Consider the following 57,201-nt stretch of genomic DNA (forward strand, 5'->3'; position numbering starts at 1 on the left):
TTGCGTCAAAACCAAAAAGAGTTGGGTCTCGACTTCGATGGGTGGTGGGCCCCGAACAGAAGCGCACACCCCCCCGCCCCCGCCGGCGAACCGACGGTGGGGCCGCGGGCGTATGTTCTATTCTGCCGAGGAGACGACACGGGGGTGGACGGGATGCCGGAGCGGCACGAACACGACGATCAGGAACGCGAGTTCGACCTGAGGTGGGCGGACAACGCCGAGCACAAGGAGCCCTCGGCGCGGGCCCGTATGCTCGCCGCGCGCTGGAAGGAGAACCCTCCCGGCCCGGTGCCGTTCCGGGCCGATCCGGAGCACGTGGCGCGGCAGCATCGCCGGTCGGGATGGGTGTCGACGGTCGTCGTGCTGGGCTGCGTCGCCGCGGTGATCGTGCTGCTGGGATACCTCGACTTCCGCGCCCCCTAGCCAGGGGCTCTTTGCTGCTCCTAGGGCCGATCGCGACCCGTTCATGGGCGTGGCCGGGTGCACACTGGGCAGTGGGACGAGTGCCTGAGTGCGGGGTGGTGCAAGATGCAGAGCCGCTTCCGGAGTGATCGGCGACTGACCGCGCGTATGGGGGTCACGCTGTTTCTGCTCGGGTTGTTGTACGTGGGTTTCGTCGTCGCGCTGATCGTGCTGCTGAAGTCCTGGGTGCTCGTGGTGGTCGTGGCGGCGGGGCTGCTGGGAGCCCAGTACTGGTTCTCCGACCGGGTCGCGCTGTTCGCGATGCGGGGGCGGGTCGTGGAGCGGGAGGAGTATCCCGAGCTGCACGGGGTGATCGACCGGCTGTGTGCCATCGCCGACATGCCGAAGCCCGTCGTCGCCGTGTCGGACATGGATATGCCGAACGCGTTCGCCACCGGCCGCAATCCCGATCATGCCGTGGTCTGTGTGACCACGGGGCTGCTGCGGCGGCTGGAGCCGCATGAGCTGGAGGGTGTGCTCGCGCACGAGCTGTCGCATGTGGCACACAAGGACGTCGCCGTGATCACCGTCGCCTCGTTCCTCGGGGTGATCGCCGGGCTGATCGTGCGGTTCGCCTTCTACAGCCAGCTCTTCGGGGGCGGGCGGCGGGACCAGAACACCGCCGCGATCTTCGCCGCGATCCTCGGGGTGTCGGCGGCCGTGTACGCGATCAGTTTCCTGCTGATCCGGGCCCTGTCCCGGTACCGGGAACTGGCCGCCGACCGGGCCGCGGCACTGCTCACCGGGCGGCCCTCGGCGCTGGCGTCCGCGCTGACCAAGGTCTCCGGCGACATCGCGCGGATCCCGTCCAAGGACCTGCGGACGGCGCAGGCCTTCAACGCGTTCTACTTCACTCCGGCGCTCGGCCGGGAGCCCGGCCTCGCGCAGATCTTCTCCACCCACCCGAGCCTGGAGCAGCGGCTCGACCAGCTGGGGCGGATCTCCACCGAGCTGGGCGAGGCGGCGACTCCCGGAGGGGCGTGAGATGGGACTGCTGGACATCCTGCTCGGCCGTACGAAGCCGGCCGCGCCCGATCTGGACCAGCTCTTCGCGCTGCCGTCGGCGGCGGTGACGCTGGAGGCGGCGGCCGGGTTCCGGCCGACGGGGAGCGGGGCGGTGTGCTTCGCCACGGTCGAGGGTGCCGCCTTCGAGCAGACGCACCGTGAGGTCCAGGCGCTGCTCGACGCGGACGCCGAGCGCGAGGGCCGGCCGGTGGAGCTGACGCGGGACGACTACGGCTACTCGTGGCTGGTGTCCCGGCGCGGCCCCGACCAGCTCCCCGATCTGGTCAACGATCTGCACGCGGTGAACAGCGCGATGGAGGTCAACGGCTTCGGGCCGCAGCTGCTGTGCTCGCTGGCGGGATTCGAGCACGCGCACGAGGGGGGCGAGCAGGAGCAGCGGCTCGCGCTCGTCTATCTCTACAAGCGCGGCACCTTCTATCCCTTCGCGCCGCTCCCCGGCACGGCGGAGCGGCGCGACAACCCGCTGGAGCTGCGGGTGAAGGCGGCACTCGGGAACGATCTGCGGATCGAACAGGACCTGAGCCGCTGGTTCCCGGTGTGGGGTGCCCCCGGTCTGTGACCGGAGGCACCCCGGCCTCGGCTCACCACCACAGGTGGTCTCACTTGCTCTTCTCCTGCTCCTGACGACGGGACTCAAGGGGGCGCTCGCGGCGGTAGCGGCGCTCCCACTTGGCCTGCATGTCGCGACGGTCGCGGTAGGAGCGGTAGTCCGCGGGCATGGAGCCTCCCGACGAGGCCCCTCCCCCGGAGCCCCCGGCCCCCCTGGCTCCGCCGCTCGGCGCGGAGGAGCTCCGGCCGTACTGCAGGTAGAGGAAGAGCACAGCGACCGCGGCCAGCCAGTAGACGTGGTTTCCGAATCCTAGGATCACCAGGACGACAGTCCCGGACATGACGATGGTGCCCATCACGGGCCTCCGTGAGCGTGGGTCGGTTCTGAGCGGTGCGAATGTCCCCGACGGGGCGCTGGGGGAGGGGCGACCGTCCGTCGGTGCGTAGAGAGTAGCCCCGAGCCCGCAGAGTGGCGCCTTCCCTGCGTGAAGCGGCGTGAACAGCTCCGTTACGCATGTCCAGGGTAGGGAGGCGGTCACTCGGCGTGCATCTCCTTTTCCCGGGGCGGGAGTTCGGTGGAGTTCGGCCGGGGTCCGGTGTGAATGAATGGGACCCATGATCGAGCTCTCCTCTTTCACACACGCATACGACGGTGAACTGCTCAGCGGCGTGTACGGCGGTGACGCCGGCGGCGCGGACACGGCCACCGTCGTCCTGCTGCACGGCGCGGGCGCCGGCACCAAGGACCGGTTGCTGCCGATGCTCGCCGAGTTCGTCTCCCGCGGCTGCCGCGGGCTCGCCTTCGACTTCTCGGGGCACGGGGAAAGCACCGGAGAGCTGAGGGAGTTGAGCCTCGGGCGGCGCTTCGAGCAGGCCGTCGCCGTCATCGACGCACAGGTACCGGCGGGCGGTCCGCTGGTCCTCGTCGGGTTCAGCATGAGCGGACAGACGGTGACGGATCTCGTCGCGCACTACGGGGACCGGGTGGCGGCGGTGGGGCTGTGCGCGCCCGCCGTGTACGCACAGGAGGCGTGGGATGTGCCGTTCGGTGCGGGGGACGGCCGGTTCAGCGAGATCATCCGCAGGCCGGACGGCTGGCGCGGGGCGCCGGCACTGGAGGTGCTGCGGCGGTACGAAGGGCGGGCGGTGCTCGCGGTGCCGGGGACGGACGCGATCATCCCGCCGGAGGTGACGGAGGCCGTCCAGGACGCGCTGGCCGCTCACGCGCAGTTCACAAGGTTCGATGTGCCGGACGCCGAGCACATGCTGGGGCTGTGGTTCGAGGAACACGCCGAGGACCGGCGGGAGTTCGTGACCGCCGTGCTGGCCGGCCAGGGTGACCGCGGGTGGACGGCGACCCGGTCGTGGCTGGCCAAGCAGCTGCCTCAGGGACGGAAGGTCACCGACTCCGCCTTCGCGAAGGGAGGCTGGAGCTCGCAGATGCGGCGGCTCACCCTCGACGACGGCACCGGGCTCGCGCTGCGCACCTTCGTGAAACCCTTCTTCCGCAGGCACGCACCGGGCCTGCTGGCCCGCGAGGCGTCGGTCCTCACCCTGCTCGCCGGCCGGGAGGACGTCCCCGCACCCCAGTTGGTCGCCGTCGACGCCACCGCCGAGCACTGCGACCACCCCTCGCTGCTGATGTCGCTGCTGCCGGGCCGGGTGCGGGTGGACGAGGAGGACCAGGAGGAGCTGGACCGGCGGCTGGATCTGCTGGCGGCCCAACTCGCCGCGATCCACCGCGTCGTACCGGACGAGCGGCCGCGCCCCTATCAGGCGTGGACGTCGCCGGAGCGGGTGCGGACGCCGGGCGGCGCGCTGTGGGAGCGGGCCGTGCAGGTGATCCGGCGGGAGCCTCCGGCGTACGAGGGATGCTTTCTGCATCGGGACTTCCACCCGGGGAACGTGTTGTTCGCCGGTGCGGGTGCGCAGGTGCGGATCAGCGGGGTCGTCGACTGGGTGGAGACCTCGTGGGGCCCGGCCGACCTCGATGTCGCCCACTGTTCGACGGCGCTCGCCCTGCTGCACGGCCCGGAACACGGGCTGGGCTTCCGCGAGCGCTACGAGGCGCAGGGCGGACGGCGGCTCGCCGACGGCGGGGACCACCTGTACTGGCGGCTGATCGACGCCCTCGCCTACTCCCCCGACGCCGCGAAGCTCGCGGGGCCGTGGCGGGAGCTGGGCCGCACGGAGCTGACGCCCCCGGTGCTGGGCGAACGGCTGACGGCGTACGTGGAAGGCCTGCTGGACTCCTACGGCTGACGCGACCGTCCGGCGTCGGTCAGATCTCGGGCGCGGCCCTGACCACCCCGGCCTCGACTGCGTTGCACAGGGTCTTGTGGTCGGTGACGGTCTGGTCGGCGTAGGCCAGGGCGAAGTCCGCCACCGCGTGGTCGAAGCTGTCGGCGCCGCCCAGATAGCCGGCGATGGCGATACGGTCGCCGGAGCGGGCGTGGGCCCGTGCGAGGGCGGTGCCGCACAGCCGGGCGTAGGCGCTCAGGTCGTCCGGGCCCATCCCGGCCACGTCGGCCGAGCCCTTCATGTCGCGCAGCTGACGCCAGTAGAACGCGCGCCCCTGCGGGCCCGACATCCAGCCCAGGAAGATGTCACCTGCGGCCTGCAGCAGCCGCTGGCCCGCGACGACGCGGTGGCCGGGATGCACGTACGGCCCGCTCGGCAGATACTCCTCCAGTACGGACTGCCGGGCCTCCTTGATCTGGAGGAACAGCGGGTCGCCCGCGTCCCGTCCGGCGAGCAGCACGATGAAGCAGCGCAGGCCGACGCTGCCGACGCCGACGACCTTGCGGGCGGCGTCGACGAAGCGGTAGCGGTCCAGGAGCAGCCGGCGTTCCTCGGAGAGCGTGGAGCGGTAGTCGCTGAAGGTCTTGCGCAGGGAGGCCATGTCGGAGGTGCCCGCGCGTTCGAGCAGCGGCGGGTCGTTGATGATGCGCCGGCGCCCGTCGACCGTCTCGGTCAGCCTGGCGAAGGCCCGCAGGCTGGTCCGGCGGCGCGCGCGGCCGAGGCTGGCCTCGACGCGGTGGTGGTGCCGGCGGGCGGAGTGGACCAGCGGCAGGAGCTGCTCGGCGTCGATGCGGGTGTACCAGACGTCGAGCTCGCCGAGCCGGGCCAGCCGGCGCATCGCGACGCGGTACGCCGCGACGGCCTCCCGCGCCGCACGGGCGACCTTCGCCTCCGGGTGCCCGTTCTCGCGCGCCGCCACGGCGACCGAGGTGGCGAGCCGTTTGACGTCCCACTCGAACGGCCCCGGGAACGTCTCGTCGAAGTCGGTGAGGTCGAACAGCAGGGCGTGTTCCGGGGAGGCGTAGAGGCCGAAGTTGAGCAGGTGGGCGTCGCCGCACAGCTGCACCGTGAGACCGGTGTGCGGCGCCGCGGCGAGATCGGCGGCCATCACGGCGGCGGCACCGCGCAGGAAGGCGAACGGGGATGACGCCATCCGGCCGTACCTGATCGGCAACAGCTCCGGCAGCCGGTCACGGCCCTGGCGTTCCAGTACGGCGACGGTGTCCGGGCGGTCGACGGAGGGGATCCAGGCGGCGTGCGCGGAGCGGGGGGCGCGCTTGCGGGCCGCCTTGCCGCGTACGAATCGGTCGGCGGGGACGGCCGGGCTCGTCATGAGACGACGGCCCTGTCTCCGACCGTCCCGTACTCCGTCAGCCGTACACCGAGCCCGTCCATCGCACCTCCCGCTGTGGCGTCGCCCGTTGGGGCGGCTCCGTCGCCTCCTGCTTCGCAGTCAAAGGCGGGGTGGGGCCGGGCGCACTTCGAGGCGGCGGTTCGGGTGACGGGAAGGGGACGTGGGCGGAGGGTCGTTGTCAGTGGGGTCCGGGAAGATGCGGGCAGTGGTGGTTCGGCGGGTGACGGGTGGAGGCCGGGATGGGTGACGGGGTGCGGTACATCGGCGTGGCGGAGCGGCGGGCTCGGCTGGGGCTGCGGCATCGGCTGGCCGGGGTGGCGCGGGCGAAGGCGCCGGCCGAGGTCGCCGAGTCGCTGGTCGCGCTGCACGGTACCGATCCGGCGACCGTGTACCTGGCCGTGGGCGCGCGGCTGGCGGACGCCACGACGACCGTCACGGCGACCGAGCGGGCGCTGTACGAGGAGCGGACGCTGGTCCGGATGCACGGCATGCGGCACACCGTGTTCGTGTTCCCCACCGGGCTGACGGCCGTCGTGCACGCCTCCACCGGCCTGGCGGTCGCGGCCCGGGAGCGTGCCTCGCTGGTCAAGGACATGGCCAAGGCGGGGGCCCCGGACGCGGCCTGGCTGAAGGAGGTCGAGGAGTCGGCCCTGGCCGCGCTGGCCCGCCGCGGGCAGGCGACGGCCGCCGAACTCGCGCAGGACGAGCCGCGGTTGCGCGAACAGTTCGCGTACGCGGCCGGGAAGAGCTACGAGGGCGTGCACACCGTCGCGACGCGGCTGCTGCGGGTGCTGGGCGTCGAGGGCAAGGTCGTGCGGGGACGGCCGCTGGGCTCCTGGACGTCCTCGCAGTTCCGGTGGGCGCCTGCGCCGGAGCATCCCGAGCTGGACGTGGCTCAGGCGCAGGCGGAGCTGCTGCGGCACTGGCTCGCGGTGTGCGGGCCCGCCACGGAGGCGGACCTGAAGTGGTGGACGGGGTGGCGGGTGACGGAGGTGCGCCGGGCACTCACGGCGATCGGGGCGCAGGCGGTGTCCGTCGACGAGGGGACGGGATACGTCGTCGACGGCGACGCGGGCCCGGTCGCCGGGCCCGAGGAGCCGTGGGCGGCACTGCTGCCGGGACTCGACCCCACGGCGATGGGCTGGCAGCAGCGGGACTGGTATCTGGCGCCGGAGCTGCGGCCGTCGCTGTTCGACAGAAGCGGCAATGTGGGGCCGACGGTGTGGTGGAACGGGCGGGTCGTGGGCGCGTGGGCCCAGCGTGCGGACGGGGAGATCGTCTGGCGTTTGCTGACGGACCTCGAGCCCGCGGAGCGGAGTGCGGCCGAGGCGGCGGTCGCGGTGGAGGCGGAGCGGGTGCGGGAGTGGATGGGGCCGGCTCGGGTGACGCCTCGGTTTCGGACGCCGATGGAGCGGGAGTTGTCGAAGTGAGGGGCACTCTGCAACGCCGGTCGGCACGATCCAGCCCGTCCGGCGTCTGAGGACGAGGCCCGTTCAGGGCCGAAGCGGGGGTCTGGGGGCGGCGGCCCCCAGACGACGGCAACGACAGCGCCGGCTGCCCCTGACAGCGGACGGCACCCGGCGCCACGGCTACCGCGAGTACCGCATCAGCGCCCTGACCATGTGGCACGTCGTGTCCGACGGCGGATGGACGCCGATCGTCTCCGCGGTGTCCCGGATCGTCTCGTTGCGTGCCTGGTTCGGCATGTAGACGCCCGAGTCGAGGAGCGCTATCGCGAGGCGCAGGGCCTTCAGACGGCGGTTGTGGGTGATGTACCACTCGCGCGGGCGGCCCGGCGGCAGCGGCCGCTTCTCCAGCGGTACGTACGGCAGATCGAGCAGCACCGGGTGCTTCGCGGTGGACTGGGTGGGCAACGGCTTGCGGGTGGGCTTCGGCTTCAGTGCGGCAGCGGGCACAGGCATCCTCCTGTCGCGGTCAGAGCGCCGGCCGGGGTCCCCGGTGACGCTCTCGAACACTACTTACAGTCTAATGCCCGGCACTGACATCCGGGGGCTCCAGAACGTCCAGGAAATGCCCTGGTCAGCAACGAAATTGTCACCGCGTCACACCAGCTCCGGAAGGTGCGTCCGAGGCGGTGGAATATTCGAACATCGCGCTTCGGGATACCGTTGCCCCCATGGAGATCTGGATCAATCCGGCCTGTTCCAAGTGCCGCAGCGCCCTGACGTTGCTCGACGCCGAGGGCGCCGACTACACCGTCCGCCGCTATCTGGAGGACGTACCGAGCGAGGACGAGATCCGGCAGGTGCTGGAGCGGCTCGGCCTGGAGCCGTGGGACATCACCCGGACCCAGGAGCCCGTCGCCAAGGAGCTCGGGGTCAAGGAGTGGGCGAGGGACGACAGTTCGCGGGACCGGTGGGTCAAGGCACTGGCCGAGCACCCGAAGTTGATCCAGCGGCCGATCATCACGGCGGAGGACGGCACGGCCGTGGTCGGCCGCACGGACGAGGCCGTACAGGACGCCCTGTCCCGCAAGAGTTGAGACTCCGTCAGGGAGAGTGTGACGTACGTTACTTCAGCGACTCCTGTAACCGCTGAGTAACTCCGTTCGGTATCTCGTACATAGCGGCGTACGTTCCCCTACCCCCCTAGGAGGCGCGCATGTCGCGTAGGCGAACTCTCGGCACGAAGAAGAAGATCGCTCTGCTGGTCAGTGCGGCGACGGTGGCGGGTGGCGGTGCCTTCGTCATGGCGAGCACCTCGAACGCCTCGCAGGCGCCGACGGTCAAGTCCGCCGCGGACTCGACCGTCTGCACGGGGCTCGCCACCGCCCTCGGCAACAACCAGAAGTTCATCGACGGGCAGAAGGCCAGTCCCGACGCCCAGTCCGCGGCCCGGATCGCCAACCGCGAGGCGGTCATCGCGCAGATCAAGGTCCAGCAGGAAGCATCCGGGTGTGTCGCCGGGGAGTCGGCTCAGGACTCCCAAGCAGCACAGCCGAGCGCTCCGGCCGCGGGTGCCGGGAACACCGGCAATGCCGGCGACGCCGGGAACACGGGCAACGCCGGCGGCAACGAGAACGCGGGCGACGCCGGGGACACGGGGAACGCCGGCGGCGGTGCCGCGGCGGGGCAGCAGGTCTGCAACGGGTCCACCGTCACGCTCTCCGGCGAGGGCGGGGCTCCGGCCGCGTCCAGCAACCAGTTCCCGGCCGGCACCAAGCTGAAGGTCACCAACCTGGACAACAACAAGTCCACGACGGTGGAGGTCACCTCGGTCTCCGGCAGCTGTGCGCTGCTCAACAACGCGGCCTTCGAGCAGGTGCGCGAGCCCGGCAAGTTCCTGATCCGCCGTGCGGTGATCGAGAAGGTGGGGTGAGGCTCGGAGCACCGACGTCGTACGTGTCATGGGTCCTGCCACTCGCGGCCACGGGTGGCAGGACCCGCGTACGTGTACGGGCTCTGCCCGGCCGCTCACCGCGTGAATCGCACCACACGAACACCAGGTAACACGGGGTTCACATTCGAGCAATGACCGGGAAATCGCCTGTTGACAGGGTCGCGGGCATCAAGTGCGGCGCCTGAAGTGCCGCAGCGCCGCAGCACCCGCAAGTGCGCCTAGACCCACCCCCGAAGGATGTGGCCCGTGACCTTCAAGGCTGAGTACATCTGGATCGACGGCACCGAGCCGACGGCCAAGCTGCGTTCGAAGACGAAGATCATCGTGGGTGAGCCCGCCGGTCTGGACGCGCTGCCGATCTGGGGCTTCGACGGGTCCTCCACGAACCAGGCCGAGGGTCACGCGTCGGACTGCGTGCTCAAGCCGGTCTTCACCTGCCCGGACCCGATCCGCGGCGGCGACGATGTGCTCGTGCTGTGCGAGGTCCTGAACATCGACCTCACCCCGCACCCGTCCAACACGCGTGCCGCGCTCGCCGAGGTGGCGGAGAAGTTCGCCGCCCAGGAGCCGATCTTCGGCATCGAGCAGGAGTACACCTTCTTCCAGGACGGTTACCCGCTCGGCTTCCCCAAGGGCGGCTTCCCGGCCCCGCAGGGCGGCTACTACTGCGGTGTCGGCGCGGACGAGATCTTCGGCCGTGACGTCGTCGAGGCGCACCTGGACAACTGCCTGGCGGCGGGCCTCGCCATCTCCGGCATCAACGCCGAGGTCATGCCCGGCCAGTGGGAGTTCCAGGTCGGCCCGGTCGCCCCGCTGGAGGTCTCCGACCACCTGTGGGTGGCCCGCTGGCTGCTGTACCGCACCGCCGAGGACTTCGGCGTCGCCGCGACGCTGGACCCGAAGCCGGTGAAGGGCGACTGGAACGGCGCGGGCGCGCACACCAACTTCTCCACCAAGGCGATGCGCGAGACCTACGAGGCGATCATCACCGCCGCCGAGTCGCTCGGCGAGGGCTCCAAGCCGCTCGACCACGTCAAGAACTACGGCGCCGGCATCGACGACCGCCTGACCGGTCTGCACGAGACCGCCCCGTGGAACGAGTACTCCTACGGCGTCTCCAACCGCGGCGCCTCGGTCCGTATCCCGTGGCAGGTCGAGAAGGACGGCAAGGGCTACATCGAGGACCGCCGTCCGAACGCCAACGTCGACCCGTACGTCGTGACGCGGCTGCTCGTCGACACCTGCTGCTCCGCGCTGGAGAAGGCCGGCCAGGTCTGATCCGGGCGGGGTCGCCGAAGACTCCTTGAAGGGGGCGTCCACCATCGCGGTGGGCGCCCCCTTCGCCGTGCGTTGGCCGCGCTGTCAGTGGCGGGTGTCATCGTGGGGCCATGGAGAGCGACGAGGGGCCGGCCGTCAAGGTCCGCACGGAACACGGCGAGACGTATACGCGGCCGTCCGAGGAGCGTCTGCGGGACCTGGTGGGCCGGATCGGCACGCGAGGGGACCGCTGGCTGGTGATCCAGCGGATACCGGACGTGCCGGACGTGTTCGCCCAGCTGTGGCACCAGCGGGGCGGGGACTACCAGCTGGAGCACCGCGAGAGCCCCGAGCGCTTCCTCGGCACGACGGTCCCGGAGGCCGCGGCCGTGGCCGACGCGCTGGTGGGGTGGGCCCGGCGGCGTGGCGGCTGGGACGACGGGTTCTCCTGGACGCCCATCGCCGTGGATCCGCCACCGGAGGTGCCGGAGCTCCCCCACGCGGTGCGCGAGGAGGTGGAGGACCGGGTGCGCGCGCTGCTGCGGTGCGGGTACGACGACCGGGCGACGCTCGCGGAGGCCGCCGAGGAGTATCTGGTCGACGGCGACGAGCGGCCCGTCTCGGACGCGCAGGCCCGGCAGCTGGTCGACCGGCTGTGGCGGGAGCGGCTCGACGAGCAGGCGGCGTGGGAGGGCGTCACCGATCCGGAGCGGCTCACCGGCGCCTTCCGGGCACTGGAGTCGAGCGGCATCACCGCCCGGGAGAACTTCACCTGCTGCCGAAGCTGCGGCATGGCGGAGATCGGCGCCGAGCGGGAGGACGCGCGCGGGTTCGTCTTCTTCCACCAGCAGGTCGTCGAGCATGCCGCGAACGGGCACGGACTCTCGCTCCACTACGGCGGGTTCGACGGCTCCGAGGAGACCACCACCGGCGTCGGACGCGAGGTCACCGCCGCGCTCGCCGACGTCGGCCTGTCCACGGACTGGGACGGCTCTCCGGACAGGGCGATCAACGTCACGCCGTTGACCTGGGACAAACGGCTGGAAGGATGAGACGAAGGGTCCCGCCCCGAGCGGGTGTCTGCTTCAATGGGGACATGGCCAGCATCCAGAAGCACTCCGCGACAGGTCGCCATGACCTCGAGCCCTTCTGGCCTTCCCGTCAGCACCATGACTTCGACCGGGTGTGTTGCCGCGCGGTGAACGCGCGGGCCCTCTAAAGCCGTCACCCCCGGCCTTCGGCCAGCGCGAACGACGTTCTCCCCCAATGGACCTCTCGCGCGAAAGAGCTGACCTCTCATGGCGACCACCCGTTCTCTCTCCCCCGCCGCCACGCTCAACTCTCCTTCGTCCAACGGCGCACGGCATCATCTGCGCGCCGTGGACCGGGACGAGGTGATCGACGTCGCGGACCTTCTGCCGCCGGGCGCCACCTGGCTGCCCGCTCCCCAGCACTCCCTGCCCACGCTGCCGGGACAGCCGCCGATGATCGGCTACCTGGTGCTCGTCCCGGCCGACCGTCAGCCGCCGGTTCCGCAGGCCGTCGACACCGAGGGCGACCCGCTCGTCCGGGTCGACTCCGTGCGGCGCACCGCCGCGGTCGACGGGCGTGAACTCGACCTCACCTACCTGGAGTTCGAGCTGCTCGCCCACCTGGTGGCCAACCCCCATCGCGTGCACACCCGCGACCAGCTGGTCACCACGGTGTGGGGGTACGGACATGTGGGGGACGGCCGTACGGTCGACGTCCATGTCGCCCGGCTGCGCCGCAAGCTGGGCGCCGAGCACCGGAACACCATCCGGACCGTGCGCAGGGTGGGATACAAGTACACCCCGCCGGCCGGCCGCTGATCCGGAGCCGTCCCCCGGGCTTCTGCTGACGGCAGAGTCCTGTTCCGTCCCGCCCCCGGACCGTGCAGAGTCGGTGGCATGAGGCTTCTGATGCTGGGTGGTACGGAGTTCGTGGGGCGGGCCGTCGTGGAGGCGGCCCTCGGGCGCGGCTGGGACGTGACCGTCTTCCATCGGGGGCGGCACGAGCCCCCGGCCGGGGTGCGGTCGCTGCACGGGGACCGCACCACGCCCGACGGGCTCGCCGCCCTCGCCGAGGCGGAGGGCGAGTGGGACGCCGTCGTGGACACCTGGTCCGCGGCGCCCCGCGCGGTGCTGGACTCGGCGCGGCTGCTGCGGGGCCGCGCCGGGCGGTATGTGTATGTGTCGAGTTGCTCGGTGTACGAGTGGGCGCCGCCGGCCGGGTACACCGAGGACGCGCCGCTGGTCGAGGGCGCCGAGGCCGGTGCGGAACAGACCGACTACGCGCGCGACAAGCGGGGCGGCGAGCTGGCCGTCGTCGAGTCCTTCGGGGCGGACCACTCGGTACTCGTGCGGTCGGGGCTGATCCTCGGCCCGTACGAGAACATCGGCCGGCTGCCCTGGTGGCTGAGCCGGATGGCGCGTGGCGGGCCGGTGCTGGCGCCGGGTCCACGGCACCTGCCGCTTCAGTACATCGATGTCCGTGACCTCGCGGAGTGGATCCTCGGTTCCGTGGAGCAGGAGCTCAGCGGCCCGTACTCGCTGATCGGACCGCAGGGGCACGCCACCATGGGCACCCTGCTCGAGGCCTGCGCGCGGACCGCCGGCTCCGCGGCCGAACTCCGGTGGACCGAGCCCGAGGTGATCCTGGACGCGGGTATCGAACCGTGGACGCAGCTGCCCGTGTGGGTGCCGCCGGGCAGCGACATGCACGACGCCCTGCACAGCGCGGACGTGTCCCGGGCGCTCGCGACGGGGCTGCGCTGCAGGCCCGTCGAGGAGACCGTCGCCGACACCTGGCGGTGGCTCCAGGACATCGGCGGCACGGCGCCCATGCGGCAGGACCGGACCTCGAAGGGCCTCGATCCGGAGGTGGAGGCGAAGGTGCTGGCAGCCCGAGGGGGTGTACCTGGCACCACCTCCTGATCGGGTGCCTCGGCCCCGTGCCCGTGTTCCCCGCCTCCGCGAGACTGGGACCATGACCAACGACACGAAGAGCGGCGGCAGGCGTACGACGGCACGGGGCATGGGTCTGGCGGCCGTACGGGGACTGGCGTTGGCCCTGATCGCCCTGCCGGGGGCCGTCCTCTGCCTCGTCCTCTCCCTCGTGTCCATCGCGCTCATACCGATCGGCGTCGGCATCGTCACGACGCCGTGGGTGCTGACGGGGGTGCGCACGTTCGCCGACTGGCGGCGGGTACTCGCGGCCGAATGGGGCGGGGTGCGGATCCCGCCCGCCTACCGGCCGTTGCCGCAGGGCGCCAATCCGTGGACGCGCACCTTCGGGATGCTCGGCGATCCGGCGACCTGGCGGGACCTGCTGTGGCTGCCCGTCGACATGACGGCGGGATTCATCACGGCCCTGCTGCCGGCCGTGCTGCTCTTCTATCCGCTGGAGGGGTTCGCGATCGCGGCGGGGCTGTGGCGAGTCCTGGACGGGTACTGGTACGGCTTCGTACCGGTCACCGACCAGGCCTCCGCACTCGGCGCCGGCGCCCTGGGCGTCGTCATCCTCTTCTTCGCGCACTTCGTCTCCGCGCCCCTGCTCCAGGCCCACTTCCGGCTGACCGGCGCCGTCCTCGGCTCCGACCAGGGTGAACTGACCGAACGGGTACGGGTGTTGACCCAGACGCGACGGGACGCGGTCGACACCTCCGCCGCCGAACTGCGCCGGATCGAGCGGGATCTGCACGACGGCGCGCAGGCCCGGCTGGTGGCGATGGGCATGGACCTCGGCACCATCGAGATGCTGCTCGACAAGGACCCGGAGAAGGCCAGGCAGCTCGTCGCCCAGGCCCGCCGGTCCTCCGCCGACGCCCTCGCCGAGCTGCGCGACCTGGTGCGCGGCATCCATCCGCCGGTGCTCGCCGAGCGCGGACTGGGAGACGCCGTACGGGCGTTGGCGCTGCGGCTGCCGGTGGCGACCGAGGTGAACGTGGAGCTGCCCGGGCGGGCGGAGGCACCCGTGGAGTCGGCGGCGTACTTCGCGGTCAGCGAGGTGCTCACCAACGCCGTCAAGCACGCGGGCGCCGACCGGATCTGGATCGACCTGCACCACGCGAACGACATGCTGCGCGTCACCGTCACCGACAACGGAAAGGGCGGCGCGGTGATCGGGGCCGGCTCGGGCCTGGTCGGGATCGAGCGGCGACTGGGTACATTCGACGGCGTCCTGGCCGTCAGCTCGCCCGCGGGCGGTCCCACCATGGTCACCATGGAGATTCCTTGCGCGTTGTCCTAGCCGAAGACCTGTTCCTGCTGCGCGACGGGCTCGTCCGGCTGCTCCAGGCCTACGACTTCGAGATCGCGGCGGCCGTCGAGACCGGCCCCGAGCTGACCCGTGCGCTGGCCGAGCTGGACCCGGACGTCGCGGTCGTCGACGTACGCCTGCCGCCGACGCACACCGACGAGGGGCTGCAGTGCGCCCTGGAGGCCCGTCGGAGGAAGCCCGGGCTGCCGGTGCTGGTGCTGTCGCAGCACGTGGAGCAGCTGTACGCGCGGGAGTTGCTCGCCGACGGCAGCGGCGGGGTGGGATACCTGCTGAAGGACCGGGTGTTCGACGCGGACCAGTTCGTGGATGCCGTACGGCGGGTCGCGGCGGGCGGTACGGCGATGGACCCGCAGGTGATCCAGCAGTTGCTGAGCCGGCGCGCGGCCGGTGACCAGCCGCTGGCCCGGCTCACACCCCGGGAGACGGAGGTGCTGGAGCTGATGGCGCAGGGGCGGACGAACGCGGCGATCGCCGAGCGGCTCGTCGTCACGGAACGGGCCATCGCCAAGCACACCGCCAATATCTTCGCCAAACTGGGCCTGGAGGTGTCGGACGACGACAACCGTCGCGTGCTGGCGGTTCTCGCCTATCTCGACCACGGCCGGTAAAACCGGACCCGCTCATTCACCCGCCGTGCGGGATCAACAACTCCTGGTATTTCAGGGGCTGTTGTGCACACAGCGTTCTCACGAATCTCTCAACAATTTCCGAGGCGGCTGAACACCCCTGGGACGCCCTCCGTATGAATGGGAGCCGCTTCACTCCTGTCGGGCGCCCTCGATGCCCCCGAAAAAGGAAGTCAGAGGAGTTCCATGGGACGCAACACAAGAAAACGCCGTACGCCGCTGGCCACCAAGGCCATAGCCGCATCGGCAGCCCTAGCGCTCGGTGGGGGCGGGCTTGTATGGGCCAACTTCTATGCCTCGGCTCACGAGGACAACAACTCTGGGTGGAACCAGACGAAGTCCACGAATGCCCAGGTCGCGACGATCAACTGCCCTGATGTCGGCCAGAAGCTGACGAAAGTGCCGAGGAGCGCGCGCAGGGGTGTCGCCAAGGAGCTGGCGCTGCTGGACAGGCAGGTCACGGATGCCTATAAGCGTCTCGCCGAGACGCGGCAGGCCCAGGCGGGGGACGCCAACTACGTCAACAACGCCATTCTGAGCCCGCTGAAGTCCAAGCGCGTGGCCACGCTCGACCGGATCGGCATCAACATCAACCGGGCCGGCGGCCAGCGCCCTCAGAACCTCGACCAGCTCGCCCAGTGCCAGGGCGTCCCGGCCGAGCAGCCTGAGACCAACGACGGCCAGCAGGACGGGGACCAGAACCAGGACGGTCAGGACCAGAACAACGACGGTCAGGACCAGAATCAGGACGGTCAGGACCAGAATCAGGACGGTCAGGACCAGGGCGGCCAGGACGGCGACGGACAGGACCAGGGCGGCAACGGCGGGCAGGCCGGCAACGGCCCCTCCGCGGACGACTTCGTCGACATCACGCAGGTCCAGGGCAACGCACAGCTGGGCGTCGGCGCGAACGGCCTCCCCGCGAACGGGGACAGCGGTTCGACCGGCAGCTTCACCACGAGCTGCGGCACCAACGAGAACGAGAACCGCAACTCGGACAACGTGATCGTCGCTCCCGGCGTCAGCAACGGTGCGCAGCACCAGCACGACTACGTCGGCAACCAGGCCAACAACGCTTTCGCGAGCGACCAGGACCTGGCGAACGGCGACACCACCTGCGAGAACCAGGGTGACCGTTCGTCGTACTTCTGGCCGGTGCTGCGTGTGCAGGACGGTCAGAACGACATCGACGCGAACGCACCGGGTGGCGGTCAGGACGGCAACGTCGGCACGATCGTCCAGGCCAGCGAGGCACAGCTGAAGTTCGTCGGCAACAAGACGAGCGAGGTCGTCGCGATGCCGGAGGCCCTGCGCATCATCACCGGTGACGCCAAGTCCTTCGTCAACGGCAACAACAACGCCAACGCCAACTGGAGCTGCACCGGCTTCGAGGACAAGGTCCAGCTGCACGACAAGCTCCCGATCTGCCCCGAGGGCAGCTCCGTGGTGCGGACGTCCAACTTCCAGAGCTGCTGGGACGGTCAGAACATCGACAGCGCCAACCACCGCACGCACGTGTCGTTCGTCCAGGGCGACGGCACCTGCGCCAACGGTTTCCAGGCGATCCCCCAGCTCCAGGTCCGCCTGGTCTACGACGTCCAGGCCCCGCAGATCCAGGACGGACAGGTCCAGAACGCCTTCGCGGTGGACTCCTTCCCGGACCAGCTGCACAAGGCGATCACCGACCACAACGACTTCATCAACTTCTTCGACGAGAACACGATGAACGAGATGGTCGACTGCATCAACAGCGGCCAGAACTGCCAGTAGCAGTCCTGAACCGGTAAAGAAGCCGGCGGTGGGAATTCCCACCGCCGGCTTTCTTCTGTCCGCAGAGCGTCGTGGTCAGCTGTGGTGGCCGCCCTTGTTGTGACTGCCACCGGGGTTCATGTGCGCCGAACCCTCCTCCATGGTCCCGCCCAGCTTGCTCTGCAGCGTAGTGACCGTGTTCTCCTGACCCACGGCGACCCACTTGCGGCCGACCAGGTAGTAGCCGCCGTAGTCCTTCGCGCCGCTCAGCCACTCGGCCTGGCCGCGGTCGGTGGCGAAGGTGGCGAGGATGTACTTCTCCTTGCCGGTCTTGCAGATGGCCTGGCGGATCTCGTCGGCGTCGGTCTGCATGTTCGGGTCGCACTTCGCCATGGCCGCCAGATGCTCCAGGCTGCCGGTCGCCGTCTTCGGCACCTCGGCCTCCTTGTCGCCGCCGGAGCCACAGCCGGCCAGCGCGAGCACCGCCACCGCGCCGGTCAGCGCGAGCATCGGTCGGGTCAATGTCATCGGTTCCTCCGGTCCATGCCGCACAGAGCCCCGACGGGGGCCCTCGTCTCCCATACGGCTGTGGTGTGCGATGCGCTCAAATCAGAGGCTCTCACGGGCACGGGTGTGCGAGTGTGACTCGGTGGACAAGGACTGGGAAGACCGCGTGACCGCGGCATGGGCGACCTTCGACAGCTACCCCGAGGAGGAGGCGGCCGCCTTCCGCGCCGTCATCGACGCCCTCGTCGCCGAACTGCCCGACGACAGCGCCCTCGGCCCCTTCGAGCAGGCCTGCGCCTGGGACTCGACGGGCCACTCGGACAGGGCGGCGCCGCTGTACCGGGAGGCACTCGCACGCGGGCTGAGCGGCTACAAGGGACGCCGGGCCAAGATCCAGCTGTCCAGCTCGCTGCGGAACATCGGACAGGCGAAGGAGGGTGTCGAACTCCTGACACCCGAGCTGGACGCACCCTCCGACGAGCTGGACGACGCCGTACGCGCGACGCTGGCGCTGTGCCTGTCCAGTCTCGGACAGGACCGGGAAGGGCTGGCGCTCGTACTGGGTGCGCTTGCGCCGCATCTGCCCCGGTATCAGCGGTCGATGGCGAACTATGCCCGAGCACTGCTGGAGCCCTGAGACCGAGCCGGTCCGAAACCCGCCCGGACACCCCGTTCGGCTGTGACCAACCGCCCATTCGCTCGTTCTGCTGAACGTGCAGTCACAGGATGTCGCCTCACGCCCCGGACCCGCCTCGGCCGACCCGGTCGTCGACGTCGAGCGGGCCGAGGCCGCGCTCGTCGAGCACTATCCGCGTCTCGTCCGGCTCGCCTATCTGGTGCTGCCGCCGAGCCTCGGCCGCAACCGGCGCGTGGTGACCGCGCACTCCCTCACCCAGCGCGCCCTGCCCCGTGGCCGGGCGACGTCGACGTCCGTGATCCCGGCCCAGGCGACGGGCCGCGACGGCGACCCCGGGTACACCTTCCTGCGTCTGCGGGTCCTGCGTACGGCACTGGAGGCGGGCCTGCCCCTGGTGCGCCCGGCCTGGCCCAAGCGCTCCCAACTGCCGCCCCTGCTGCCCCAGGTCTGGGGCCTGCGCCTCTTCCCCAGGTCGGGCGGCGCCGACGAACTCGCCCTGGACCAGCGGCTGTCGGCGCTGTCCGGCCCGGCGCGGGCGGCCTACGTCCTGCGCGGCCTGGAGAAGCTCGCGGACGGCGAGGTACGCGAGGTGCTTACGGCGGCCGGCGTCGAGGACGTGGACGACGCGCTGGAGGAGGCCGACGGCGTGCCGGCGCAGTACGCGCTGCTCGACTCCCCCGAGTTCGACCCCTGCTCGCTGCATGCCAGGCCCACCGATCTGATGCGGCGCAGGCAGCATCTGCGGGCCGCGCTCGCGGCCGGTGCGGCCCTGCTGGTGTGCGGCGCGCTGCTCGGTCTGCCCGGCGAGGGCTGGGCCCCCGACGGTCCCGCCGCGCCCGCCTACGCGCAGAACCCGGCGGCCGAGGCCGCGCTCGACCCGGCCCAGTTGACGAAGGTCCCCGCGCTGGCCTGGCAGTCCGCCGCGCGTACCGACTTCTCCGTGTGGCCGGCGCGCGGCGACCTCGCCGGTGACTCGGCCCTGCTGCGCCGCGCCCTCGCCGTGTGGGCCCGCCCCGGTGAGACGGTCACGGTCTCGGCGACCCCCGGCACCCCGGCGGGCGGCCCGCCCGGCGCGCCGCAGCTGCTGTACGCGGGCACCATCGACACCGCCCGCGTGGTGATCCTCTACGACGGTCTGCGCATCGCCCGCTACGCCGAGCCGACGGACGGCACGGCCGGTGCCGCCCTGGACTTCTCCCGGGTCGACGGCGCGACCAGGACGGAGGCGAGCGCGGTGGTGCTGAGCCGCGCCGACGGCAATGTCCGCTATCTGCTGGCGCCCTGGGTGAAGGGGGCGGCCGAGCGGGACCTGCTGAAGCCGGACTCCGGGGCGATGGACCTCACGGTGACGGACGGGGTGACCTCGCCGCTGTCGAGTCCCGTCTCCCAGCAGACCGGCGCGTGCTCGTCGTGGAACGTCCTCCAGGTGACCGACAAGGCCGGCACCCGGCTGCTCACCGACCTCGCCGAACTGGTCCCGGCCCGCCTCACCTCGGGCCGCCCCGGGGCCGCGAAGGACGTGACCGGTGCGCAGGCGCTGCATGCCTGGGCGCCCTCCTCCTGCTGGCTGGGCGCGATGCGCTCCGCGGGCGTGCGCACGGTCAACGCCTGGTCGTTCGCCCGGCAGACGCTGCCCGACGGCACCGGCGCGGCGGACTGGTCGTGCACGCGCGGGGAAACGTGGCGGGGCGGCGGCGAGCGGGTGCTGGCCCAGTTCCGCACGCCGGGGACCGCACAGGCGGCGACGGTGGCGAAGGCCGAGAACGTGTCGGCGTGCGGGGCGCGGGATCCCCATGTGCTGGCCGGGGTGCTGTGGAAGGCCAAGGCTGGCGACTGGTACCTGATGGCGGCGGGCACACACGACACGGAGTCGATCCGCGCGACGGGCGGGGTGCGGGGGACCGCCGAGGGCCATCTGCTGACCGTACGCTCCCAGCAGGGCGCGCAGGCCGAGCTGAAGGGCACCTTGGAGAGCGGGCGGTCGATCAGTGGGCTGAAGTGAACGGCCTTGCTGACACTCACGTAAACAAGGTCGCGCACGGGGCTTCACCCAGGACTTACCCGTCAGTACATTGACGCCATGTCTAATACGCAGGACCGGGTGCCCCTCAAGGCCCGCAAGGTGTCCTTCTCCTGGGACGACACCCCGTTGCACTGGGTGCCGGGGGATCCGTTCACCACGCACACCATCAATGTGCTGCATCTGCTCCTGCCGGCCGGCGAGCGATGGTTCGTGCACGTCTACAAGCAGGTGCTGCCGTACATACGCGACGAGCGACTGCGCGAGGACGTCCTCGGGTTCATCGGTCAGGAGGCGATGCACTCGCAGGCCCACGACGAGGTGCTGCCGCATCTGCGGGAGCAGGGGCTCGATCCGACGCCGTACACCGCACAGGTGGACTGGCTCTTCGAGAAGCTCCTCGGTGACCGCACGCTGCCGCCGGGCCGGGCGCGGCGCTGGTGGCTGATGGAGCGGGTCGCGCTGATCGCGGCGATCGAGCACTACACGGCCTTCCTCGGCGACTGGGTGCTCAACGCCGAGGAGCTGGACCGCCGGGGCGCCGACCCGACCATGCTGGACCTGCTGCGCTGGCACGGCGCCGAGGAGGTCGAGCACCGGTCGGTCGCCTTCGACCTGTTCATGCATGTCGACGGGGAGTACCGACGGCGGGTGCGGACCTGGGCCACGGCGTTCACCGCGCTGGTCTTCCTCTGGCAGCGCGGGGCGCGGTTCTTCATGGAGAACGACCCGACGCTCATCGACGGCAGGGCGACCTTCAAGGACTTCTACGTCCGCGGCAGGCGCGGCACGCTCCCCACGACCGGGGACATGCTCAAGTCCATCCCGCGCTATCTGAGCCGGGCGTACCACCCCTCGCAGGAGGGCTCCACACAGCAGGCAGTCGCCTATCTCGCCGCATCGCCTGCCGCGCTCGCCGCCGAGAAGGGTGCCGCCTGATGCCGAAGCTCCGTACCGTCGCGGTCGTCGCCGGTGCCGCCCTGCTCGCCCGGCGGGCGATGCGGCGCCGGGTCCGGGTCTCGCCGCTGTGGCCGATGCCCGCCCTTCAGGAGCCGGTCTCGGGACGGCCCCGGTCGCGTGCGCTGCGGGTGCTGGTGGCCGCGCGCGAGGAGGTCGCCGAAGGGGTCGTACGACTACGGCTGGAGGGGCACGGCCTGCCGCGCTGGGAACCCGGCGCGCATCTCGACCTCGTGCTGCCGTCGGGGCTGGTGCGGCAGTACTCGCTGTGCGGCGACCCGGAGGACACCTCGTCGTACACGGTGGCGACCCGGCTGGTGCCGGACGGGCGGGGCGGCTCGCGCGAGGTGCACGAGCAGGTCCGCGAGGGCATGGAGCTGGAGGTGCGCGGGCCGCGGAACCGGTTCCGGTTCGTCGAGGCCGACTCCTACGTCTTCGTCGCGGGCGGCATCGGGATCACCCCTGTGCTGCCGATGCTGCGGGCGCTGCCCGAGGGCGCCGAGTGGCGGCTGCTGTACTGCGGGCGCGACCGGGCCTCGATGCCGTTCCTGGAGGATGTCGAGAAGCTGGGCGAGGGCCGGGTGACGGTCGTGGAGGGGCCGCCGGACGTCGACGGGTTCCTGGCCGATCTGCCCGAGGGTGCCGCCGTCTACTGCTGTGGGCCGGAGGGATTGATGGCCGCGGTGGAGGAGCGGTTCCCGTCGGTCCGGTTGGAGCGGTTCACGCCGCGCGCCTCGACGGGCGGCGCCTTCGAGGTCGAACTCCGGCGCAGCGGGCGGACGTTGACCGTGACCGCCGACTCGACCGTACTGGCCGCCGTACGCGCCGAGTTGCCGAACACCGCCTACTCCTGCGAGCAGGGTTTCTGCGGGACCTGCCAACAGCGGGTGCTGGAGGGCGAGGTGGACCACCGGGACGAGCTGCTGACCGACGCCGAGCGGGACGACTCCATGCTGATCTGTGTGTCGCGGGCGCGGGGTGATCGGCTCGTACTGGACATTTGAATCCTCCCCTCCCTGAAGGGGAGGGGATTCCTGGCTCAGGCTGGGGAGGTGTTTCCGCATGCGGTGCAGGTGTAGGTGCGCTCACCCAGCGGCAGTGCGTGCTTGGCTCTCGCATCGCAGTGCGCGCAGTCCATCGTGGTGTGCGCGGGGTGGACCAGGCGGATGTCCCGCCCGTGTTTGCGGCCCATCTCGATCAGTGCGGCCTTGGTGGTGCCGACGGCGGCGTCCGCTGCCTTGCGGGCCATGGTGGTCTTGGCCAGGAACTTCGGACGGAAGTCCTCGACCGCGATGGCGTCGTGGTCGCGGACCACCTTCTTGGCCCACTTGCGGCCGGTGTCCTCACGCTGCCTGGCGACTTTCTTGTGCGCCTTGGCCCGCAGTTTCTTCGCCTCGCGGTAGCCCTTCGACGCCGGCTGGCCCTTCTTCGGCTTGCGGCGGGCCATCATCCGGTCGTAACCGGTCAGCTTCTTCTGTGCCTTCTTGCCGTGCCCGGCGTAGGGGAGGTCGTGCGCGTCGGAGGTGGTGGTCGCGGTCTCCTTCACACCCCAGTCGACGCCGAGTGCGCGGCCGGTCCTGGGCAGGGGATGTACCTGGGTGGGGACGACGAACGAGCAGTACCAGTGCCCGAGGCTGTCCTGGTACACGCGCACCGAGGACGGCTCAGCCGGTAGTTCCCGAGACCACACCACCGCAACCACGATGCCGCCCGCCAGGTGCAGCCGGCCGACCTTCAACCGGAAGCCGCCTGGGTGTAGTTGAGGGTAGGCAGTGCCTCGCGTTTGGTCTTCCACTTCGGCATCCCGGCCCGCTGCCGGACCGGCAGGCGCTCGGTGATGTCCTTGTGCGCCTTGGCGCGGGCGCGGCCGAAGTCGCGGATGACCTGCTGCTGTACCACTGACGAGCCCTCACGCAGCCACGGCGTACGGGCGCGGGCCTCGGTCAGCATCCGATCGAGCTGAGCCGGGCCGCACGTGGCCTTCTGGCCGGTGGACTTGTTGTGCAGGTGTACGGCCCTGGACTTGGCGACGCATTCGTTCCACAGCCAGCGGCATCGGTGCCACTCCGCCTCCAGGGCGGTGCGGGCGGTCGACGACACGCGCAGCCGGTAGGTGTATCGGGCATGCCCGACCCTCGCCACCGTCTCCACCTGCGCCATCTCGCCCCTCTCACAGCCCCGGCCGGGACACCAGTGCCATCCCGAATCCTGCGAAGGACCATACGTACGACAGCCGCACAAACGCCCCCCGATCCCACACTCGCCACCCCGACCAGCGACGACGGGCACGCGCGTCCGCATCACCTCGGCGAACCCGACAACGGTACGAACGCTCCGCGTCCCGACACCCGGATGCGATTCCTCCCCGGCGTGAACGCCGGGCCCTCCTCGCAGGAAGCAGGTGAACGCCTGTGGTCACTCCGGTCCGTTCGGGGCCGGAATCGATCGGTAAGGTGTTCGCATGACTACCGGGGTACGGCGAAGAATGGGAGTCGAGGAGCGGCGGCAGCAGTTGATAGGCGTCGCCCTCGAACTGTTCAGCCAGCGCTCGCCCGACGATGTCTCGATCGACGAGATAGCCGCGGCCGCGGGCATCTCGCGGCCGCTGGTGTATCACTACTTCCCCGGCAAACTCAGCCTGTACGAAGCCGCGTTGAAGCGTGCGTCGGAGGAACTGGCGGGCCGTTTCGTCGAGCCGCAGGAAGGCCCGCTGGGGGCGCGGCTGCTGCGGGTGATGCGGCGGTTCTTCGACTTCGTCGACGATCACGGCCCCGGTTTCTCGGCGCTGATGCGCGGCGGCCCGGCCGTCGGCTCGACGGCGACGAACGCCCTGATCGACTCCGTGCGGCAGGCCGCGTATGTCCAAATCCTTTCGCATCTGCGCGTGGAGGATCCGCCGGCGCGACTGGAACTGGTCGTCCGCTCCTGGATCTCGCTCGCCGAGTCGACCGCGCTGATCTGGCTGGACGGCCGGCGCATCCCGCGCGGCGAGCTGGAGGTCCAGCTCGTCCACGACTTCGCCGCGCTGGCCGCCGTCAGCGCCGCCCAGAACGAGGAGATGGGCGCGCTGCTGCGCCGCATGCTCAGGGACGAACCGGCCGACGGCCCCTTCGCCGACCTGATCGCCCGGCTGATCTCGCTGGCGTCCTAGGCCAAGGCCTAGCGCTCGAACTTGCGGTACGAGGGGTCGAGGTCGCGCACCTCCGCGGAGGCGTGCAGCACGATCCCGTCGTCCTCGATGTGCTTGCGCAGCAGCTCCAGAACCGCCTCGGTCAGCTTCGCCTTGGTCTCGTCGCTGCGTCCGGCGAGCAGGCCGAGGGTGACATGGACGACCGCGTGGCCCTGCTCCTCGGGGTCCTCGTAGCCGAAGGCCGTGAACTGGCCGGGCCGGAACTGCGTCTTGCACGCCTCCGGCTTGGCCGCCGCGATCTCGACGGTCGCGGTGTGCAGGTCCTTGGCGAAGCCCTTCCGGTCGAAGGAGATCGTCTGCGAGTGGTCGACGGTGATCTGCGGCATGAGCACTCCTGTTCTACGGCGGCAGCGCTCACCCTAACCTCAGTGCCAACATCGCGATGTCGTCCTCCCGGTCGTGCCCGAAGCAGCCCAGCAGGGTGTCGCACAGCCCGTCGAGGCCGTCCGGGGCGTCGGCGGCGGCCGTGCGCAGCTGCTCCATGGAGGCGGCGAGGTCGATGCCGCGGGTCTCGATGAGTCCGTCGGTGACCATCAGGAGACGGTCCTGCCGGTCCAGCACCAGCTCGCTCGGTTCGGGCCGGTCGAGGCCGAGCCCGAGCAGCGGGCCGTCCACCGGGACGTACTCGGCCTTGCCCTCCTCCCGCACGAGCACCGGCGGAAGGTGGCCCGCGTTGGCGATCCGGACCCGCCCGGTGCCGGAGTCGACCAGGGCGAGGCAGACCGTGGCGGTGACCTCGGGGTGGTAGTGCAGCAGCATCTGGTCGAGCCGTTCGGCGAGCGCCCTCGGGTCGCTCTCCTCGACGCAGTAGGCGCGCAGTGCGTGCCGTATCTCGACCATCACGGTGGCCGCGTCCAGCGAGTGCCCGACGACGTCCCCGACGGCGGTGAGCACTCCGCCCGGGGTGCGCAGGGCGGCGTAGAAGTCCCCGCCGATCTCGGTCTGCCGGGAGGCGGGCACGTACCGTACGACGAGGTCGACGCCCGGCAGATGGGGCAGCCGGTGCGGCTGGGGCAGGAAGCTGTGCTGGAGGGTGAGGGCGATGTCCCGCTCCGCCTGGTACATCAGCAGCGGCTCGGCGGCGAGCGCGGTGGCCTGGGCGAGGCGCTCCGCGGGATGTGCCGCGAGAGGAAATACCGCGCTCTGCCGTCGGTCGTGTGCGGCTTGATGGTGGCTGGTCGCGCCCCGCGGCGGAGCCGCATTGCGATACAGCTCCGCGCCTCTCCGGGGCGCTGCTGGTACCGCGGTCCGGCGCAGCGGCGTGGCAATGCACACCTGGGCTCGGCTCTCCTTGGCCGACGCCAGCACCAGGTGGGCGTCGTCCTGGGCGCCGGGTCGGAAGAGGCCCGCCGGCCACAGGGGCGCCGGGACGACGGTGCTGTGCACTCCGGCCCGTCGGTCCGCGATCCGCGAGATCAGCCGGGCCGCGGCCTGGTGCGGGCCCGCGTCGGACAGGGCGAGCCGACTGCGGGAAGTGCCGTGGTGGGCTTCGCCGTCCGGACCGATGACGAAGACGACGGCGGGTGTGCCGGTCAGCCGGGCCGCGCCCGCGGCGGCCGCGTCGGCCAGCTCCCCCAGGCAGCGCGCGGTCTGCACGGTGACGATGGCCTCGGACAGCAGCGTCAGCCGCTGCGCGAGCGCCTCGGCGGCGGTGCGCCGGCGCGCTCCGGACCGCCGCCTGGACCACGGCCTGGATCTCCCGGGGCTCGGCGGGCACGGTCAGATAGGCGTCGGCGCCCGCGTCGAGCCCCCGGCACCGGTCCCCCGCGTCCATCGCCATCGCGGAGAAGTGGACGACGGGCAGCGCGGCCGTGGACGGACGGGACTTGACCAGGCGGCACAGGTCGAAGCCGTTCATGTCCGGCAGCCCGACGTCGACGAGAGCCGCGTCCGGCAGGGCGCCCGCCCGCAGCCGTTCGTCGAGCTCGCTCAGCGCCTCGCCCGCGCTCGCGACCGGCACCACGTCGTGGCCCGCGCGGCGCAGCACGGCGCCCATGGCGTAGCGGTTGGTCGGGACGTCGTCGACGACCATCACGGTCGCGCCCGACTTGACGTAACCCTCCATCGTCGGCAGCCCTTGGATAGGCGTGAGTGGGGCGGACCCGTCTACCGGGTCCGCCCCACTCAAGTTAGTGCCGTATCAGAGGGCTCGTGCGAAGACGGCGACGGTACGACCCGGAATGGCGAACGTGCCTGTTTCCTCCTCGTAGGAAGCGGACTTGACGATAGGGTCCGCGCCCGAGGCCTGCACCGGATGCAGCCGGTACCCGGCATCGGCGAGCTCGGCGACGCGCTGCTCCTGCTTCTCGGGTGTCGCGTTGAAGACGACGACGAGGTCACCGAGCCGCATGGTGATCACGCCGGGCGTCTCGTCCTTGCCGGACAGCGGGAAGGACAGCTTCGACTGCACCTGCTCGGCCGTGCCGAGGGAGAAGGCGCTCTCCGTCGAACGGATCCGCAGCAGGTCCCGGTACGCCGCCGAGGCGCCCTCGATCTGCTCGCAGCCGACCTTGACGGTGCCGAGCAGGGGCCTCGCGTACGACCACTTGGACGCGTTGTCGGCCGCCATCGGCAGCCCTTGCCCGAAGCCGTTGCCGTCGGCGCAGTTCCAGTGGATGGCGTTGAACCAGTCGCCGCTGTCGTAGGAGTTGCGGTCAAGGGACTTGGAGCGCAGCAGGTCGGTGCCGGCCTGGGAGAGCGCCGGGCCCTGCGACAGGGTCGCCGTGGCCATGGCGAGGATCTGCATCCGGGCCCGGTCGGCCGCGCTCGTCGTGGCGGGCAGTTTGAAGGCGAGGGCGTCGAACAGCGACTCGTTGTCGTGCGCGTCCGCGTAGGCGAGGGCGTCACCGGGAGCGGCCGCGTAGCCGGCGGGTGAGCCGTTGTAGTCGACCTCGGAGCCCTTGACCTCCTTGCCCGCGGTGTCGGTGAAGCGGTAGCCGGCGAGGTTGCCGGACAGACCGACCTTGATCAGGTCCTGGTAGTGCAGCAGACGCGCCTTCTGTTCCTCGGGAGTGCCGTTGTTCTCGGAGGAGTTGGGCTCGGTGTAGAGCCCGGACGCGAAGCCCTGGACGCCCGGGTCCTCGTCGAAGGGCCCGCCGCCGCGTACGGCGTCACGCGCCCGGTCGGAGAAGGTGGCGATGCCGGTGCCGGCCATGTTCTGCTGCGTGGCCTGCGTGAAGCGGGCGTCGTCGGCGACCTCGCCGAAGTTCCAGCCCTCGCCGTACAGGATGATCTTCTTGCCGTCGACGCCGTCCTTGGCGAGGGTCAGCTCGTCGAGGGCCGCCCGGACCGCGAGGATGTTGGCCTTCGGGTGGTGGCCCATGAGGTCGAAGCGGAAGCCGTCGACCTTGTACTCCTTGGCCCAGGTGACGAGGGAGTCGACGACCAGCTTGCCCATCATGGCGTTCTCGGTGGCGGTGTTGGCACAGCAGGTGCTGTTGGCGACCGAGCCGTCGGCGAGGAGCCGCTGGTAGTAGCCGGGGACGATGCGGTCGAGGACGCTGGTGTCGGCCTGTCCGCTCGCCGCCGTGTGGTTGTAGACGACGTCCATGACGACCCGCAGGCCGTCCTCGTTCAGCGACTTCACCATCTTGCGGAACTCGACGGTACGCGCGGTGCCGTCGGGGTCGGAGGCGTACGAGCCCTCCGGGACCGTGTAGTGGTACGGGTCGTAGCCCCAGTTGTAGGCGTCCTTCGCGGCGATCTTCGCGACGCACTCCTGCTGCCGCTCGGAGTCGGCCGGGAAGGAGGCCAGGTCGCAGTCGGTTCTCGCCTGGTCGGACTTCTTCTCCGGGATGGTGGCGATGTCGAAGGCCGGCAGCAGATGGACGTACGACGTGCCCGCCTCGGCCAGCTGCTTCAGGTGCTTGGAGCCGTCGCTGAGCTTGTCGGTGAAGGCGAGGTAGGTGCCCTTGTCCTTCGCGGGCACCGTCTTGTCGGCGACCGAGAAGTCCCGGACGTGCAGCTCCTGGATCTGGGCGTCCTTCAGCGGCACCGCCTTCGGCTTGGTGTACGTCGACCAGCCCGCCGGCGCCAGGGACCTGTCGCCGAGGTCGACGAGGAGGCTGCGCTCGGAGTTCGCGGTGAGCGCGACCGAGTAGGGGTCGGTGACCTTGTTGGTGACGACCTTGCGGACGCTGGGCGCCCAGACCTGCACGACGTACCGGTACGGCTTGTTCTTCCAGGACTTGGGCCCGGTGACGGACCAGACGCCGGTGCTGTCGTTGCGCTTCATGGCGACGGTGGAGTCGCCGATCTCGGCCTTGACCGACTGTGCCGTCGGCGCCCAGACGGAGAGCGTCGGACGGCCCTTGTCGAAGGTCGGCCCGAGGTCGGCCTTCGTCGCGCCCGGGTACAGGTCGTCGAGCACACCGGCGATCTGCACACCGGTCGCGGCCAGGACGGCGCCGCCCGCGGCCCGCTGCGAGGCGACGACCTGCCCCTTGAGGGCGTCGCGCACCCGGTCGCGGTCACGCGGGTCCACGGACCAGGCGGCGTAGTCCTTCAGGTGCGGGAACCTCGCCTTCTGGGCGTCGGTGAGGGAAGACTTGGACAGGCGCAGCCACTTGGCGTCACCCGTCAGCGTGCCGTCCTGCACCGCGATCCCGCCGTCCCGGCTGTACAGCAGCTGGGTGGAGGCGGCCGCGTCCGAGCCGTTCCAGGCGACGGTGTCCCGGTCGATCCAGACCGCCTTGGAGGTGGTCAGGTCGAGGGCCGCCGCGGAGCCCGCCGGCTGCGGGAGCAGGTACTTCTCCTGGCCGCTCAACAGCCACACCTCATGGCCGTTCGCCTCGAGGTCGAGCGACTGGTCGGTGGGCAGGTCCTTCTCGTCGCCCTTGTGGATGATGTAGCTGAGACTGGTGGCACCGTCGGTGAGCGGTACCTCGAAGACCGCACCATAGGTATCAGTCTTGACCGGCTTCAGGGGGTTCGACCACTCGGTGGGGTTCGCGGCACCCGTCCAGGTGTGCAGACCCCAGCCGTCGTAGTCGCCGTCGGTGCGCTGGTAGTGGATGGTCGCCTTTGTCTTGTCCTGCTCGGGATGGTCCGGCCTCTGCGTGAGAACGTCGGTCTTGCCCTGCTCGATCCAGACCTCGCCGGTCTTGGTGACGTCGATCGTGCGGTCGGCGGAGACGTCCTTGTTGCCGTCCTTGTCGATGACGAGGAAGCCGATGCCGGCGGCGCCGGGCTTCAGCTTGACGTAGGCGAAGGCGCCGTAGGCGTCCCGGCCGACGAAGGGGTGGCTGTTCGGCCACTCGGTGGACTCGCCGTCGGCGAGGTCGCCCCAGGCGTACAGGCCCCAGTCCTTGTAGTCGCCGTCGGTGCGCTTGTAGTGGACGATCGCGTAGTCGCGGGAGGAGGCGCTGGGGGTCTCGGGGACGGGCGGGGTGCCGGTGGTCGAGGCCGCCGTGGCGCTCGCCCTGCGTCCCGCCGAGTCGATCACAACCGCCTTGTAGCGCAGGGCGGTTCCGGGCGGTACGTCCTTCCCGATGATCTGCGTGACCTTGTACGGGGCGTGGTCGGCGGAGCCGAGGGTCTTCCACTTGCCGTTTCCGACCTGCGCGGCGAAGACCACGCGGTTGAGCTGTCCGCCTCCCCCATCATCGGCTCCGATCTCGACGGTGCCGGTGGCGCCGGTGGCCGGGGCCTTGAGGGTGATCGCCGGCTCGGCGGCGGGCTGGGCCGGCCTGCCCGCGGCCTTGAGGACGATCGCCGAGCCGGCCGGGACGGTGACGGTGAGCTTCTTGGCGTCGTCGCTCTTCAGGGAGTCGTCGCTGCCGTAGATGCCCTTGAACGTCATGCCGGCCGCACCGGTACCGAACGTCGCCGTCTTCGCCTCGTCGGCGTTGTTGAAGGCGACGACGTACTCGGCGCCCGTCTTCGCGTCGGTGCGGGAGAAGGCGTAGATCCCGGCGCCGTCGGCCGCGAACCGCTCGGTCTGGACACCGTCGGCGAGGGCCGGGTTGGCCTTGCGGAGCTTGGCGAGAGCCGCGATCTGCCGGTACAGCGGCGCATCGGTGTCGTAGGCGTCGCTCGCGTGGGTGCGGTCGGTGCCGATCTGGTCGTCGTCGAGGTAGTCGGCGGTCCTGGAGGCGAACAGGGTCTGGCGGGCGTCCTTGTCGCCGCCTGCGCCCGTGAAGCCCTGCTCGTCGCCGTAGTAGACGACCGGGTTGCCGCGGCTGAGGAACATCAGCTCGTTGGCGAGCTCGTCCTTGGCGAGCAGTTCGGCGTCGGTGGCGTTCGGGTCGTCCTGCTTCAGGAAGTACCCGATGCGGCCCATGTCGTGGTTGCCGAGGAAGGTGACCTGCTCGTAGGCGTTGGCCTTGTCGGTCGTGTACTTGTAGTCGTCGCCGAAGACGCCGGCCAGCTTGCGTGCGCTGCCGCCCTGCGAGGCGTACTGGCGTGCCGCCTCCTGGAAGGGGAAGTCGAGCGTGGCGTCGAGGCGGCCCTCGGTGACATACGGCGAGGTGATGCCGGTGTCGGCGGAGTAGACCTCACCGAACATGAAGAAGTCGTCGCGGCCCTGCTTGGCCGCGTAGGAGTCGAGAGCGGTGGCCCACTGGGTCCAGAACTCCATGTTGACGTGCTTCACGGTGTCGATCCGGAAGCCGTCGATGTCGAAGTCCCGCACCCACCGCTGGTAGATGTTCTCCATCCCCTGCACGACCTCGGGACGCTCGGTCCACAGGTCGTCGAGGCCGCCGAAGTCACCGTGCGTGGAGCTCTCACCGGCGAACGTGGAGTCGCCGCGGTTGTGGTACATCGTCGGGTCGTTGAGCCACGACGGGACCTTGGAGTTCTTCGTGGCCTTGGGCGTACGCGGGAAGGAGTCGGTGTCGACGGCCGGGAACCCGGACTTTCCGTCCGCGTAGTCCGCGTCGTCGAAGGGCTTGCCGTCTTTCGTCAGATACGGGAAGGCGCCCTTGGAGAGGTAGTCGTAGGACTTCTCCTCGTAGTCGACGACGTCGGCCGTGTGGTTGGTGATGACGTCGAAGAAGACCTTCATGCCCTTGGCGTGGGCCTTGGAGATGAGGGTCTCCAGGTCCTTGTTGGTGCCGAAGTGCGGGTCGACCTGGGTGAAGTCGGTGATCCAGTAGCCGTGGTAGGCGGCGGAGGCGTCGCTCCCCGTCCCCTGCACGGGCCGGTTCTTGAAGATGGGGGCCATCCAGATGGCGGTGGTGCCCATGCCCTTGATGTAGTCGAGGCGCTTGGTCAGGCCCTTGAGGTCGCCGCCCTGGTAGAAGCCCTTGTCGGTGGGGTCGTAGCCGGTGGCCAGGCGCGAACCGGTCAGTCCGCCCTTGTCGTTGCCCGTGTCGCCATTGGCGAAACGGTCCGGCAGGACGAAGTAGAACTGCTCACGGGTGGCGTCGTGCCGGGCGGGCTCGGCGGCGAGCCGCGCGTCGGACGGGGGCGGGGGCGGAGTGTCCGCCCTCGCCGCGAGAGGCTGGACGAGCGCTGCGGCCAGCGCGGTCGCGACGACCGCGGCGACCCGTCCGATAGGGGCTGTTCGGCGCCTCGACGGCGTCTGCCATCTCGGTATCACAGATGGACTCCTTGCGATCACGGCTCATTGGGTCCGACCCCGCGCGACCGTATCGCCGCCGTAAGGATTACAGCAAGAGGCTTGAAAGCATCGGTAAGAAGTTTCAGACCGGCTGCCGGCGAGGCGAGTTGGTCCACGCGGACAGGTCGTGGCGCGTGCCGCGCATGGTCACCGGTGCCATGCGCGGCACGCGAGAGGCCGAGGCTCGGCTCAGCAGCTCGACTTGCCGGCGTAGATCGCGAGGGCGGTGTTGGCGCCCAGCGTGGCCGTGAACTGGCCGCTGGAGTTCACCGTCACGCTCGTGTTGTTCTGGACGTTGCAGTAGGTGCCCGCCGCCAGGGACGTCTGATAGGTGCGGCTCAGGCTGCCCGACTCGTGGTTGACCGCCACGAAGCCCTTGCTCCCCCGCCCGAAGGCGATGGCGTCGGCGCCGTTGTCCCACCAGTTGGTGACCGACTCGCCGCGGGTGGCGTTGCGGAAGGCGACCATCGACTTGATCTCGGGCCAGGCGTGCTGGCACTTCCAGCCGTTCTGCCAGCAGGCGGTCACGGAGCCGCCGCTCGGCGGACCCGCGTCCGTGTCCGAGAACTCGTAGCCGGAGTTGATGTCGGGCGCGCCGTAGGGCCAGGCGAGCATGAAGACGTTGGCCAGCGTGTAGTTGGCGCCGTCCTTGTAGTTGAGGGTGGAGCCGTTGCGCTCGGTGTCGTGATTGTCGACAAAGACACCGGAGACGCCGCTGCTCATATAGCCCCAGCCCTCGCCGTAGTTCTTCAGGTAGGCGAGGTTCTCGTTGTTGAAGACGCGCTTGAGGTCGTAGGCGTAGCGGAACTCCTGCACATCCCCGTTGCCCGTGTACTCGGTCGGCTGGACGGCCTCGCCGCTGCCGTAGATGGCCTCCTGCTTCCAGTACACGGAGGGGTTGCTCAGCCGGGACTTGATGTTCGCGAGGTCGGCGGCGTCCATGTGCTTCGCCGCGTCGATGCGGAAGCCGTCGACGCCGAGCGAGAGCAGGTCGTTCATGTAGCCGGCGATGGCGCCGCGGACGTACGACTCACCGGTGTCCAGGTCGGAGAGGCCGACCAGCTCGCAGTGCTGGACGTTCCAGCGGTCCTGGTAGTTGCTGATCTGACCGGTGCAGTCGTCGAAGTCGAACGACGAGTACAGGCCGGGGTAGTCGTACTTCGTGTACGACGACCCGCCCGTCCCCGTGCCGCTGCCCGCGGACATGTGGTTGATGACGGTGTCGGCCACGACCTTCACCCCGGCCGCGTGGCAGGTGCTCACCATGTTCTGGAAGGCCGTACGGTCACCGAGGCGCCCGGCGATCTTGTAGCTCACCGGCTGGTACGAGGTCCACCACTGCGAGCCCTGGATGTGCTCGGCGGGCGGGGAGACCTGGACGTAGCCGTAGCCGGCGGGGCCGAGGGTGTTGGTGCACTCCTTCGCCACCGAGGCGAAGTTCCACTCGAAGAGGACGGCGGTGACGTCCTTGGTGCCGGGCGGGGAGGCCTGGGCGATGCCGGGGGCCGAGAGGGCTGCGGCCGTTGCGGCGAGTGCGGTCGCGGTGACGGACCATCTGGATATCAAGGCGTCAACTCCTTGCGTCTGCGGCTCAGTCGGTTCCCCCCTGCGCCGCGGCGCGGCTCCTTTGCCGGGCGCCGGCGTGAACGTACCGCTAACGAAAGCTTTACAGCAAGGCCCTTGAAAATCGAAGAAAGAACTTTCACAAACGCCCGGAACGCGACAGGGCCTACCACCCAACTGGGCGGCAGGCCCCTCGAATCGGCGAAACGCCCGGCTACGTCGTCAGGCCGTCGTCCACCACACCGTCGTGTCCGACGGGACCTTGGTCTCGCCGTCCGCCTCGGTGATCTCGCCGCTGGTGAGCAGGACGCGGCCGTGGGCGGGGAGGGTGACGGACTCGCCGGTGGTGTTCGCGACACACACGAACTCGCCTCGGCGGAAGGCCAGGACACCCTCGGGTGCGCGGAGCCACTCCACCGAGTCGCCCGCGCCCAGGTCGGGCTGCGCACGGCGGGCGGCGAGCGCGGAGCGGTACAGCTCCAGGGTGGAGTCGGCGTCGCCGGTCTGGGCCTCGACGCTCAGCTCGCCCCAGCCCTGCGGCTGCGGCAGCCAACTGCCGCCCGTGCCGAAGCCGTACGACGAACCCCCGCGCGTCCACGGGATCGGCACCCGGCAGCCGTCACGGAAGCCGTCCTGGCCCGCGCCGCGGAAGTACGCCGGGTCCTGGCGCACCTCGTCGGGCAGGTCGACGACGTCCGGGAGCCCGAGCTCCTCGCCCTGGTAGATGTACGCCGAGCCGGGCAGGGCCAGCATCAGCAGAGTGGCGGCACGCGCCCGGCGCAGACCGAGTTCGCGGTCGCCGGCCGTGCGGATCTGGGTGCCGAGGCCGGGCGGGTTGGCGAAGCGGGTGGCGTGGCGGGTGACGTCGTGGTTGGACAGGACCCAGGTGGCGGGGGCACCGACCGGGCGCATCGCCTCCAGGGTGCGGTCGACGACCTTGCGCAGCTCCTCCGCGTCCCAGTCCGTCGACAGGTACTGGAAGTTGAAGGCCTGGTGCAGCTCGTCCGGGCGGACGTAGTTCGCGGTGCGCTCGACGGTCGGGGTCCAGGCCTCGGCGACGAAGATGCGCTCACCCGCGTACTCGTCGAGGATCGTGCGCCACTGGCGGTAGATCTCGTGCACGCCGTCCTGGTCGAAGAACGGCATGACGTCGTTGCCCAGCAGCTTGAGCTGATCGTGGTCTCCGAGGTCGGGCAGCCCCTCCGCCTTCACCAGGCCGTGGGCCACGTCGATACGGAAGCCGTCGACGCCCATGTCGAGCCAGAAGCGGAGAATCGAGCGGAACTCGTCCCCCACCGCCGGGTGCTCCCAGTTGAAGTCCGGCTGCTCGGGCGCGAAGAGGTGGAGGTACCAGTCGCCGGGGGTGCCGTCGGGCTCGGTGACCCGCGTCCACGCCGGGCCGCCGAAGATGGACTCCCAGTCGTTGGGCGGGAGTTCGCCGTTCTCGCCCTTGCCGGGACGGAAGTGGTAGCGGTCCCGCAGCGAGGAGCCGGGGCCCTCCGCGACGGCTCGCTTGAACCACTCGTGCTGGTCGGAGGAGTGGTTCGGGACCAGGTCGACGATGATCCTGAGCCCCAGCTCCCGGGCGTCGCGGATCAGCGCGTCGGCGTCGAGCAGGTTGCCGAACATCGGGTCGACGGCCCGGTAGTCGGCGACGTCGTAGCCGGCGTCGGCCTGCGGGGAGGCGTAGAAGGGGCTGAGCCACACGGCGTCCACACCGAGGTCGCGCAGATACGGCAGGCGGGAGCGTACGCCTTCCAGGTCACCCATGCCGTCGCCGTTGCTGTCGGCGAAGCTGCGCGGATAGACCTGGTAGATCACCGCGTCCCGCCACCAGTCGCTGCGCTTGGCTTTGGCGGGATTCGGGGCCGGGGCGATGGCGGAGTGCTGCTGGCTCATGGCGTCCTTGGTGCGGTGGGGGTCCCCCCGCTCGAGCGAGCTCGAAAGCGGGCGAAGGGTCATGGGGTCAGGTGTGCGTACAACGGTTATGACGAGGCGGTCGCGGTGACAGCGGGGTCGGATGGCCACCGCGACCGCCTCGAGTTCTGGTGCTGCGCCGTCGTGGCTGGTCGCGCAGTTCCCCGCGCCCCTATCAGGGCGCTACCGAACCGGCGTTCTAGCCCTTGGTGCCGCCTGCCGTGAGGCCGGTCACGAGGTTCCGCTGCACGAAGTAGAAGAACGCGGACACAGGTATGGCGATCAGCACAGCCGTCGCGGCCATCAGATTCCGCTGCGCGTCATGCTCACTGACGAACGTCTGCAGACCCACCGCGAACGTGTACTTCGTGTCGGACAGCATGAACGTGGACGCGAACGCGACCTCGCCGAAAGCCGTGAGGAAGCTGTAGAACGCGGCGACCGCCAGACCCGGCTTGGCGAGCGGCAGGATCAGTCGCCCGAACGTGCCGAAGGGGCTCAGTCCGTCGACGCGTCCCGCCTCGTCGATCTCGAACGGGATGGTGTCGAAGTAGCCCTTCATCAGCCAGGCACAGTACGGCACGGTCGTCGAGCAGTAGACGAGGATGAGACCGAGGTAGTTGTCGATGAGCTGGAGCTCGGACAGGATCTGGTACATCGGCACCATGAGTACGGCCACCGGGAACATCTGGGTCACCAGCAGCACCCACATGAACTTCTTGTAGCCCGGAAAGCGCATCCGCGAGACCGCGTACCCGGTGGTGGCGGAGATGACGAGGCCGACGAGCGTGGTGCCCAGCGTGACGATCAGTGTGCTCGTCAGCCAGTCGAAGAACTTCGTCTCCTGCAGGACGAATGTGTAGTTGTCCAGCGTCATCTTCCCCCAGATGCCACCGGGGTGGAGATAGTCGTCCTTGTCCGGGCCGAGCGACAGAAAGACCAGCCAGGCCACGGGGAACAGCGCGATCAGGCTCGCCACGATCAGGATGCCGTGGGAGGCGACGGAGGTTCCGAGGCCGCGGCGGCGTTCCTTGCGCGGGTGGGCAGTGGTCATGGAGTCCTGCTTGTTCACCGGGGTCTCAACAGTGGTCGTACTCATGGGGACTCCTGCCTCAGATCGCGAGCTGCTGGTCATTGCGGTTCAGCCAGCGGCGGTAGAAGGAGGTGAAGACGATCAGGATGGCCAGGAGCAGCATGCCGTAGGCGGCCGACTGCGCGAAGTCACGTGGCTGCTGTCCGAAGCCGAGGTAGTAGGCCCAGGTGACCAGGATCTGGGCGTCCGGGGCGGTGTCGCCGAACAGCAGGAAGATGATCGCGAACTGGTTGAAGGTCCAGATGATGCCGAGCAGTACGACGGTGGAGCTGACGGACCGCAGGCCCGGCAGGGTGACGTACCGGAACTGCTGCCATCGGTTGGCGCCGTCCATCTCGGCGGCCTCGTACAGCGTGGAATCGATGGACTGCAGCCCGCCGAGCAGCGAGAGCATCATGAACGGCACACCGCACCAGGTGTTGACCATGATCGCGGCGAACCGCTGCCAGAAGGTGTCCTCCAGCCACAGCGGTGTCGGCAGATGGAGCGTCTCCAGGAACGAGTTGATGATGCCGCCGTCGGCCAGCATGAACCGCCACCCGAAGACGGTGACGAAGGTCGGCACGGCCCACGGCAGGATCAGGATCAGCCGGTACAGGGTGCGCCCGCGCAGCTTCTGGTTGAGCAGCAGGGCGAGGCCGAGGCCGATCGTGTAGTGGAGGGTGACGCAGGCCGCGGTCCAGAAGATCGTCCAGATGAAGTGCGACCAGAAGCGGTCGTACGCGGTGTCGCCCCACAGGATGTCGGCGTAGTTGTCGAGGCCGATGAACTTGTAGGTGGCGTCGATGTGGTTGACGCCGATCGTGCGGGCGCTGTTGAGGCTGTTGGCGTCGGTGAGCGTGAGGTAGAAGCCGTACACCAGCGGGTACACGACGAGCACGCCGAGGACGATCACCACCGGGGCGATCATCGCGTAGGCGTACCAGTGCTTCTGGTAGCCGTGCTTGAGGCGCCGGCCGAGACCGGGCCGCTTCCCGCGGTCACCGCGGCGCTTGCCGGTCGCGCGGTCGATGGCGACTGTCATGGTTCGACAACCTTCTCGAAGATCAGCAGATCGGGGGTGTACGGCGCACAGGCCGGTGGCCGCCGGATCCCTCCCCCCTTGAGCAGGGGGATCCGGCGGCCACTCGGGGTCACTTACTGAAGTCCGGGACCAGCTTGGCGATGGAGGTCTCGGCGGTGCCCAGGCCCTTGTCCAGGGACTCCTTGCCACCGGCGATCTTCAGCAGCTCGGTGTCCAGCGGGCCCCACAGGGAGCTGTACTCGGGCAGCGCCGGGCGCGGCTGGGCGGCGGCGAGGACGCCCTGGTAGCCGGCGATGCCCGGGTCGGCCTTGACCTCGGCGGTGTAGGCGTCGTCACGGGTGGGCAGCGTGTTGTTCTTCAGGGCGATGGTCTCCTGGGCCTTCGCCGAGGTCATGAAGTTCACGAACTTCAGCGCGGCCTTCTGGTGCGCCTCGTCGGAGCCGGCGTACACGGAGAGGTTGTGGCCGCCGGTCGGGGCGCCCGCCTTGCCGGCGGAGCCGGCGGGGACGGTGGCGATGCCGAGGTTGGCCTTGTCCTTGAACGCGGAGCCCTTGTAGAAGTTGGTGATCTCCCACGGGCCCTGCATGATCGCGGCGACCTTGCCGTTGACGAACGCCTCCTGGATGTGGGCGTAGGCGTCCGCGGTGGTGTCGGCCTTGTGCAGGCCCTTGCCGTCGAAGAGGCTCAGCCAGGTGCCGTAGCCCTTCTTGGCCTCGGCGCCCGCGACGGTGATCTTCTTGGCGTCGGCGTCGACCGTGTCGGTGCCCTCGCCGTAGAGGAACGTCTGGGCGTAGTAGGCCTGGGTGGAGCCCCAGTAGCCGTCGACGCCGGTCTCGTCCTTGATCGTGGCGGCGGCCTTCTTCAAGTCGTCCCAGGTCTTGGGAGCCTCGACGCCGGCCTTCTTGAACAGGCCCTTGTTGTAGACGAAGGCGAGGGTGTCCGTGGTGAACGGAACGCCGTAGACCTTGCCCTCGTACTTGGCCTGCTCGATCAGGCTGGGCTGGAACTTGGCCTGGTCGGCGAGGGCGTCGGTGCCGTCCAGCGGCAGGAAGAAGCCCTTCTTGGCGAAGGCGGGGGTCCAGCCGACCTCGGAGCGCAGGATGTCCGGGGCGCCCTTGGAACCGGCGGCGGTGTCGAACTTGTTCTGCGCCTGGTCGAAGGGGACGTTGACGTACTTGACCTTGACGTCCTTGTTGGCGGCCTCGAACTCCTTGACCAAGGCCTGGTACGTCGGCGCCTCATTGGTGGCGTTGGAGGTGTCCCACCACGTGATGGTCACCGGCCCGCTCGAGTCGCTGCCGCTGTCGTCCCCGCCGCCGCAGGCCGTCGCCGCCAGGGCGAGGGACGCCACCAGCGCGGTGGCCGCTATGCCACGCCGCATGAGTTCTCCTTGAGGGTGAAAGCCCGTGTGATGCAGGGCGGCCCCGTCTGCCGAGCCCTGCTGTCTTGCCGACTGCGCCGTTGCGGCCGCCGGGCGACGTGAACGTAACAGCGCTGAAAGACTTACGAAAGACCTTGCAGAAAAAAAGTGCAAGAGAGCGCTGAAGTTATCCGGGCGTGACCGCACGGCGACCACCGTGAGACGCTGTTCTTACGCGGTGGGGCGGCATGTGCGGCACTTGTGCAAGACTCTGCAAGCTCTTGCCATCACTTTCACGAGGGAGCGCGATGACGCAGCAGCCCGGGCGCGGACGATCAATAGGTCGCCCACGGCGTCCGATTGGTGTGCAAGGCGACATACGGCCGGTACAGTCCAGTGCCGTGACCACACGGCTTGCCGACATCGCTGCTCAGGCGGGGGTGAGCGAAGCGACCGTCAGCCGCGTCCTCAACGGCAAGCCGGGCGTCGCCGCCACCACTCGCCAGTCCGTGCTGGCCGCACTCGACGTGCTCGGCTACGAGCGCCCGGTGCGGCTGCGCCAGCGCAGCGAGGGCCTGGTGGGTCTGATCACCCCGGAGCTGGAGAACCCGATATTCCCGGCCCTGGCCCAGGTCATCGGCCAGGCGCTCACCAGGCAGGGCTACACGCCGGTGCTGGCCACCCAGACCCCCGGCGGGTCCACCGAGGACGAGCTCACCGAGATGCTGGTCGACCGCGGAGTGGCCGGCATCATCTACGTCTCCGGCCTCCACGCCGACACCACGGCCGACATGCAGCGCTACGAGCGACTGCGCGCCCAGGGCGTCCCCTTCGTGCTGGTGGACGGCTTCTCCCCCAAGGTCCAGGCGCCGTTCATCTCCCCCGACGACCGCGCGGCGATGAACCTCGCGGTCACGCACCTCGCGTCGCTGGGCCACACCCGTATCGGCCTGGCGCTGGGCCCCAAGCGCTTCGTCCCGGTCCAGCGCAAGATCGAGGGCTTCGTCCGCACGGTGCAGGACCAGCTGAACCTGCCGACGGACGTCATCGAGAGCGAACTGATCCAGCACTCCCTGTACACGCTCGAGGGCGGCCAGGCGGCGGCCACGGCCCTGATCAACCGCGACTGCACCGCGGTGGTCTGCGCCAGCGACATGATGGCGCTGGGCGCGATAAGGGCGGCCCGCCAGCTCGGCCTGGACGTCCCCAAGGACATCTCGGTGGTGGGCTTCGACGATTCCCCGCTGATCGCCTTCACCGACCCGCCCCTGACCACGGTCCGCAAGCCGGTCCCGGCGATGGGCCAGGCCGCGGTGCGCACCCTCCTCGAAGAGATCGGTGGGACTCCGGCGCCCCACAGCGAGTTCGTGTTCATGCCGGAGCTGGTGGTGCGCGGTTCCACGGCCTCGGCACCCGGGGACAGAACTCGTCCCTAAGTCGTCCGCGAGACGGAGAATAGGCGCGTCCGCCCGTGCGTTGGTAGGAGAATGGGGCGATACGTCCGCTGTAGAACGTGCGTCCTGAACCCGTCCGAGGGATGATCGGTCGGGGAAGGCTTATCTGGCAGACTCTGTGCCTATGGGTGACACGACCGTGACGACACTGGAAGGCCGCGAAGCGGCCGTCCCGCACCCTGTCGCGGAAGAGACGGGGCGGGGTCCGCTGCGCCGACTGCGCGCCCCTCGCCGCCCTCGCCTCTGGTTCGAGATCCTGTTGATCGCGGTGAGTTACTGGACGTACTCACTGATCCGCAACGCGGTACCGGAGCAGAAGTCCGAGGCGCTGCGCAACGCCGACTGGCTGTGGAGGCTGGAGCACAGCCTCGGCATGGCGGTCGAGGAGTCGGTCAATCACGCCGTGAACTCGGTGACTTGGCTCATCGTCGGCATGAACTACTACTACGCGACGCTGCACTTCATCGTCACCCTGGGCGTCCTGATCTGGCTCTACCGCAGCCACCCCGGCCGCTACGCGGCTTCCCGCCTGGTCCTCTTCGCGACCACAGGTGTGGCCCTGGTCGGTTACTATCTGTACCCGCTCGCTCCCCCACGGCTGATGACCAACACCGGTTTCATCGACACGGTCCTGGTCCACGACACCTGGGGTTCGATGGCGTCCGGGGACCTGAAGAACATGTCGAACCAGTACGCCGCGATGCCGTCGATGCACATCGGCTGGTCCGTCTGGTCCGGCCTGACGATCTTCGCCCTGGCGAGGGTCCCCTGGGTACGCGTCCTGGGCCTGCTCTATCCCGCCGCCACCCTGCTGGTGATCGTGGCGACGGCCAACCACTTCTGGCTCGACGCGGTGGGCGGCCTCCTCTGCCTGGCCTTCGGCTACGCGGTGGCACGCGTCTGGTACGGAGCGCTCCCGTACGCCCTGCCGAGGCAGGTGCCCCAGCCTCGGAAGGCGGGCCGCAAACGGGCGCCCGCGGCGGCGGGCGCCGACGAACGGCACCTCACGCCCGACGGCGACCGTCCGGCCGAGGACGGACACTCCCCGGCCCGGCCCAGACCCACCACGAAACCGTAGGCGCCGGCCGGCCCCTGTTTCACCCGCTGTAGAACAGCTCGTCCACAACCCCCCGAGCGCGCCGCGCGGTACGCCGGTACGCATCGAGCATGTCGCCCACGTGACCGGGCTCGTACCCCAGGTAACGCCCCACCGCGGCCAGCTCCCGGCTGTCCGAGGGAAACGTGTCCCCGGCCCGCCCCCGCACCAGCATCACGGCGTTGCGCACCCGCGTGGCCAGCACCCATGCCTCGTCGAGGATCGCCGCCTCCTCCCCCGGAATGAGCCCGGCCGCACAGGCGGCCGCCAATGCCTCGCGCGTCCGGGTCGTCCGCAGCCCGGGCTCGGCCCACCCGTGCCGGAGTTGCAGCAGCTGCACGGTCCACTCGACGTCGGAGAGCCCGCCGGGCCCGAGCTTGGTGTGCAGCTTGGGGTCGGCGCCCCGCGGCAGCCGCTCGGACTCCATCCGCGCCTTCAGCCGCCGGATCTCCCGCACGCCGTCCTCGCCGAGCCCTTCGGGGGGATACCGCAGGGGGTCGATCAGGTCGATGAACCGACGTGCCAGATCCTCGTCCCCCGCCACCGGCTCGGCCCGCAGCAACGCCTGCGACTCCCACACCAGCGACCACCGCCGGTAGTACGCCGCGTACGAGTTCAGTGTGCGAACCAACGGCCCCGACTTCCCCTCGGGCCGCAGATCGGCGTCGATCAGCAACGGCGGATCGGCGCTGGGAATCTGCAGCAGCCGCCGCATCTCCTCGACCACCCGGTTCGCGGCCACCCCGGCCTCATGGTCGTCGACGCCGTCGCGCGGCTCGTGCACGAACAGCACGTCGGCGTCACTGCCGTATCCCAGCTCGTGCCCCCCGAACCGCCCCATGCCGATGATCGCAAACCGGGTGGGCAGGGTGTCGCCCCACCCGTCCCGGACCACCGCCCGCAGGGTCCCCGCCAGCGTCGCCGCCGTCAGATCCGAGACCGCGCCCCCGACCCGGTTCACCAGCGCACCCTGATCGGCCTCCGCCGGCTTCGTCTCGGTGCCGTAGGAGTCGACGATGTCGGCGGCGGCGGTACGGAACAGCTCCCGGCGCCGCACCCCACGCGCCGCCGTGACGGCCTGTAGGGCACCCTCCGCGCGCCGGACCGCCGCGAGGATCTCCTGCTCCAGGTGCCCCTGCGAACGGGGGTCCAGCCCGCTCCCGCCGTCCCCGTCACCGAGCAGCGCCACCGCCTCCGGTGCCCGCATCAGCAGGTCGGGGGCGAGCCGGCCGGCCGACAGCACCCGGGCGAGGTTCTCGGCGGCGGCCCCCTCGTCCCGCAACAGCCGCAGATACCAAGGGGTCTTGCCGAGCGCGTCCGACACCTTCCGGAAGTTCAGCAGTCCCGCGTCCGGATCGGCCGAGTCGGCGAACCACCCCAACAGCACGGGCAGCAGCGTGCGTTGGATCGCCGCCTTCCGCGTGACCCCGGAGGCCAGCGCCTCCAGATGCCTGAGCGCGGCGGCCGGATCGGCGTATCCGAGCGCGATCAGCCGCTCCCGGGCCGCTCCGGCACTCAACCGGGCCTCGCCGGGGGCGAGTTGGGCCACGGCGTCGAGCAGCGGCCGGTAGAAGATCTTCTCGTGCAGCCGTCGTACGACGCTCGCGTGCCGTTTCCACTCGCGGTTCAGCTCGGCGACCGCGTCGACACGCAGCCCGAGCGAGCGGCCGATGCGCCGCAGATCGACGTCGTCCTCGGGCACCAGGTGGGTGCGCCGCAGCCGGTAGAGCTGGATGCGGTGCTCCATGGAGCGCAGAAAGCGGTAGGCGGTGTCGAGCTGCGCGGCGTCGGCCCGTCCGACGTACCCGCCCGCCGCGAGCGCCTGCAACGCGTCCAGGGTCGTACCGCTGCGCAACGAGGCGTCGTCCCGGCCATGCACCAACTGCAGGAGCTGTACGGCGAATTCGACGTCCCGGAGCCCTCCCGGGCCCAGCTTCAGCTGCCGGTCCAGCTCCGCGACCGGGATGTTCTCGACGACCCGTCGCCGCATCTTCTGCACGTCGGCGACGAAGTTCTCCCGCTCGGCGGCCGTCCAGACCAGCGGCTCCAGCGCGGCGACGTACTCCTCGCCGAGTTCGATGTCGCCGGCCACCGGGCGGGCCTTGAGCAGCGCCTGGAACTCCCAGGTCTTGGCCCAGCGCCGGTAGTAGGCGAGGTGGCTGCTGAGCGTGCGCACCAGGGGACCGTTTCTGCCCTCGGGTCGCAGATTGGCGTCCACGGGCCAGATGGAGCCCTCGACGGTCGTCTCGGAACAGATCCGCATCATGTGCGAGGCGAGCCTGGTGGCCGACCCCAGTGCCTTGGCCTCGTCGGCGCCGTCGGCGGTCTCCCCGACGAAGATGACGTCGACGTCGGAGACGTAGTTGAGCTCGTGGCCGCCGCACTTGCCCATCGCGATCACCGCGAGCCGGCACTGTGCGGCGTCCTCGGGGGCGGCGGCGCGTGCGATGGCGAGGGCGGCGCGCAGGGTCGCGGTGGCGAGGTCGGCGAGTTCGGCGGCGGTCTGGGCCACGTCGGCGGTGCCGCACACGTCGCGCGCGGCGATGGACAGCAGGCAGCGCCGGTAGGAGACGCGCAGCGACACCGGGTCGTCGGCGTCGGCGAGGCCCTGCTCGAACTCCTCCACCTCGGGGTGCAGATCCCGCGGTTCGTACATGACCAGCGCCTGCCAGTCGCCGGGGTGCCGGGCGAGGTGGTCGGCGAGCGCGGAGGAGGCGCCGAGCACGCCGAGCAGCCGGTCGCGCAGGGGTTTGGCCGCTATGACGGTGTCGAGCAGTTCCCGCTGGGCGGCGGGGCCGGGCTGTGCTTCGGTCAGCCGGACCAGGCCGTGCAGGGCGAGGTCCGGGTCTGCGGCGCCGCCGAGGGCCTCCAGCAGCACCGGGTCGTTCCTGATCGGCGCGAGCTCGGCGCTCTCCAGGAGCCGCTCGGCGGCCGAGGGGTCGGTGAATCCGTGCCGCAGCAGCCGTGTGAAGGTACTGCTCCTGCGCCCCGGCGCCGTCATGCTCGCCCTCCCGTCCGATCGGGGTCGTACGCGCCCGATCAAGGTCGTACCGGTCGAGCCTAGCCCGAGTACCTGGCCGTGGCGCCGATGAGTTCGGGCGGTCCGGACGGTCTGCCCTGTCGAACGAGAAGTCTCGAACGATGAGTCTCGAACAAGAAGTATCGAGCGAGAAGTCCGGCGACACATCTGGAGGGCGTCCGATGAGTGAGATGACCGGGAGCACCGGGATGACCGGGATGACCGACAAGCAACCGCAGACCCGGCTGGACGCGCGCTACAGCGACGAGACGGCCACCGCGACGCCGTGGGCCGAGGCCGAGAAGCGGCTGGCCGAGGCCGAGCTGTTCTGGATCTCGACGGTACGGCCGGACGGGCGGCCGCATGTGACCCCGCTGCCCGCGGTGTGGTCGCAGGGCGCGCTGCATTTCTGCACGGGCCCGGAGGAGCGCAAGGCGAGGAACCTCGCGCTGAATCCGGACGTCGTCCTGACCACCGGCACGAACACCTGGGACAAGGGGTACGACCTGGTGGTCGAGGGCGAGGCGGTACGGATCACCGACGACGCGCGGCTGCGTGAGCTGGCCGCCGGGTGGGAGGCGAAGTACGGCGCCTTCTGGCACTTCGAGGTGGCCGACGGACGCTTCCACCACGGAGCGGGTTTCGCCTATGTCTTTTCGGTGGCGCCACGGACGGTTTTCGGCTTCGGTAAGGGTGAGCCGTTCAGCCAGACCCGCTGGCGTTTCACCATGGAGGACTAGCGATGGACTTCACCCTCGAAGTGATCCCGCTGCCCGTGACCGACATCGACCGGGCCCGTGACTTCTACCGGGACAAGGTCGGCTTCCACGTCGACATCGACCAGGAGGTCATGCCGGGTATGCGCATCGTCCAGCTGACGCCTCCGGGCTCCGGCTGTTCGATCGCCCTCGGCGACAGCATCTGGGACATGACCAAGGGCGAGACAGTACCCGAGCCCGGCTCCTACCAGGGCCTCCAGCTCTGCGTGGCCGACATCAAGGCGGCCCATGCGGAACTGGTCGAGCGCGGCCTGGACATCTCCGAGCCGGTCCAGTACGCCCCCGACGACGGTGCCACGTTCATGTACTTCAAGGACCCCGACGGCAACGGCTGGTCGATCCAGGAGTACCGGCGCAGGGCTGCGGAGCCTCTGCACGAGCTCCTGTCGAAGCAGGCGGATCAGTAGCCGCCCCGAAGGGGCGCGGGGAACCGCGCGAGCGGTCCTCCACGGGCCGCACCCGCCGGCCACCACACCTCGCGCCCCACGGGGCCTCCGCCGAAGATCACGGAGGAACTCCGTAATCAGCCCCCGTTGGAAAACCGGTCTCCCCGCAGACCCGCAACGCGCCGTACAGTCCGGTGAAATTCCGTCAGGGAAACACGGAGTAAATCGCGTCGCAATGCTCGTTCCCGGGCGGTTGCGACAACCACCCGGGAACGGATTTCATTGATTCAGCAGTGGTCGGTGTTCGTGCCGTACCAACCGCCCCACGTATTGGTCGCGTAGTCGTCGTAGTTGCAGTAGTAGTTCCCTGCTTCCGTGACGACCTTGACGGCCTTTCCGGCGGAGCTCTCGAAGTAGGCGACCACGGCCAGGGCTCTGCCGTTGCCGGGCATTTCCTTCCAGCCCCCCGCGCCTGACCAGGTGTGCCAGATCGTTCCCGAGGGCGCCACGCCGAAGCACTCGTCCGGCCCGTACTGCCAGTCGACGAAGTCCGCGCCGTATTCGTTGAAGTTTCCCGTGTATCCGTAACAGGTTGCCGTAGCCGCTGCCGCGGGTGAAGTGGAGACGCCCACCGCACCGAATGCCGCCAGTGACACCGCAGCGGCGGTGACCGCCATGCGGAAACGAGACTTCACGAGTTCTCCTCTGTTCGGTTTCGGCCCTTCTTGAATGAGCCCGCCTCACGCTATGTGGGTCCGAAAGGACTCACAAGTGCGGTTTTCGGCTACTCAAACACAAATGGACCGATAGATTCCAAGTAGCGGAGTGATTCGTGAAATTTGCGCCGCTGCAACTTTCCCTATGGATGGAGGGTGCGCAATTCGGGTCAATAGCACCGGCGGGGATGCGCCGTGGGACGCGATGACTCGGTCTCGTCCTTCCGGTACTGGGGTGAAAAGGTTGTTCGACTTGGCCGGGAAGGTGCAGGTGAGCCGCAGCGAGGGCGTAGGGGATCCCGTCGGGCGGATCAACGCAGTCCGGCGAAGAGGTCCTTCTCGGGTACGGCTGCGCCGGTGGTGTCCTGGACTCGTACGAAGGTCTCCACGCCCATCAGCTCGCCGAACCTCTCCTTGCCCATCTTGAGGAAGAAGATGTTCTCGCCCTGACTGGCGTGCGCGGCCAGCGCATCGAACTTCTGACCGCTGAACGCGGTGGTGTCCACCCACGTGGTGATCTCATCGTCGGGGAGGCCGATCTCGGCCATCGCGGCGGCTTCGGCAGGATCCGGCTCCGGCATGTCCGGATGAAACTCGCGCATGATCTCCCCGAACCGCTGCATCCCTGAGCGGGGCATCGTCGTCCAGTACACCTTCGGTGTCAGCGCGGTCATCTCCAGCGCCGCCATCGTGATGCGGTGGGCCTGGATGTGGTCGGGGTGGCCGTAGAAGCCGTTCTCGTCGTAGGTGACGACCACATCGGGCCGGTAGTGCCGCATGAGTTCCGCGAGGCGGGCGGCGCCTTCCTGCACGGGGGTCTGCCAGAAGGATCCGGGGGCCTCGTTGCTCGGCCAGCCCATCATTCCGGAGTCGGCATAGTCCAGCATCTCCAGGTCGCTGACCTTCAGGACCTCACAACTCGCCTCGAGTTCTTGACGGCGCATCAAGGCGACCGCCGCCGGATCGTGCCCGGGATCGCCCGGCTTGACACCCCCCGGACCGTCACCGCAACCGCCGTCGGTACACGTCACGAGAACCGTGCGGATGCCCTCCGCCGCGTACCGCGCGAGGACCCCTCCGGTTCCGGTGGCCTCGTCGTCGGGGTGGGCGTGTACTGCCATGAGCGTCAACGGCCGGTCAGTCATGAAAACAGTCCTTCTGCAGAAGTACGTCCTGGTCCCCCGCCCTTGCGGGGCCGGTCCCTCGGTTGATGCAACCGTGCGGGCGGGACCGGCTGTTCCCGGCTTGGCCAGGTCTCGCCGAGGATCTCGAACTGACTGCCCACGGGGGACTGCTTGACGGCCCAAAGACGGCCCAGGGACCCCGAACCGCAGTGGGGCCGACGGTCAGCCACCGTCAGCCCCACTCGTCGAATCGAGAACTACAGAACCGGCAGATTCTTCCGCAGCTCGAACGCCGTCACCTCGGACCGGTACTCGTGCCACTCCGCCCACTTGTTGCGCAGGAAGAAGTCGAAGACGTGCTCGCCCAGCGTCTCCGCGATCAGGTCGCTGCGCTCCATCAGGGACAGCGATTCGCCCAGGTTCTGCGGCAGCGGCTCGATGCCCATCGCCCGGCGCTCGGCGTCGGACAGGGCCCAGACGTCGTCCTCGGCGCCCGGGGGCAGCTCGTAGCCCTCCTCGATGCCCTTGAGGCCGGCGGCCAGCAGGACGGCGTAGGCCAGATACGGGTTCGTGCCGGAGTCCAGGGAGCGGACCTCGACCCGCGCCGAGCCGGTCTTGCCGGGCTTGTACATCGGGACGCGGACCAGGGCCGAGCGGTTGTTGTGGCCCCAGCAGATGTACGACGGCGCCTCGCCGCCGGCGCCCGCGGTGCGCTCGGAGCCGCCCCAGATGCGCTTGTAGGAGTTCACCCATTGGTTGGTGACCGCGGAGATCTCCGCCGCGTGCCGCAGCAGACCGGCGATGAAGGAGCGGCCGACCTTGGAGAGCTGGTACTCCGAGCCGGACTCGTAGAAGGCGTTGCGGTCGCCCTCGAACAGCGAGAGGTGGGTGTGCATGCCGGACCCCGGGTGCTCGGAGAACGGCTTCGGCATGAACGTCGCGTGGACGCCCTGTTCCAGCGCCACCTGCTTCATGACCAGGCGGAACGTCATGATGTTGTCGGCCGTGGACAGGGCGTCGGCGTAGCGCAGGTCGATCTCCTGCTGGCCCGGTGCGCCCTCGTGGTGGGAGAACTCCACCGAGATGCCCATCGACTCCAGCATGGTGATCGCCTGGCGGCGGAAGTCCATGCCGACGTTGGTCGGGGTGTGGTCGAAGTAGCCGGAGTTGTCGGCGGGCGTCGGCCGTGAGCCGTCCAGCGGCCGGTCCTTCAGCAGGAAGAACTCGATCTCCGGGTGGGTGTAGAAGGTGAAGCCCAGGTCGGAGGCGCGAGCGAGGGCCCGCTTGAGGACGTAGCGCGGGTCGGCGAAGGACGGCGAGCCGTCCGGCATGAGGATGTCGCAGAACATCCGGGCCGTGCCGGGCGCCTCGGCGCGCCACGGCAGGATCTGGAACGTCGACGGGTCCGGTTTGGCGATCATGTCCGACTCGTATACGCGGGCGAAGCCCTCGATCGCCGAGCCGTCGAAGCCGATGCCCTCGTCGAAGGCCTGCTCAAGCTCTGCGGGGGCCACGGCCACGGACTTGAGGAAGCCCAGCACGTCCGTGAACCACAGGCGTACGAACCGGATGTCGCGCTCCTCCAAGGTCCGGAGCACGAACTCCTGCTGCTTGTCCATCTTCCGCTTCCCCATCCTTGCTGGTCAGGCCGCCTGTCTCCGAGTCCCGCAGGAGGCGGTCGGGCACCTGAGCATCACACCACAACACCGTTTCATGCGCGTTGCGGACCTTGATCGCCGCGGCGACCTCGGGCCGAACGCCTGGCCTACGGCAAGTGTCCCGTCCCGGCCCGCGCTCTCGGTGCGCTGCTCCGTCGCCCATCTTGCCTGCTTGGAGCGACATCCGTAATGCCCGGCCCCTCAGGACCCACCCCGCTTTAATTTGCATCTCAGATGCAAGTTTTAATGATGGGCGGGCGGCCGACCTCACGCCGCCCGGTCGAACCCGAGGAGACCCGATGCTGTCCGAGCAGTCCGCCGCCACCGTGCGCGCCACCCTCCCCGTCGTCGCAGGGGCGATCGGTGAGATCACCGAGCGCTTCTACGCCGGGCTGTTCGCCGCCCGCCCCGAGCTGCTGCGCGACCTGTTCAACCGCGGCAACCAGGCGGCCGGCACCCAGCGGCAGGCGCTCGCGGGGTCGATCGCCGCGTTCGCGACCTACCTGGTGGACCACCCCGACGAGCGGCCCGACGCGATGCTGGCCCGCATCGCCCACAAGCACGCCTCCCTCGGTGTCACGGCCGAGCAGTACGCCCTCGTCCACGAGCACCTCTTCGCCGCGATCGTCGAGGTGCTCGGCGAGGCCGTCACACCCGAGGTCGCGGCGGCCTGGGACGAGGTCTACTGGCTGATGGCGAACGCGCTGGTCGCGATCGAGAAGCGGCTGTACGAGGAGCGCGGCGGAGGCGGCCTGCGGGAGTGGGAGGTCGTCGGGCGCGTCGAGGAGACCGCCGACGTCGCCACCTTCCGGCTGCGCCCGGCCGACGGCGGCCCGGTGCCGGACTTCCGGGCGGGGCAGTACGTCTCGGTCCAGGTCGAGCTGGCGGACGGTGCCCGGCAGATACGCCAGTACAGCCTCTCCGCCGCGCCCGGCTCACCGCTACGCCAGTTCAGCGTGAAGCGGGTGCACGGCGGGGCCGCCCCCGACGGCGAGGTCTCGAACCACCTGCACGCGCGCGTGCACGTCGGTGACCGGCTGCGCCTGTCGGCGCCGTACGGCGATCTCGTGCTCGGCGAGGGCGGGGCCGGCGTACCGCTTCTCCTCGCCTCCGCCGGCATCGGCGTGACCCCGATGGTCGCCATGCTGGGGCAGCTCGCGGACCGCGGGCACGAGGGCCGGGTCCTCGTGGTGCACGGCGACCGCTCCCCCGCCGAGCACGCCCTGCGCGCCGATCACGAGGCGTACGCCGGGAAGCTGCCGGACGCGTCGCTGCACTTCTGGTACGAGACCGGCGCCGACGACACCGAGGAATCCCACCGCACCGGCCTGGTCGACCTCGCCGGCATCGCCGTACCGAACGGCACGCGCGCGTATCTGTGCGGTCCGCTGCCCTTCATGCGGGCGGTGCGGGCGCAGCTGATCGGGAAGGGGGTGGCACCGGCGGACATCCACTACGAGGTGTTCGGGCCGGACCTCTGGCTGGCGCAGCAGGGCTGAGCCGTACCGGCCGTCAGGGCAGCCGGCCGATCTGCAGCAGCAGCGGCCCGGTCGGGTCCGCGGTCACATCGGCCACCGTCAGCGGGTCCAGCGAGGCGAAGAATGCCTCCTGGGCCCGCCGCAGCGCCCCGCGCAGCCGGCATCCGGAGTGCAGCGGGCAGGGGTTGTCGCCCTCGCACTCGACGACGTCGCCGTCCCCCTCGAAGGCGCGCACGATCGTGCCGACCGACGCGGTACGGCCCTTGTCGCTGAGGGACAGCCCGCCGCCACGCCCCCGGCGCGCGTCGACCAGCCCCATGTGCTGGAGCTCGGCGACGACCTTGGCGGCGTGTGTGTACGGCACCTCCATGTCCGCCGCGACCTCGCGGGTCGTCGGCGTCGCGTCCCCCAGGACGGCGAGCCGCATGAGGAGACGCAGTGCCAGGTCGGTGGAGCGCAGCAGCCGCATACGGGCAGCGTAGATAATGCGCATCCACGGTTCAAAATATCGGTCGGCCGACGAGCGCCGGTGGACGGGATCGTGCCGATCCGGCCTTTCCCGAGCCCTCTCTACGAGAAGTCACAGCTTCCCCATTACGATCAGCGGACCCGACCGTCCCTTGCCAAGAAGGACAACACTCATGGGCTCCGCCAAGAACCAGAGCAACGCGGCACGCAAGGCTCGAATAGAGGAGATGCGACGTGCCGAGCGTGCCCGTGAGCGCCGCAACCGCATCCTCACCGTCTCGGCCAGCGTGGTGGTCGTGGTCGGTCTCGTGGTCGGCGGAGTCGTCCTCGTCCAGTCGCAGTCCGACGACAGCGACAAGGCCCAGGCCGACAAGAAGACCTCCGGCAAGTTCGTCACCGGCACGGACGGTGTGCGGACCTGGAAGGGGACGCTCGGGCGCACCCATGTCGCCAAGAGCGTGAGCTACAGCTCCGAGCCCCCGGTCGGCGGCGACCACAACCAGGTGTGGATGAACTGCAACGGCGACGTCTACACCAAGGAGCTCAAGAACGAGAACGCCGTGCATTCGCTGGAGCACGGCGCGGTCTGGGTGACGTACACCAGCAAGGCGTCGAAGTCCGACATCGACGCGCTGGCGGCGAAGGTCAAGCAGACGCCGTACACGCTGATGAGCCCGGACGAGAAGCAGAAGGACCCGATCATGCTCACCGCGTGGGGCCACCAGCGCGCCGTGACGAGCGCGAAGGACCCGAACGTCGGGAAGTTCTTCGAGAAGTACGTCCAGGGTGAGCAGACGCCCGAGCCGGGCGCGGCGTGCACGGGTGGTCTGTCGGAGTGAAGCAGCACGTCGGCTGGATCGCCGGGACAGCGGCGGCCGTGCTCGTCGCGGTCGGCGCGCTCACCTACTCCATCGCCGAGGACGGCGGTTCGAGCGATACGCCGAGCGCCGACTCGGCGGACGCGGGGTTCGCGCGGGACATGGCGGTGCACCATCAGCAGGCCGTGGAGATGTCGTACATCGTGCGCGACCGCACCGATGACGAGGACGTGCGGCGCCTGGCGTACGACATCGCGCAGACGCAGGCCAACCAGCGCGGCATGATGCTGGGCTGGCTGGATCTGTGGAAGTTGCCCAAGGTGTCGTCGGACGCGCCGATGACCTGGATGGGCATGAGCGGCATGGCCTCCGGCGAGGACGGGGCGCTGATGCCGGGCATGGCGACCAACACGGAGATGAAGAAGCTGGGGACCCTCAGCGGCAAGCAGGCCGAGGTCCTCTTTCTCCAGATGATGACGGCCCATCACAAGGGCGGCATCCACATGGCCGAGGGCTGCCTCGACAAGTGCGAGGTCGGCGTGGAGAAGCGGCTCGCGCAGACCATGGTGAACGGTCAGCGGTCGGAGATCGACCTGATGGCCGGCATGCTGAAGGAGCGGGGCGCCGAGCCACGGCCGTAGCCCTTCCACAGCCCTGCCGCCGGCCGTTGAAATGGCCTTGTCATTAACGTAGTTGGGACCTTCTTGGGCCGCGCATTCCCCTGGCGTGAACGGTTCGTCGCTTAAGTGGCCACCGTCGGGTGATCCACTCGCACACGAATCGCACAGGGGGTTCCATGAGATCTCGACGTGCCGCGCTGCGCACCTCGATGAGCCTGGCGGCGACACTGCCTTGGCTCACCGGCGCGATGGCGCTCGGCATACCGGCGGCACACGCCGCGGACGGCCCGGGCCGCGACACCCTCGCCGGCACCAAGCCCGCCTGGGCCACGGCCAGGGCGGACCAGGGCGCGACCTCGGACGGCACACAGGTCGCCGTCCGCGTCTACCTCCGGGGCAGGGACGCGACCGGCCTGGCCGCCTACGCCAAGGCCGTGTCCGACCCGCACTCGGCGTCGTACGGCAAGTACCTGACCGCGGCCAAGGCCCAGTCCCGCTTCGGCGCGACCAAGGACCAAGTGGCCGCCGTCAGGAGCTGGTTGACGTCGGCGGGCCTGAAGGTCACGGGTGTCACGCGGCACTATGTCGCCGTCACCGGCGAGGTGGCCGCCGCGGAGAAGGCGTTCGGCACCCAGCTGCACAACTACACCAAGGGCGCGAAGACCTACCGCGCGCCCACGAGGACCGCCTCGGTGCCGGACGGTGTCAAGGACGCGGTCCTGACCGTCACCGGCCTCGACAACGCACCGCATCTGGCGAGCCACCAGGACCAGCTCCCGCCGCCGGAGACCGTGTTCCGCAACGCCGGGCCCTTCTCGTCGTACCACGGCTCGAAGGTGGCGAGCACACTGCCGGAGGCGTACGGCACGAAGATCCCGTACGCCGTCAAGGGCTACACCGGCAAGCAGCTGCGCGCCGCGTACGGGGCCGGCAAGCGCACCGGCAAGGGCGTGCGCATCGCCATCACCGACGCGTACGCCTCCCCGACCATCGCCTTCGACGCGGCCACCTACGCCAAGCGCAACGGTGACGCGGCATGGAAGAGCGGCCAGTTGCACCAGGTCCTGCCGGCGAAGTACACGCGGACCGAGGAGTGCGGGGCGGCCGGCTGGTACGGCGAGGAGACCCTGGACGTCGAGGCCGTGCACGCGGTCGCGCCCGGCGCGCAGGTCACCTACGTGGGCGCCGCGTCCTGCTACGACGAGGACCTGCTGGACTCGCTCAGCAGAATCGTCGACAACCATCTGGCCGACCTCGTCTCCAACTCCTGGGGCGAGACCGAGGACGCCCAGACGCCGGATCTCGCTGCCGCCTACGACCAGGTCTTCCAGTTCGGCGCGGTCGAGGGCATCGGCTTCTACTACTCCTCCGGCGACGACGGCGACGAGGTCGCGAGCAGCGGCACCAAGCAGGTCGACATCCCGGCGAGTTCGGCGTGGGTGACGGCGGTCGGCGGTACGTCGCTGGCGGTCGGCAAGGGCGACAAGTACCTGTGGGAGACCGGCTGGGGCACGCAGAAGGCGGTGCTGTCGGCCGACGGCAGGAGCTGGACCGGCTTCCCCGGCGCGTTCACCTCGGGCGCGGGCGGCGGCACCAGTAAGACGGTCGCCGAGCCGTACTACCAGAAGGGCGTCGTCCCGGACGCGCTCGCCAAGGCCAACGGCGCCGGCGGCAACCGCGTCGTCCCGGACATCGCGGCGATCGCCGACCCGAACACCGGGTTCCTGGTCGGCCAGACGCAGACCCTGCCGGACGGCACGACGCAGGCGTACGACGAGTACCGCCTCGGCGGCACCTCGCTCGCCGCGCCGGTGATCGCGGCCGTGCAGGCGCTGGCGCAGGAGGCGCGCGGGGGCAGGCCGCTCGGGTTCGCCAACCCGGCGATCTACGCGCGCCACGGCTCGAAGGCGTACCACGACGTCACGGACAACCCGACGGGTTCCGGGCTCGCGGTGGCCCGCGTCGACTACGTCAACGGCTATGACGCGACGGACGGTCTCGCGACGTCGGTACGCAGCCTCGGCAAGGACAGCTCGCTGAGCGCCGTGAAGGGCTACGACGATGTGACGGGCGTGGGCACGCCCGCGAACGGCTACGTGGAGTCGTACCGCCGCTGACCGGCGCAGGGGCAACAGAACGCCCCGCCGACGGAAGTCTCGACTCCGTCGGCGGGGCGCTGCCCCTCATCACTTCAGTGCGGCAGCCGCTCCGGGCTGGGGACATGCGTGGCGACCACGCGCTCCCGCCCCGCCCGTGGTGCGACCCGACGCCGGTCCACCGCGTAGGCGCCCCCCGCGACCCCGAGCCCGAGCACGGCCAGCGCCGCGCCCGCCGGCGCCGGGGAGGTGACGCCGAAGCCGGCCGCGAGGGCCAGGCCGCCGATCCAGGCGCCGCCCGCGTTCGCGAGGTTGAAGGCCGCCTGGTTGGCCGAGGAGGCCAGGGACGGGGCCGCCGACGCCTTCTCCATGACCATCAGCTGGAGCGGGGAGCCCGTCACGAAGGCGGCCATGCCTAGGAGCGTCACCGCGAGGGCCGCGGTCCACGCCGTGGACATCAGGAGCGGGAACAGGGCCAGCACCACGACCAGGGACACCAGACCGCCGAACAGCGTCGCGCGCAGCGCGTGGTCCGCCAGCCGTCCGCCCAGCAGGTTGCCCACCGTCGCGCCCACGCCGAACAGCGCCAGCAGCAGGGTCACGCTGGCGTCGGTGTACCCGGCGGCGTCGGTCAGCATCGGCGTGATGTAGCTGTACGCGGCGAAGAGCGCGCCGAAGCCCGCGACCGTCGTGCCGAGCGCCAGCCACACGGGCAGCGAGCGCAGCGCGGCCAGTTCGCCGCGCAGGCCGGCGGCCTCGGCGGCGTGCGCCCCGGCGCGCGGTATCAGCAGCGCCAGCGCGGCCATCGCCGCCAGGCCGATCGTGCTCACGCCGAGGAAGGTCGCCCGCCAGCCCAGGTGCTGCCCCATGAGCGTGGCCACCGGCACGCCGACGACGTTGGCCACCGTCAGGCCCAGGAACATCAGCGAGACGGAGCGTGCCTTGCGCTCCGGCGCGACCATGTTCGTCGCCACGACCGCGCCGACGCCGAAGAAGGCGCCGTGCGGCAGGCCGCTCAGGAAGCGGGCGGCGACCAGCCAGTGGTGGTCCGGCGCGAAGGCGGACAGGACGTTGCCCGCGACGAACAGGGCCATGAGGCCGATCAGCACGGTGCGGCGCGGCATCCGCGCCGTGACCGCCGCGAGCAGCGGGGCGCCGATGACGACGCCGAGCGCGTAGGCCGAGACCAGGTGCCCGGCGGCGGGGATCGAGATGTCCAGGTCGTTCGCGACTTCGGGCAGCAGGCCCATCATCACGAACTCGGTCGTGCCGATACCGAAGGCGCCTACGGCAAGGGCGAGCAGGGCCAGGGGCATGAAGTGCCTTTGCCTTTCGGGGTGTCGAGAGGTTCAGTTCCGTGACTTCTTATGTTCAAGTACGGAACAAAGCCTGTCAGACCCAGTACTCCGGCAGATGACAAGCCGGTGGCAAGGACCCGTCCAGAAGGCGCTGACCTGGGGTTTTCAGGAAGCGGATGTGTCGACCTTCACACGTGCCGCCACCGGCAGATGGTCGCTCCCGGTCTGCGGCAGCGTCCATGAGCTCATCGGCTCGACGCCCTTCACCATGATCTGGTCGATCCGCGCCATCGGGAACGACGACGGCCAGCTGAAGCCCATGCCGCTGCCCGAAGCGCCCTGTGTGGAGCGCATCTGGGCGGTGATCGCCCGCAGTGCGCGGTCGTTCATCGTGCCGTTCAGGTCGCCGAGCAGCACGGCCTGCTGCAGTGGCTCGTGGGCGATGGCCTCGCCCAGCGCGTTGGCGCTCTTGTCGCGCTGCCGGGCGGTGAACCCGGCCTCCATCTTCACCCGCACCGACGGCAGATGGGCCACGTACACCGCGACCTGCCCGGAGGGCGTGGTCACCGCGGCCCGCATGGCGCGCGTCCAGCCCAGCTCGATGTTGACCGGCTTCACCCCGCTCAGCGGGTACTTGCTCCACAGCCCGACGGTGCCCTGCACCGAGTGGTACTTGTACGTCGACGCCAGCGCCTTCTCGTACGTCGGGACCGCCGCGTCCGTCAGTTCCTCCAGGGCGACGATGTCCGCGCCGGAGGCGGCCACGTCCTGGGCGGTGCCGGACGGATCGGTGTTGTCGGCGTTGACGTTGTGCGTGGCCACCGTCAGGTCGCCGCCGGTGCCGGTCTTGTCGGTGAGCTGGCCGCCGAAGAGGTTCAGCCAGACGATCGCCGGAATCAGCAGGGCGATGAGCGCGGTCGCGGACCTGCGGACCAGGGCCAGCACGAGCAGCACCGGGACGAACAGGCCCAGCCAGGGCAGAAACGTCTCGGTGAGACTGCCGAGGTTGCCGATGACGTTCGGGATCTGCGCGTGCAGCAGCATCACCAGCGCGAGGATCACCGCGAGCGCGGCGAGCACGATGCCGCGCCGCCAGATGCGCGGGTCACCGCGCCAGCCCGCGACCAGCCGGCCGCGTAGGCGCCGAAGCCCGGATTCCCGGTGCTCGGGCCCCGAGCCTCCGCTGTCCGCCTCCGTCACGTACGCCTGCTGCGCCATACCGTCGCCTCACTACCTGCCGTGCACACCGTCGTCCCCCCGCGCCCATAGAAACCCTAGGGGATGATCGGCCTCGATCCTGCCGTACTGATGACGGCCGTACGGGGGCGAGGACGTACAAGTCGCCTTCGCGAGTTCCGGTCACCACGGGGGAAAGC

General features: G+C 70.0%; 45 protein-coding genes and 2 pseudogenes. 27 read left to right on the top strand and 20 right to left on the bottom strand.

All coding sequences use genetic code 11. From position 1 onward, the window contains the following. The first annotated feature begins 153 nt into the window (after window positions 1-153). The 3 genes from ACFQ6S_RS16665 (at window position 154) to ACFQ6S_RS16675 (ending at window position 2,047) form a co-directional block, all read left to right on the top strand. A complete protein-coding gene (locus ACFQ6S_RS16665; RefSeq protein WP_383411242.1) occupies window positions 154-423 on the top strand; it encodes a hypothetical protein in 270 nt (89 codons plus the stop codon). Window positions 424-528: 105 nt separating this feature from the next. Further along, on the top strand, window positions 529-1,446 hold the full coding sequence (gene htpX, locus ACFQ6S_RS16670; protein ID WP_383409373.1) for a zinc metalloprotease HtpX: 918 nt from the start codon (window positions 529-531) through the stop codon (window positions 1,444-1,446). 1 nt (window position 1,447) lies between these two features. Then, the gene (locus ACFQ6S_RS16675; RefSeq protein WP_383409376.1) at window positions 1,448-2,047 is read left to right on the top strand and encodes a hypothetical protein; all 600 of its coding nucleotides are present in this window, start codon (window positions 1,448-1,450) and stop codon (window positions 2,045-2,047) included. A 40-nt stretch (window positions 2,048-2,087) separates the two neighbouring features. Here the strand turns inward: ACFQ6S_RS16675 and ACFQ6S_RS16680 are convergent, their stop codons facing one another. Continuing rightward, a complete protein-coding gene (locus ACFQ6S_RS16680) occupies window positions 2,088-2,393 on the bottom strand; it encodes a hypothetical protein (protein WP_383409380.1) in 306 nt (101 codons plus the stop codon). A 250-nt stretch (window positions 2,394-2,643) separates the two neighbouring features. On the opposite strand from ACFQ6S_RS16680, the gene ACFQ6S_RS16685 reads away from it, so the two are divergent. Then, a complete protein-coding gene (locus ACFQ6S_RS16685; protein WP_383409383.1) occupies window positions 2,644-4,299 on the top strand; it encodes an alpha/beta fold hydrolase in 1,656 nt (551 codons plus the stop codon). Window positions 4,300-4,318: 19 nt separating this feature from the next. Here ACFQ6S_RS16685 and ACFQ6S_RS16690 read toward each other — a convergent pair whose 3' ends face one another. Next, a complete protein-coding gene (locus ACFQ6S_RS16690; RefSeq protein WP_383409386.1) occupies window positions 4,319-5,671 on the bottom strand; it encodes a DUF2252 domain-containing protein in 1,353 nt (450 codons plus the stop codon). 260 nt (window positions 5,672-5,931) lie between these two features. On the opposite strand from ACFQ6S_RS16690, the gene ACFQ6S_RS16695 reads away from it, so the two are divergent. After that, window positions 5,932-7,122 (top strand): winged helix DNA-binding domain-containing protein, encoded by a 1,191-nt coding sequence (locus tag ACFQ6S_RS16695; protein ID WP_383409389.1) that lies wholly within the window; start codon window positions 5,932-5,934, stop codon window positions 7,120-7,122. Between the two features lie 159 nt (window positions 7,123-7,281). On the opposite strand, the gene ACFQ6S_RS16700 is transcribed toward ACFQ6S_RS16695, so the two are convergent. Continuing rightward, on the bottom strand, window positions 7,282-7,608 hold the full coding sequence (locus tag ACFQ6S_RS16700) for a hypothetical protein (protein WP_383409392.1): 327 nt from the start codon (window positions 7,606-7,608) through the stop codon (window positions 7,282-7,284). Window positions 7,609-7,829: 221 nt separating this feature from the next. On the opposite strand from ACFQ6S_RS16700, the gene ACFQ6S_RS16705 reads away from it, so the two are divergent. The 9 genes from ACFQ6S_RS16705 (at window position 7,830) to ACFQ6S_RS16745 (ending at window position 17,004) form a co-directional block, all read left to right on the top strand. Then, window positions 7,830-8,195: an arsenate reductase family protein gene (locus ACFQ6S_RS16705; RefSeq protein WP_383409395.1), complete on the top strand. Its 366-nt coding sequence runs from the start codon at window positions 7,830-7,832 to the stop codon at window positions 8,193-8,195. A 119-nt stretch (window positions 8,196-8,314) separates the two neighbouring features. After that, window positions 8,315-9,031 (top strand): hypothetical protein, encoded by a 717-nt coding sequence (locus ACFQ6S_RS16710; protein ID WP_383409398.1) that lies wholly within the window; start codon window positions 8,315-8,317, stop codon window positions 9,029-9,031. A gap of 267 nt (window positions 9,032-9,298) precedes the next feature. After that, complete coding sequence (gene glnII, locus ACFQ6S_RS16715) at window positions 9,299-10,330, top strand: glutamine synthetase (protein ID WP_383409401.1); 1,032 nt, start codon at window positions 9,299-9,301, stop codon at window positions 10,328-10,330. A 110-nt stretch (window positions 10,331-10,440) separates the two neighbouring features. Then, entirely contained in the window at window positions 10,441-11,361 is a 921-nt protein-coding gene (locus tag ACFQ6S_RS16720) for a DUF6891 domain-containing protein (RefSeq protein ID WP_383409404.1), read from the top strand. Between the two features lie 246 nt (window positions 11,362-11,607). Beyond that, window positions 11,608-12,159, top strand: coding sequence for a winged helix-turn-helix domain-containing protein (locus tag ACFQ6S_RS16725; protein WP_383409407.1), 552 nt, complete (start codon window positions 11,608-11,610; stop codon window positions 12,157-12,159). A 78-nt stretch (window positions 12,160-12,237) separates the two neighbouring features. Beyond that, on the top strand, window positions 12,238-13,263 hold the full coding sequence (locus tag ACFQ6S_RS16730) for an SDR family oxidoreductase (protein ID WP_383409410.1): 1,026 nt from the start codon (window positions 12,238-12,240) through the stop codon (window positions 13,261-13,263). Between the two features lie 52 nt (window positions 13,264-13,315). Then, window positions 13,316-14,578 (top strand): sensor histidine kinase, encoded by a 1,263-nt coding sequence (locus ACFQ6S_RS16735; RefSeq protein ID WP_383409413.1) that lies wholly within the window; start codon window positions 13,316-13,318, stop codon window positions 14,576-14,578. Further along, on the top strand, window positions 14,563-15,216 hold the full coding sequence (locus tag ACFQ6S_RS16740; RefSeq protein ID WP_383409416.1) for a LuxR C-terminal-related transcriptional regulator: 654 nt from the start codon (window positions 14,563-14,565) through the stop codon (window positions 15,214-15,216). The genes ACFQ6S_RS16735 and ACFQ6S_RS16740 overlap by 16 nt, the downstream gene beginning before the upstream one ends. A 204-nt stretch (window positions 15,217-15,420) precedes the next feature. Then, window positions 15,421-17,004 carry a DUF1996 domain-containing protein gene (locus tag ACFQ6S_RS16745; RefSeq protein WP_383409419.1) on the top strand — a complete coding sequence of 528 codons (1,584 nt, stop codon included), beginning with the start codon at window positions 15,421-15,423 and terminating at the stop codon, window positions 17,002-17,004. A gap of 75 nt (window positions 17,005-17,079) precedes the next feature. Here the strand turns inward: ACFQ6S_RS16745 and ACFQ6S_RS16750 are convergent, their stop codons facing one another. Continuing rightward, the gene (locus ACFQ6S_RS16750; protein WP_383409422.1) at window positions 17,080-17,511 is read right to left on the bottom strand and encodes a hypothetical protein; all 432 of its coding nucleotides are present in this window, start codon (window positions 17,509-17,511) and stop codon (window positions 17,080-17,082) included. Window positions 17,512-17,581: 70 nt separating this feature from the next. Here ACFQ6S_RS16750 and ACFQ6S_RS16755 point away from each other — a divergent pair, with 70 nt between their 5' ends. The 4 genes from ACFQ6S_RS16755 (at window position 17,582) to ACFQ6S_RS16770 (ending at window position 22,108) form a co-directional block, all read left to right on the top strand. After that, entirely contained in the window at window positions 17,582-18,127 is a 546-nt protein-coding gene (locus ACFQ6S_RS16755) for a tetratricopeptide repeat protein (protein ID WP_383409424.1), read from the top strand. A gap of 76 nt (window positions 18,128-18,203) precedes the next feature. After that, window positions 18,204-20,129 carry a hypothetical protein gene (locus ACFQ6S_RS16760; RefSeq protein ID WP_383409427.1) on the top strand — a complete coding sequence of 642 codons (1,926 nt, stop codon included), beginning with the start codon at window positions 18,204-18,206 and terminating at the stop codon, window positions 20,127-20,129. 78 nt (window positions 20,130-20,207) lie between these two features. Continuing rightward, complete coding sequence (locus tag ACFQ6S_RS16765; protein ID WP_383409430.1) at window positions 20,208-21,086, top strand: metal-dependent hydrolase; 879 nt, start codon at window positions 20,208-20,210, stop codon at window positions 21,084-21,086. Then, window positions 21,086-22,108: a PDR/VanB family oxidoreductase gene (locus ACFQ6S_RS16770; protein ID WP_383409433.1), complete on the top strand. Its 1,023-nt coding sequence runs from the start codon at window positions 21,086-21,088 to the stop codon at window positions 22,106-22,108. Before ACFQ6S_RS16765 ends, ACFQ6S_RS16770 begins: the two co-directional genes overlap by 1 nt. Window positions 22,109-22,149: 41 nt before the next feature. Here the strand turns inward: ACFQ6S_RS16770 and ACFQ6S_RS16775 are convergent. After that, window positions 22,150-23,264, bottom strand: a pseudogene (locus ACFQ6S_RS16775) (RNA-guided endonuclease InsQ/TnpB family protein); the annotation flags it as partial. 301 nt (window positions 23,265-23,565) lie between these two features. Between ACFQ6S_RS16775 and ACFQ6S_RS16780 the strand changes: the two are divergent. Continuing rightward, window positions 23,566-24,255 (top strand): TetR/AcrR family transcriptional regulator, encoded by a 690-nt coding sequence (locus ACFQ6S_RS16780; RefSeq protein WP_383409436.1) that lies wholly within the window; start codon window positions 23,566-23,568, stop codon window positions 24,253-24,255. 8 nt (window positions 24,256-24,263) lie between these two features. Here ACFQ6S_RS16780 and ACFQ6S_RS16785 read toward each other — a convergent pair whose 3' ends face one another. The 8 genes and pseudogenes from ACFQ6S_RS16785 to ACFQ6S_RS16820 all read right to left on the bottom strand — a co-directional run bounded on the left by ACFQ6S_RS16785 (window position 24,264) and on the right by ACFQ6S_RS16820 (window position 38,836). Continuing rightward, window positions 24,264-24,620: a 5-carboxymethyl-2-hydroxymuconate Delta-isomerase gene (locus tag ACFQ6S_RS16785; protein ID WP_383409439.1), complete on the bottom strand. Its 357-nt coding sequence runs from the start codon at window positions 24,618-24,620 to the stop codon at window positions 24,264-24,266. 28 nt (window positions 24,621-24,648) lie between these two features. After that, window positions 24,649-26,359 (bottom strand): annotated as a pseudogene (locus tag ACFQ6S_RS16790) (SpoIIE family protein phosphatase). Between the two features lie 75 nt (window positions 26,360-26,434). Next, on the bottom strand, window positions 26,435-31,837 hold the full coding sequence (gene pulA / locus ACFQ6S_RS16795) for a pullulanase-type alpha-1,6-glucosidase (protein ID WP_383409443.1): 5,403 nt from the start codon (window positions 31,835-31,837) through the stop codon (window positions 26,435-26,437). Window positions 31,838-32,047: 210 nt separating this feature from the next. Beyond that, window positions 32,048-33,424 carry an alpha-amylase family protein gene (locus ACFQ6S_RS16800; protein ID WP_383409446.1) on the bottom strand — a complete coding sequence of 459 codons (1,377 nt, stop codon included), beginning with the start codon at window positions 33,422-33,424 and terminating at the stop codon, window positions 32,048-32,050. Window positions 33,425-33,643: 219 nt separating this feature from the next. Further along, window positions 33,644-35,320, bottom strand: coding sequence for a glycoside hydrolase family 13 protein (locus ACFQ6S_RS16805; protein ID WP_383409449.1), 1,677 nt, complete (start codon window positions 35,318-35,320; stop codon window positions 33,644-33,646). A 217-nt stretch (window positions 35,321-35,537) separates the two neighbouring features. After that, window positions 35,538-36,437, bottom strand: a complete 900-nt coding sequence (locus ACFQ6S_RS16810) for a sugar ABC transporter permease (RefSeq protein ID WP_383409452.1) — start codon at window positions 36,435-36,437, stop codon at window positions 35,538-35,540. Window positions 36,438-36,450: 13 nt separating this feature from the next. Next, window positions 36,451-37,455, bottom strand: coding sequence for a carbohydrate ABC transporter permease (locus ACFQ6S_RS16815; protein WP_383409455.1), 1,005 nt, complete (start codon window positions 37,453-37,455; stop codon window positions 36,451-36,453). A 109-nt stretch (window positions 37,456-37,564) separates the two neighbouring features. Further along, the gene (locus tag ACFQ6S_RS16820) at window positions 37,565-38,836 is read right to left on the bottom strand and encodes an extracellular solute-binding protein (protein ID WP_383409458.1); all 1,272 of its coding nucleotides are present in this window, start codon (window positions 38,834-38,836) and stop codon (window positions 37,565-37,567) included. 380 nt (window positions 38,837-39,216) lie between these two features. On the opposite strand from ACFQ6S_RS16820, the gene ACFQ6S_RS16825 reads away from it, so the two are divergent. Together ACFQ6S_RS16825 and ACFQ6S_RS16830 are read left to right on the top strand one after the other, a co-directional pair. Continuing rightward, on the top strand, window positions 39,217-40,251 hold the full coding sequence (locus ACFQ6S_RS16825; RefSeq protein WP_383409461.1) for a LacI family DNA-binding transcriptional regulator: 1,035 nt from the start codon (window positions 39,217-39,219) through the stop codon (window positions 40,249-40,251). A 142-nt stretch (window positions 40,252-40,393) separates the two neighbouring features. After that, entirely contained in the window at window positions 40,394-41,347 is a 954-nt protein-coding gene (locus tag ACFQ6S_RS16830; protein WP_383409465.1) for a phosphatase PAP2 family protein, read from the top strand. 19 nt (window positions 41,348-41,366) lie between these two features. Here the strand turns inward: ACFQ6S_RS16830 and ACFQ6S_RS16835 are convergent, their stop codons facing one another. Beyond that, a complete protein-coding gene (locus ACFQ6S_RS16835) occupies window positions 41,367-44,366 on the bottom strand; it encodes a bifunctional [glutamine synthetase] adenylyltransferase/[glutamine synthetase]-adenylyl-L-tyrosine phosphorylase (RefSeq protein ID WP_383409468.1) in 3,000 nt (999 codons plus the stop codon). A gap of 236 nt (window positions 44,367-44,602) precedes the next feature. Here ACFQ6S_RS16835 and ACFQ6S_RS16840 point away from each other — a divergent pair, with 236 nt between their 5' ends. Beyond that, window positions 44,603-45,124: a pyridoxamine 5'-phosphate oxidase family protein gene (locus ACFQ6S_RS16840; RefSeq protein WP_383411245.1), complete on the top strand. Its 522-nt coding sequence runs from the start codon at window positions 44,603-44,605 to the stop codon at window positions 45,122-45,124. Window positions 45,125-45,126: 2 nt separating this feature from the next. Next, window positions 45,127-45,570 carry a VOC family protein gene (locus tag ACFQ6S_RS16845; protein WP_383409471.1) on the top strand — a complete coding sequence of 148 codons (444 nt, stop codon included), beginning with the start codon at window positions 45,127-45,129 and terminating at the stop codon, window positions 45,568-45,570. A gap of 266 nt (window positions 45,571-45,836) precedes the next feature. Here the strand turns inward: ACFQ6S_RS16845 and ACFQ6S_RS16850 are convergent, their stop codons facing one another. From ACFQ6S_RS16850 to glnA, 3 genes are all read right to left on the bottom strand, one after another. Continuing rightward, window positions 45,837-46,244, bottom strand: coding sequence for a hypothetical protein (locus tag ACFQ6S_RS16850; RefSeq protein ID WP_383409474.1), 408 nt, complete (start codon window positions 46,242-46,244; stop codon window positions 45,837-45,839). Between the two features lie 332 nt (window positions 46,245-46,576). Next, entirely contained in the window at window positions 46,577-47,410 is an 834-nt protein-coding gene (locus ACFQ6S_RS16855; protein WP_383409477.1) for a PIG-L family deacetylase, read from the bottom strand. Window positions 47,411-47,646: 236 nt separating this feature from the next. Further along, window positions 47,647-49,008: a type I glutamate--ammonia ligase gene (gene glnA / locus ACFQ6S_RS16860; RefSeq protein WP_383409479.1), complete on the bottom strand. Its 1,362-nt coding sequence runs from the start codon at window positions 49,006-49,008 to the stop codon at window positions 47,647-47,649. 338 nt (window positions 49,009-49,346) lie between these two features. Between glnA and ACFQ6S_RS16865 the strand changes: the two genes are divergently transcribed. Then, on the top strand, window positions 49,347-50,546 hold the full coding sequence (locus ACFQ6S_RS16865) for a globin domain-containing protein (RefSeq protein WP_383409482.1): 1,200 nt from the start codon (window positions 49,347-49,349) through the stop codon (window positions 50,544-50,546). Between the two features lie 13 nt (window positions 50,547-50,559). On the opposite strand, the gene ACFQ6S_RS16870 is transcribed toward ACFQ6S_RS16865, so the two are convergent. Then, on the bottom strand, window positions 50,560-50,994 hold the full coding sequence (locus tag ACFQ6S_RS16870; RefSeq protein WP_383411248.1) for an RrF2 family transcriptional regulator: 435 nt from the start codon (window positions 50,992-50,994) through the stop codon (window positions 50,560-50,562). A 172-nt stretch (window positions 50,995-51,166) separates the two neighbouring features. On the opposite strand from ACFQ6S_RS16870, the gene ACFQ6S_RS16875 reads away from it, so the two are divergent. The 3 genes from ACFQ6S_RS16875 to ACFQ6S_RS16885 all read left to right on the top strand — a co-directional run bounded on the left by ACFQ6S_RS16875 (window position 51,167) and on the right by ACFQ6S_RS16885 (window position 54,548). Then, entirely contained in the window at window positions 51,167-51,832 is a 666-nt protein-coding gene (locus ACFQ6S_RS16875; RefSeq protein WP_383409485.1) for a DUF3105 domain-containing protein, read from the top strand. Then, window positions 51,829-52,452, top strand: a complete 624-nt coding sequence (locus ACFQ6S_RS16880; protein ID WP_383409488.1) for a DUF305 domain-containing protein — start codon at window positions 51,829-51,831, stop codon at window positions 52,450-52,452. Before ACFQ6S_RS16875 ends, ACFQ6S_RS16880 begins: the two co-directional genes overlap by 4 nt. Before the next feature lie 155 nt (window positions 52,453-52,607). Then, entirely contained in the window at window positions 52,608-54,548 is a 1,941-nt protein-coding gene (locus ACFQ6S_RS16885) for a protease pro-enzyme activation domain-containing protein (RefSeq protein ID WP_383409491.1), read from the top strand. A 74-nt stretch (window positions 54,549-54,622) separates the two neighbouring features. Here the strand turns inward: ACFQ6S_RS16885 and ACFQ6S_RS16890 are convergent, their stop codons facing one another. Beyond that, a complete protein-coding gene (locus ACFQ6S_RS16890) occupies window positions 54,623-55,843 on the bottom strand; it encodes an MFS transporter (protein WP_383409494.1) in 1,221 nt (406 codons plus the stop codon). 147 nt (window positions 55,844-55,990) lie between these two features. Continuing rightward, complete coding sequence (locus tag ACFQ6S_RS16895; RefSeq protein ID WP_383409497.1) at window positions 55,991-57,043, bottom strand: endonuclease/exonuclease/phosphatase family protein; 1,053 nt, start codon at window positions 57,041-57,043, stop codon at window positions 55,991-55,993. Window positions 57,044-57,201 lie beyond the last annotated feature (158 nt).

Origin of the sequence: Streptomyces sp. NPDC056479 (assembly GCF_042795335.1) — a bacterium.
GTDB lineage: Bacteria > Actinomycetota > Actinomycetes > Streptomycetales > Streptomycetaceae > Streptomyces.

Excerpts from the sequence above, each read along its gene's own strand:
- ACFQ6S_RS16665 (WP_383411242.1), top strand. The coding sequence starts at position 154 with ATGCCGGAGCGGCACGAACACGACGATCAGGAACGCGAGTTCGACCTG.
- htpX (WP_383409373.1), top strand. The coding sequence starts at position 529 with ATGCAGAGCCGCTTCCGGAGTGATCGGCGACTGACCGCGCGTATGGGG.
- ACFQ6S_RS16675 (WP_383409376.1), top strand. The coding sequence starts at position 1,448 with ATGGGACTGCTGGACATCCTGCTCGGCCGTACGAAGCCGGCCGCGCCC.
- ACFQ6S_RS16680 (WP_383409380.1), bottom strand. The coding sequence starts at position 2,393 with ATGGGCACCATCGTCATGTCCGGGACTGTCGTCCTGGTGATCCTAGGA.
- ACFQ6S_RS16685 (WP_383409383.1), top strand. The coding sequence starts at position 2,644 with ATGGGACCCATGATCGAGCTCTCCTCTTTCACACACGCATACGACGGT.
- ACFQ6S_RS16690 (WP_383409386.1), bottom strand. The coding sequence starts at position 5,671 with ATGACGAGCCCGGCCGTCCCCGCCGACCGATTCGTACGCGGCAAGGCG.
- ACFQ6S_RS16695 (WP_383409389.1), top strand. The coding sequence starts at position 5,932 with ATGGGTGACGGGGTGCGGTACATCGGCGTGGCGGAGCGGCGGGCTCGG.
- ACFQ6S_RS16705 (WP_383409395.1), top strand. The coding sequence starts at position 7,830 with ATGGAGATCTGGATCAATCCGGCCTGTTCCAAGTGCCGCAGCGCCCTG.
- ACFQ6S_RS16710 (WP_383409398.1), top strand. The coding sequence starts at position 8,315 with ATGTCGCGTAGGCGAACTCTCGGCACGAAGAAGAAGATCGCTCTGCTG.
- ACFQ6S_RS16720 (WP_383409404.1), top strand. The coding sequence starts at position 10,441 with ATGGAGAGCGACGAGGGGCCGGCCGTCAAGGTCCGCACGGAACACGGC.
- ACFQ6S_RS16725 (WP_383409407.1), top strand. The coding sequence starts at position 11,608 with ATGGCGACCACCCGTTCTCTCTCCCCCGCCGCCACGCTCAACTCTCCT.
- ACFQ6S_RS16730 (WP_383409410.1), top strand. The coding sequence starts at position 12,238 with ATGAGGCTTCTGATGCTGGGTGGTACGGAGTTCGTGGGGCGGGCCGTC.
- ACFQ6S_RS16735 (WP_383409413.1), top strand. The coding sequence starts at position 13,316 with ATGACCAACGACACGAAGAGCGGCGGCAGGCGTACGACGGCACGGGGC.
- ACFQ6S_RS16745 (WP_383409419.1), top strand. The coding sequence starts at position 15,421 with ATGGGACGCAACACAAGAAAACGCCGTACGCCGCTGGCCACCAAGGCC.
- ACFQ6S_RS16750 (WP_383409422.1), bottom strand. The coding sequence starts at position 17,511 with ATGACATTGACCCGACCGATGCTCGCGCTGACCGGCGCGGTGGCGGTG.
- ACFQ6S_RS16755 (WP_383409424.1), top strand. The coding sequence starts at position 17,582 with ATGCGCTCAAATCAGAGGCTCTCACGGGCACGGGTGTGCGAGTGTGAC.
- ACFQ6S_RS16765 (WP_383409430.1), top strand. The coding sequence starts at position 20,208 with ATGTCTAATACGCAGGACCGGGTGCCCCTCAAGGCCCGCAAGGTGTCC.
- ACFQ6S_RS16770 (WP_383409433.1), top strand. The coding sequence starts at position 21,086 with ATGCCGAAGCTCCGTACCGTCGCGGTCGTCGCCGGTGCCGCCCTGCTC.
- ACFQ6S_RS16780 (WP_383409436.1), top strand. The coding sequence starts at position 23,566 with ATGACTACCGGGGTACGGCGAAGAATGGGAGTCGAGGAGCGGCGGCAG.
- ACFQ6S_RS16785 (WP_383409439.1), bottom strand. The coding sequence starts at position 24,620 with ATGCCGCAGATCACCGTCGACCACTCGCAGACGATCTCCTTCGACCGG.
- ACFQ6S_RS16805 (WP_383409449.1), bottom strand. The coding sequence starts at position 35,320 with ATGAGCCAGCAGCACTCCGCCATCGCCCCGGCCCCGAATCCCGCCAAA.
- ACFQ6S_RS16810 (WP_383409452.1), bottom strand. The coding sequence starts at position 36,437 with ATGAGTACGACCACTGTTGAGACCCCGGTGAACAAGCAGGACTCCATG.
- ACFQ6S_RS16815 (WP_383409455.1), bottom strand. The coding sequence starts at position 37,455 with ATGACAGTCGCCATCGACCGCGCGACCGGCAAGCGCCGCGGTGACCGC.
- ACFQ6S_RS16820 (WP_383409458.1), bottom strand. The coding sequence starts at position 38,836 with ATGCGGCGTGGCATAGCGGCCACCGCGCTGGTGGCGTCCCTCGCCCTG.
- ACFQ6S_RS16830 (WP_383409465.1), top strand. The coding sequence starts at position 40,394 with ATGGGTGACACGACCGTGACGACACTGGAAGGCCGCGAAGCGGCCGTC.
- ACFQ6S_RS16835 (WP_383409468.1), bottom strand. The coding sequence starts at position 44,366 with ATGACGGCGCCGGGGCGCAGGAGCAGTACCTTCACACGGCTGCTGCGG.
- ACFQ6S_RS16840 (WP_383411245.1), top strand. The coding sequence starts at position 44,603 with ATGACCGACAAGCAACCGCAGACCCGGCTGGACGCGCGCTACAGCGAC.
- ACFQ6S_RS16845 (WP_383409471.1), top strand. The coding sequence starts at position 45,127 with ATGGACTTCACCCTCGAAGTGATCCCGCTGCCCGTGACCGACATCGAC.
- ACFQ6S_RS16855 (WP_383409477.1), bottom strand. The coding sequence starts at position 47,410 with ATGACTGACCGGCCGTTGACGCTCATGGCAGTACACGCCCACCCCGAC.
- glnA (WP_383409479.1), bottom strand. The coding sequence starts at position 49,008 with ATGGACAAGCAGCAGGAGTTCGTGCTCCGGACCTTGGAGGAGCGCGAC.
- ACFQ6S_RS16865 (WP_383409482.1), top strand. The coding sequence starts at position 49,347 with ATGCTGTCCGAGCAGTCCGCCGCCACCGTGCGCGCCACCCTCCCCGTC.
- ACFQ6S_RS16870 (WP_383411248.1), bottom strand. The coding sequence starts at position 50,994 with ATGCGGCTGCTGCGCTCCACCGACCTGGCACTGCGTCTCCTCATGCGG.
- ACFQ6S_RS16875 (WP_383409485.1), top strand. The coding sequence starts at position 51,167 with ATGGGCTCCGCCAAGAACCAGAGCAACGCGGCACGCAAGGCTCGAATA.
- ACFQ6S_RS16885 (WP_383409491.1), top strand. The coding sequence starts at position 52,608 with ATGAGATCTCGACGTGCCGCGCTGCGCACCTCGATGAGCCTGGCGGCG.
- ACFQ6S_RS16890 (WP_383409494.1), bottom strand. The coding sequence starts at position 55,843 with ATGCCCCTGGCCCTGCTCGCCCTTGCCGTAGGCGCCTTCGGTATCGGC.
- ACFQ6S_RS16895 (WP_383409497.1), bottom strand. The coding sequence starts at position 57,043 with ATGGCGCAGCAGGCGTACGTGACGGAGGCGGACAGCGGAGGCTCGGGG.